Annotated in this window: 31 protein-coding genes and 1 pseudogene (1 of these 32 cut by a window edge); 31 read left to right on the top strand and 1 reads right to left on the bottom strand. The window is 47.2% G+C overall.

What is annotated here, in order from left to right:
- The 21 genes and pseudogenes from GC097_RS28830 to GC097_RS28735 all read left to right on the top strand — a co-directional run.
- Positions 1–576 (top strand): ABC transporter permease subunit (locus GC097_RS28830; RefSeq protein WP_446686399.1); only part of this gene is annotated, 576 nt, incomplete at its 5' end.
- A gap of 501 nt (positions 577–1,077) precedes the next feature.
- A complete protein-coding gene (locus GC097_RS28825; protein ID WP_171686725.1) occupies positions 1,078–2,079 on the top strand; it encodes an ABC transporter substrate-binding protein in 1,002 nt (333 codons plus the stop codon).
- A 153-nt stretch (positions 2,080–2,232) separates the two neighbouring features.
- Positions 2,233–6,567: a beta-L-arabinofuranosidase domain-containing protein gene (locus GC097_RS28820; RefSeq protein ID WP_171686724.1), complete on the top strand. Its 4,335-nt coding sequence runs from the start codon at positions 2,233–2,235 to the stop codon at positions 6,565–6,567.
- A gap of 311 nt (positions 6,568–6,878) precedes the next feature.
- Positions 6,879–11,999, top strand: a complete 5,121-nt coding sequence (locus GC097_RS28815; RefSeq protein ID WP_171686723.1) for a cohesin domain-containing protein — start codon at positions 6,879–6,881, stop codon at positions 11,997–11,999.
- A 998-nt stretch (positions 12,000–12,997) separates the two neighbouring features.
- Positions 12,998–13,810 (top strand): response regulator transcription factor, encoded by an 813-nt coding sequence (locus GC097_RS28810; protein ID WP_171686722.1) that lies wholly within the window; start codon positions 12,998–13,000, stop codon positions 13,808–13,810.
- Positions 13,811–13,951: 141 nt separating this feature from the next.
- On the top strand, positions 13,952–14,659 hold the full coding sequence (locus GC097_RS28805) for a hypothetical protein (RefSeq protein WP_171686721.1): 708 nt from the start codon (positions 13,952–13,954) through the stop codon (positions 14,657–14,659).
- Positions 14,656–18,633 carry a beta-L-arabinofuranosidase domain-containing protein gene (locus GC097_RS28800; protein WP_171686720.1) on the top strand — a complete coding sequence of 1,326 codons (3,978 nt, stop codon included), beginning with the start codon at positions 14,656–14,658 and terminating at the stop codon, positions 18,631–18,633. Before GC097_RS28805 ends, GC097_RS28800 begins: the two co-directional genes overlap by 4 nt.
- A gap of 23 nt (positions 18,634–18,656) precedes the next feature.
- Entirely contained in the window at positions 18,657–20,150 is a 1,494-nt protein-coding gene (locus GC097_RS28795; protein ID WP_171686719.1) for a cohesin domain-containing protein, read from the top strand.
- Positions 20,151–20,405: 255 nt separating this feature from the next.
- Positions 20,406–20,771: a DUF2512 family protein gene (locus tag GC097_RS28790; RefSeq protein ID WP_171686718.1), complete on the top strand. Its 366-nt coding sequence runs from the start codon at positions 20,406–20,408 to the stop codon at positions 20,769–20,771.
- 288 nt (positions 20,772–21,059) lie between these two features.
- Positions 21,060–22,199, top strand: a pseudogene (locus GC097_RS28785) (MBL fold metallo-hydrolase); the annotation flags it as partial.
- A gap of 48 nt (positions 22,200–22,247) precedes the next feature.
- Positions 22,248–22,529 carry a rhodanese-like domain-containing protein gene (locus tag GC097_RS34495; RefSeq protein WP_312875742.1) on the top strand — a complete coding sequence of 94 codons (282 nt, stop codon included), beginning with the start codon at positions 22,248–22,250 and terminating at the stop codon, positions 22,527–22,529.
- Positions 22,530–22,561: 32 nt separating this feature from the next.
- On the top strand, positions 22,562–22,786 hold the full coding sequence (locus tag GC097_RS28780; protein WP_171686716.1) for a sulfurtransferase TusA family protein: 225 nt from the start codon (positions 22,562–22,564) through the stop codon (positions 22,784–22,786).
- 7 nt (positions 22,787–22,793) lie between these two features.
- Positions 22,794–23,276, top strand: coding sequence for a DsrE/DsrF/DrsH-like family protein (locus GC097_RS28775; protein ID WP_171686715.1), 483 nt, complete (start codon positions 22,794–22,796; stop codon positions 23,274–23,276).
- An 88-nt stretch (positions 23,277–23,364) separates the two neighbouring features.
- A complete protein-coding gene (locus GC097_RS28770; RefSeq protein ID WP_171686714.1) occupies positions 23,365–23,625 on the top strand; it encodes a metal-sensitive transcriptional regulator in 261 nt (86 codons plus the stop codon).
- Positions 23,626–23,643: 18 nt separating this feature from the next.
- Positions 23,644–24,030: a rhodanese-like domain-containing protein gene (locus tag GC097_RS28765; RefSeq protein WP_171686713.1), complete on the top strand. Its 387-nt coding sequence runs from the start codon at positions 23,644–23,646 to the stop codon at positions 24,028–24,030.
- Positions 24,031–24,185: 155 nt separating this feature from the next.
- Positions 24,186–25,424 carry an SH3 domain-containing protein gene (locus tag GC097_RS28760; RefSeq protein ID WP_171686712.1) on the top strand — a complete coding sequence of 413 codons (1,239 nt, stop codon included), beginning with the start codon at positions 24,186–24,188 and terminating at the stop codon, positions 25,422–25,424.
- Between the two features lie 172 nt (positions 25,425–25,596).
- Complete coding sequence (locus GC097_RS28755; protein ID WP_246294517.1) at positions 25,597–27,153, top strand: FTR1 family iron permease; 1,557 nt, start codon at positions 25,597–25,599, stop codon at positions 27,151–27,153.
- Entirely contained in the window at positions 27,153–28,364 is a 1,212-nt protein-coding gene (locus GC097_RS28750; protein WP_171686711.1) for an EfeM/EfeO family lipoprotein, read from the top strand. Before GC097_RS28755 ends, GC097_RS28750 begins: the two co-directional genes overlap by 1 nt.
- A gap of 24 nt (positions 28,365–28,388) precedes the next feature.
- On the top strand, positions 28,389–29,663 hold the full coding sequence (efeB, locus tag GC097_RS28745; RefSeq protein ID WP_171686710.1) for an iron uptake transporter deferrochelatase/peroxidase subunit: 1,275 nt from the start codon (positions 28,389–28,391) through the stop codon (positions 29,661–29,663).
- 133 nt (positions 29,664–29,796) lie between these two features.
- Positions 29,797–30,501: a polysaccharide deacetylase family protein gene (locus tag GC097_RS28740; protein ID WP_171686709.1), complete on the top strand. Its 705-nt coding sequence runs from the start codon at positions 29,797–29,799 to the stop codon at positions 30,499–30,501.
- A gap of 20 nt (positions 30,502–30,521) precedes the next feature.
- Positions 30,522–31,175, top strand: a complete 654-nt coding sequence (locus GC097_RS28735; protein ID WP_171686708.1) for a phosphatase PAP2 family protein — start codon at positions 30,522–30,524, stop codon at positions 31,173–31,175.
- Between the two features lie 61 nt (positions 31,176–31,236).
- On the opposite strand, the gene GC097_RS28730 is transcribed toward GC097_RS28735, so the two are convergent.
- Entirely contained in the window at positions 31,237–31,425 is a 189-nt protein-coding gene (locus tag GC097_RS28730; protein WP_171686707.1) for a hypothetical protein, read from the bottom strand.
- 190 nt (positions 31,426–31,615) lie between these two features.
- Between GC097_RS28730 and GC097_RS28725 the strand changes: the two genes are divergently transcribed.
- The 10 genes from GC097_RS28725 to GC097_RS28680 form a co-directional block, all read left to right on the top strand.
- A complete protein-coding gene (locus GC097_RS28725; RefSeq protein ID WP_171686706.1) occupies positions 31,616–32,380 on the top strand; it encodes an IclR family transcriptional regulator in 765 nt (254 codons plus the stop codon).
- An 85-nt stretch (positions 32,381–32,465) separates the two neighbouring features.
- The gene (locus tag GC097_RS28720) at positions 32,466–33,347 is read left to right on the top strand and encodes a fumarylacetoacetate hydrolase family protein (RefSeq protein WP_171686705.1); all 882 of its coding nucleotides are present in this window, start codon (positions 32,466–32,468) and stop codon (positions 33,345–33,347) included.
- A gap of 40 nt (positions 33,348–33,387) precedes the next feature.
- Positions 33,388–34,857, top strand: coding sequence for an alpha-ketoglutaric semialdehyde dehydrogenase GucD (gucD, locus tag GC097_RS28715; protein WP_171686704.1), 1,470 nt, complete (start codon positions 33,388–33,390; stop codon positions 34,855–34,857).
- A gap of 46 nt (positions 34,858–34,903) precedes the next feature.
- On the top strand, positions 34,904–36,889 hold the full coding sequence (locus tag GC097_RS28710) for a YjhG/YagF family D-xylonate dehydratase (protein ID WP_171686703.1): 1,986 nt from the start codon (positions 34,904–34,906) through the stop codon (positions 36,887–36,889).
- 614 nt (positions 36,890–37,503) lie between these two features.
- Positions 37,504–41,142 (top strand): carbohydrate-binding protein, encoded by a 3,639-nt coding sequence (locus tag GC097_RS28705; protein WP_171686702.1) that lies wholly within the window; start codon positions 37,504–37,506, stop codon positions 41,140–41,142.
- A 384-nt stretch (positions 41,143–41,526) separates the two neighbouring features.
- The gene (locus GC097_RS28700; RefSeq protein WP_171686701.1) at positions 41,527–44,856 is read left to right on the top strand and encodes a glucuronyl esterase domain-containing protein; all 3,330 of its coding nucleotides are present in this window, start codon (positions 41,527–41,529) and stop codon (positions 44,854–44,856) included.
- A 449-nt stretch (positions 44,857–45,305) separates the two neighbouring features.
- Positions 45,306–46,250 carry an ABC transporter permease gene (locus GC097_RS28695; protein ID WP_171686700.1) on the top strand — a complete coding sequence of 315 codons (945 nt, stop codon included), beginning with the start codon at positions 45,306–45,308 and terminating at the stop codon, positions 46,248–46,250.
- Between the two features lie 11 nt (positions 46,251–46,261).
- Entirely contained in the window at positions 46,262–47,134 is an 873-nt protein-coding gene (locus tag GC097_RS28690; RefSeq protein ID WP_171686699.1) for a carbohydrate ABC transporter permease, read from the top strand.
- Between the two features lie 77 nt (positions 47,135–47,211).
- Positions 47,212–48,831 (top strand): extracellular solute-binding protein, encoded by a 1,620-nt coding sequence (locus GC097_RS28685; protein WP_246294516.1) that lies wholly within the window; start codon positions 47,212–47,214, stop codon positions 48,829–48,831.
- A 73-nt stretch (positions 48,832–48,904) separates the two neighbouring features.
- A protein-coding gene (locus GC097_RS28680) for a Gfo/Idh/MocA family protein (protein ID WP_171686698.1) crosses the window boundary here: on the top strand, positions 48,905–49,647 show its 5' portion. 412 nt of this gene lie beyond the right edge of the window; 743 of the gene's 1,155 nt are visible here — the first part of the coding sequence; its start codon is at positions 48,905–48,907; its stop codon lies beyond the right edge, outside the window.

Here is a 49,647-nt window from a genome sequence, read left to right as displayed (position 1 = left end):
ATCAGCATCAACACGATCAAGATCGATAACGCGATGTACACGCATATCGCGCAAACCAAAATCCCACTGCCGGGCGGCAGCTTCATTTCGATTAGCGTTGTGATCGCCTTGCTTGTCGTCGCAGCGGGCATGTATATGGCCCATTACACGCGCTTCGGGCGCAATACGTATGCCATTGGGGGCAGTGAGCAGTCGACGATCCTCATGGGATTGCCGGTCGCCAGAACGAAGATTGGCGTGTATGCTTTCAGCGGCTTGTGTTCAGCATTAGCCGGCGTCGTGTTCACTTTCTACATGCTGTCGGGATACGGCTTGCATGCGATGGGGATGGAGCTGGATACGATCGCAGCCGTTGTGATTGGCGGAACGCTGTTAACCGGAGGCGTAGGCTATATCGCCGGCACGTTCTTCGGGGTGCTCATTCAAGGGGTCATTCAGACGATCGTCAGTTTTGAAGGAACCCTCAGTTCCTGGTGGACGAAAATTGTGATCGGCCTGCTGCTATGCCTGTTCATTTTGCTGCAAAAGGCATTAAGTGAACGAAGATGGTTCGCTAGAAGAAGCATGGAAAGATAGACTGAGGACTTTGGAGGGCAATGAATCATTGTCAGGCAAAGTCCTTTGAAGTCCTTGGAGACTCTTATCTCCGACGAAACAGGCGAGAACTCCCCCCACACGTCGCAATAAGAGTCTTCAGTCCCCAGGCACTATGCTCGGCAGGAGGATTATGGGAACTACAGGGCGTTATTTTGTAAAAATAGCCCATAGGGCGAGGGGACGGGAACTAGGGTCCGCTATTTCGCCATTCTGAACACATATCTGACTGGTTGAGGTGAAATAAGACCCTGTAGTTCCCCTCCAGCCCCCAAAATTCCGCTTAACGCCAAAATAAGGGAATGAAGTTCCCTTCGATCAGGCGGATCTCACAGCATGTCTATTGTTACTTTCGTGAAAGCGTTTTATAATACAAGAAATGGACTAGGATGGTTACTTTTGCCAATAAAGGAGACTCCCATGTTTGGTAGATCTTTCATCTCATTATTTAAAAGTAAACTATTGATTCTTCTGTTTTTAGGTATGATTTTGATTATATATACGTTTGATTCCGCTCAAAATTCCTCCAGTTCCTTTACTTCCGGCGAGGAGAAGACAGCGGTCAAAAACGTTGTGAATCTAACGTACCAAGAACCGGCACCCGTCCGCAAGATCGTATTAGGATTCTCTCAGCTGGGCTCGGAAAGCGCATGGCGGAATGCCAACACGATGTCGATCCGAGAAGCGGCGGAAGAAGCAGGCATTGAGCTGCATTTTGAAAATGCCGATCAATCACAAACCAAGCAATTCGAAGCTATTCGCTCGTTTATTAAGCAAAAAGTGGATGTCATCGCGATTGCCCCCGTCATTGAATCCGGCTGGGAACCGATTTTGAAAGAAGTGAAGCAAGCCGGCATACCGTTGATTATGCTGGACCGTTTAGCGAATGTGAGCGATCCTTCCTTATATGTGACTTACATCGGCTCTGATTTTTATGAGGAAGGCCGAAAAGCCGGCAAATATGTGATTGATAAAATGAGCAGTAAAGATAACATTGGTATCGTAGAACTTGTAGGCACAGAGGGTTCAACCCCATCCATTGCCAGGGGAAAAGGCTTCCGGGATGTCATTAAGGACCGTGCGAATTTTAAAATATTAAAAAGTGAGCCCGCCGATTTTACTTTTGAGCAGGGCAAAAAGGTGATGAAATCTTTTTTGACAAAGATGGGCGGGGAAATTCGTGTCCTTTACTCGCACAACGACGATATGGCGTTAGGGGCCATTGAGGCGATCGAGGAGTACGGGCTGCGCCCAGGCAAGGACATTATCATTATTTCCGTGGACGGAACGAACAAAGCATTTGAGAAGATGGCCCAGGGCAAAATTAACAGTGTCGTAGAATGCAACCCTTTGTTGGGGCCAAACCTTATGCAAGCTGTCAACGAGCTGATTCAAGGACGCAGCTTGCCCAAAAGGATTGTAACACCGGAAAGCGTCTTTACGGAGACGATGGCGGAAGCGGAAGTAGGGAAAAGGAAGTACTGAGGTGCAGGAAGCCGAAGGTCTGAGAAGACTTTCCGGCTTCTTCTTTTTTGCGGATAAAAACGAACTTTTATCACCAAATAATCTATTGAGAGTAGGTCTGCGATTACATAAAATGAAGGTGTGAAATTGATGAAAAGGAGGGGACAACCATTCATGAACAACCAGAATAAAATGGCAATACTCGCGTTATCCGTTGTCATGCTTTCAGGGGATCTGCTTTCCGGACAGGCTGTTTTTGCTGCTGAAACCGACACGAGGGCTCTTTTGGATGCTTCGAAAGTTTTGTCGCTTGAATTTGAGAATAATGTCATGGACAGCTCGGGGAAAGGAAACAACGGAACGATCACGGGGACCAATTATTCCTATGTCGCCGGTGTTAACGGAGGCAAGGCTTTAAAGCTAAGCGGAAACACGTTTGTTAACCTTGGTAAAAGCGGTACGCTACAGCCGTCGGATTTAACCGTTTCCTTTTGGTTTAAGCCCAATGAAAAGATGACCGGCGAACAGATGCTGATGTGGAACAAAACCGCCTGGTATAGCAACGGCTGGTATTTAGGATCGGAAAACGACAGCAAACCGCTGGCTCTGTCGATAGGCTCGTCAGATGCCAATAAGCAGCCGTATAAGGTTAGTGTCAGTGGTTCGCGAGCGGACTTTTTCCCATTGGATACGTGGACTCATGTGGCGATTACGTATGACAACGCTACGAAAAAGGTCAATGTTTACCGAAACGGCATTAAGCAAAGCACGAATATTGATTACGGCATCGGGACGGATGGTGCGGACGGAATCATTAGATCCGACGAAACGACGCAGAAATCGCTCGGGTATAATGGACCTAATTATAATGGCTCTTACGGCAAATTCGCGATCGATGATTATGAGATATATAAAACGGCTGCAAGATATGAGGACATTATTTCATTATTTGAGGAACAGTCAGGTACTGCTTTCGACTACGAACAAGTGGCGAGATCCGATGCGGATGCGATTACGCTGCCTGCGAAAACATTGGGCAACCTATCCCTTCCTCTTGTAGGAAAGTCGGAAGCATCCACCATAACGTGGAAATCCGACAATGAGGCAATCATTGATAAGCTCGGACATGTCCAAAGGCCGAAAGCCGGTGAGAATGACGCCTCCGTTGCATTAACGGCAGAGGTTACCTTTAGCTCCAAAAAAGTGACAAAACAGTTTAACGTCATTGTGCCTGCCATCAAAGGAACGGATTCATTGCAGAATGTGCCTATGGCAAATGTTGCTTTAACGGATGACTACTATACAAATGCATTCAATAAAGATGTCAATTATTTATTATCTTTGGAAGCAGACCGGTTGCTGAGTGCGTTTCGTACGACAAGCGGGCTGAAAGCGAAGGCTGCGGTTTATGACGGTTGGGAAAATACGGAGATTCGAGGTCATACCTTAGGTCATTATTTATCAGCCATTTCTATGGCTTATGTCAATGCTACGGGCGAGGACAAAGTTCGCTTAAAAGCGCGGGTCGATTATATTATCGATGAATTGGCTGCCTGTCAGGATGCCAATGGAAACGGTTACGTTTCGGCATTTCCGACTTCTTTCCTGGACCGGGTTGAAAATGGGCAGGCCGTATGGGTTCCATGGTATACCATCCACAAAATTTTAGCCGGATTGGTTACGGCTGCCGAGTATGGCGATAATCCGAAAGCTATCCAAGTCGCTGAAAAGTTTGGCGAGTACATCTACGGCCGCACATCCAAGTGGACGGAAGCCATGAAAACCAAAGTGCTTAAAGTGGAATACGGCGGTATGAACGACAGTCTCTATGATATTTACGGCCTTACAGGAAATGACCATATGAAGAAAGCAGCAGAAAAGTTCGATGAGCTGAGTTTGTTTGACTCCTTTTATAATAATGTGGATGTTTTGGATGGCAAGCACGCGAATACGACGATCCCCAAAGTCATCGGTGCTCTAAAGCGTTATTCCGTTATGGAAGAGGGAGAAAGCGAAGAATATTACTTGCAAGTCGCTGAAAATTTCTGGGAGATGGTCGTCAAACATCATTCCTATCTGACAGGCGGAAATAGCGAGAATGAACATTTCGGTCCTTCGGATGTTTTGGATGCGGAGCGCACGAATGTCAACAACGAAACCTGTAATGTGTATAACATGCTGAAGCTTTCAAGAGAGCTGTTTAAGATTACAAAGGATAAAAAGTATGCCGATTATTATGAGAACGCTTTTACAAATGCGATCATGGCATCCCAGAATCCGGAAACCGGCATGGCGATGTACTTCCAACCGATGGATACGGGTTACTTTAAAGTGTTCAGCAGTGAGTTTTTTCATTTCTGGTGCTGTACGGGAACGGGGATGGAGAATTTCTCTAAACTGAATGACAGTATTTATTTCACTGACAAAAACAGCGTGTACGTGAATATGTACATATCCTCAGACATTAAATTGCCGGACAAAAACATGACGATCACCCAGGTGTCTAACCTTCCGAATACGGGTGTTGGCGATACTGCAAACGGACAAGTGAACTTCACCATTCATACGACTGGCGCAGCGAATACGGCCCTTCGTTTTAGAATTCCAGATTGGGCGAAGACGAATCCGGTGGTTAAGTTGAATGGGGCGACGGTTGCTAACTATTCAGTTGATAACGGTTACATCCTATTGCAGCAAGAGTGGACAGATGGAACGACCCTTTCTTTGGACTTCCCGATGGAAGTCGTTCTGTACGATCTTCCTGACGCGAAAGATACGGTTGCTTTCAAATACGGTCCGGTTGTGTTAAGTGCTGGCCTTGGGACTAACAATATGACGACCAGCACCCACGGTGTTAATGTATTGAAGCCAAACAAAGATACGTCGGCCAAAGATTTTATCACCATTACAAGCGGAGATATCCATACATGGAAACAAAATGTCACACAAAATCTGGTTAAGACACCAGGCAAGCTTGAATTTACGTTAAAAGGGACAGATGCTGACGAAGGCGTTCTTACGTTCACGCCGCACTTTGAAAGATATAAGGACCGGTACGGTATTTACTTCGATTTGATTACGGCTGACTCCGAAAGCTACCAGAAATCGCTGCTTTCGGCGAAAGAAGCAGGCAGAGCGGAAGCCTCCAGCGTAAGCTTCGTCATCGTGGCTAACGATCAATACGAGCTGGCGGCAAACCGTCAGACCGTCAATTCCACCGTCGGCATTTATAACGGCAAATCATACCGGGATGCAACGGCTGGCGGATGGTTCAGCTATGATATGGAAGTTAAACCCGGTGTTGCCAACTATCTTTTTAGCACATACTATAGCGGCGATGTTGGCAGAAAATTCGATATTTACGTAGATAACACGAAGCTTGTATCTGAGGCGATCGAAAATAAAAATCCGGGCAATTTCTATAACCAAACCCGGCAAATTACGCAATCGCTCGTGGAGAACAGCCGCACGAAAATCGTGCAAGAAGCAGATGGGAACGGGAATCCGGTATCAAGAACCGTTCATTATGTGACAGTCAAATATGCAAGCTCAGGAGGTTTGGTAGGCGGATTATTCGATATTTTCCGTGTCATCACAGATTATAAAACGAATCCGAACTTAAAGAGCTTGGCTTTTGATAAAGGAGTGTTATCCCAGTCTTTCGATCCTCAAGTAACCGATTATACGCTCACAGTGCCTTCAACAGCGACTACGGTTGCAATGACGGCTGCGCCAAACGACGAATACGGTTTGATCTATGCCGGCAATATTCTGATCAATGACAAATCGGAGCGCTCGATTGCCTTGACAGGAGAGACGACGGAGCTAGTGCTGACGTCCAAAGCGGAAGATCACGCCACTTCCAAAACGTATACCGTTCATATCGTGAAAAAAGATGTGGCTCCGGTAATCCAATTGCAGTTAACAGGGCCGGCAAGTCTTGTTCCCAATCAGGTCTTTGATGTGACAGTTGGCATAAACACGGTTTCACAAAGCGTTTATGCGCACGACTTTACGTTTAACTATGATCCTGCCCAGGTTGAATTTGTTTCAGCGGAGTCTCTTAGAACAGGTCTGGTTGTCGTAGATAAATCTGCTGTATCGGGACAATTGCGCATCCTTACCGTTGATTTGCACACATCTCAAGGTAGCGCCAGTTCGGCAGAACTCTTGAAGCTGCAGTTTAAGGCGAAAGAGACGGCTCAAACCCAAACGGGCAGCTTAACGTTATCCAACGTTATTTTTGCAGATGGCACCGGTGCCGAAGCGGTCATCCCAAATCCAACGCCATACGCTTACGAAATCAAATCTCAAGTTCCTCCTCCGGTTATCGGGGATTTGAATGGAGACAATGTCGTTCGAGTCGGTGACCTGGCAATTGCAGCTTCGTATTATGGCCTAACTTCTTTAGATCCGAATTGGATTCGAGTTAAAGCGGCAGATATCAATAATGACGGTAAGATCGATATTCTGGATCTTGCGGCCATTGCGAAATTGATTTTGGGATAGGTTAAAATATTGTTCAAATTGGTTGATTTGTTTCCTTATCTATTCTTCTTTTTTGAGCTAAGATAGATCAAGACTATGAAAACGGCTCTATGCCGTTAGAAAGGAGACGCATGCAGATTTTATGAAAGCGCTTAATAGCAACTTAGAGAATTTGGGGCAGAGTTATTTCTAATCATTTTTTGGAGGTGATGCTCGCTCATTCATTTATTATAGAAAGGCAATAACAGTCTTTGGTTAACTTTTCATTATGAACTTCAGTGCAATTGAAAATAGAATAGATTTCCTTCAAATGAAAAAGGGAGTGTATAGGCATGATAAGAAGTAAAACCTTGCGAAAAAGCATCGCATATATGCTAGCATGTGTCCTAGTGATTTCCCTTTATCCAGCGATGCCGGCATCTGCTGCCGATCCGGTTTCCAAAGTGGTCACCATCGACGCCGCAGCCGCCGACACGAATCCAGCCAATACGTTTAAAGGCTATGGCGTCGTATCCGGCAACAACACCTCCCGATTATTGTTAGATTATAAGGAGGAGAACCCAACGCAGTATTGGGAGATTATGAATCAGCTATTTAGCCAAGATACCGGCGCTGGAATCAACGACATCAAGATCGAGATGGGCAATGATTCCAATACCTCATCGGGTACGGAGCCTGCTACTAAGCGCTCGGAAGATGAGATAGCTAACGTTCGTCGTGGCGCAGGCTTCGTATTCGCAGCGGATGCCAAGACGATTAATCCTCAGATCAAGGTAAGCATACTCCGTTGGACACAGCCGAATTGGGTTCAACCTTGGAGCGATGGCAATACCGATCCTTCTGTCCCTGCTACCCTTGCATCCTATGAGCGGATGTATAAGTGGTATAAAGACACCGCAATAGCGATTAAAGATGCATATGGTTATTCACTCGACTACATCAACCCGGACCGCAACGAAACCAGTACACCCAATGTAAATTTCATCAAATGGTTTGCTAATCGGATGCGCACAGACAGCAGTTTCCCCAACTACGATAAAATCAAAATTATCGCCTCTGACGAGAACACCACGTTGAATATCCCAACTAGAATGCTGGCGGACGCCGATCTCATGAAAGCCGTAGATGTTATGGCCTACCACTACAATTTAGCAACAAGCGCAGACTATCTGAAAGTAAACGAGCAAAACCAGAAGGAGGTTTGGTACAGTGAAGGCGTAGCTCCACAGACCTTGGCCAAATACCGGGCCAATTCCGACAGTGTATTTGGCGGAGTAGCCAGCGCATTGGACATTGCCGGCCGCTTCATTGCGATGTACACCCAAGGGAAGCGCACGCACTACATGTACCAACCTGCCGTAAGCTCTTTCTATAGCGGCGCTCCATACAGCTCCAAAGAAATTATTGCGGCCAGAGACCCATGGTCAGGCTACTATGCACCTGATGTTGGCATCCAAACTACGATGCATTTTACCCAGTTTGCTGCCAAAGACTGGATGTACATCCCTAATGCCAGTGCCGGTGTGATTGGAAGCCGGGGCAATAGCGAGATGGATGGCAACGTGACAGATGCCGAATATAACCGTCTTGCTTTTGTAAGTCCGGACAAGAAGGACTTTTCCGTTGTCATGGTCAATGACAGCGATCGTGTGGCATATTACCAGTTTGATGTGAAAAAGAATATTGGCAATGCGGGCAATCCCGTACAGGTATGGGAGACTCGCGGACCTGGCGCTGCACAAGCGTACGATGCCAACTGGTATAAAAAGCTCAGCAATGTTTCCGCTACGGACAACGGGGATGCTTTTACATATAAGCTTACCGTTAAACCGCATTCCATGGTCAGCTTGACCAGTACGGTCAATAACCCTAACACAGGCAATGTCCGTACTGAGTATGCACGTAAGAATAACATTCCGGCGCAATCCGTCTTGGACGTTGCGGGCAGCAGCCCCGCTATTCTTTACGAAGATGACTTTGAGTACAGCGGTTACTCTGCAGTCAACGGTTTAAGCTACTTGGAACGCCGTGGCGGTACTCCACGATATACTGCCGATCAAGGCGGGGCGTTCGAGGTGTATAGCGGCATCGGCAAAGATGGTTCCAACGGTATGAAGCAAATGATTTACGCAGCCAACAAGCCCGGTACTTGGGCCACTACGCCATTCTCCTATACCGTGTTAGGCGATGAGAGATGGGCTAATTATTCAGCATCCATCGATTTCAAAATGGATTTGGACCCTGCCCATACAGGGGAGAACTATGTCGCTGTCGGTGTTCGTCATAAACTTAACGGTACGACAGCCGATTCGGAATCTGGCTATAAATTCCGGATCTATGCCGACGGCACGTGGCGTCTAATCCGCCTGACAGCAACAGTGGCAAGCGGAACGATTGCGAACTTCGATCCCGCCAAGTGGCACACGATGTCGATTAAAGCCGCTGAAAAATTCATCACGGCTTCACTGGATGGAGAAATCGTCACCAGTTACACCGACAATGCCAGCGGATCGCCTTTGACCGGTCAGGTCATGATTCAAAGCAGTTTGCGCCAATCGGTCTTTGACAATTTGAAGGTCGAGGCCGTTAACGGCTACGTGCCTTATGTGACTGAGCGAGTGGATGATCTTGATTCCCGTATCGTGTATCATGAAGGCAGTCTCCCATGGCTTCATAACTTAGGAGGCGGTGCCGGCCGTCTGAATCGCACGATTACAAACAGCGGAACGAGCATCATGTTTGGCAGCACAACCCAGATTGAGGGTACGCTTAACAGATGGTACATGGTGAAAAATGAAGGAAACACAGCGTCATGGAGCTCTAATACCTCCAATGCCTGGGCAGGCGAAAATGGCAGCTATGCCTCCTTAACCTTTACCGGCACAGGGGTTTCGGTCTACGGTATCGGGCAAGGAACTAGCTCTGTTGTCAGAATGGATGTATATCTGGACGATTTCGGAACGGGTTACAATCACGACACGACGAAAAGAGTTGTTACGAACAAAGCATTCAGCAACGGCTCCAGCTCCCAGCTTATTTATCAAGTAAGCGGACTTGCCCCGGGCGTGCACAGGGTTAAAATTGTGAAAACCGCAGCAGCTTCCGGCAGCGGCAATTACATCTCGATTGAGAAGGCCGTCATTGCAGCTGACGCGACCACACCGACTTATTTGGAGCTGCCGTTCACTGGCACAGGCTTTAACTTGGTAGGCGATACAGGCAGCGGGACAGCTGACATTTATGTGGACAGCCGGCTTGTTGATCCGAATGTTGCGATCCCTGCCTCTACGATCAACCGTACGGACGTCTACACGTACCGCGGACTGAGCGATGGTCCTCACACGCTTAAGGTTGTAGTGAAAGACGGCAATCTGTATATTGACTCCATTGATATTTTGGGATCCGTTTATGGCACAGTTTCCAAAACAGCGCTTAGCGCTTTGACGAGCCAGCTAAGCAGTTATATCGAGGGAGATTACATGCCGGCGGAATGGACGCCGTTTGCGAATGCTTTGGCTGCGGCTCAAACGGTGCTGGCTGATACGCAAGCGACCCAGTATGCGGTCGATAGTGCCCTAAACGCGCTTCAAAGCGCAGCCAATGCATTGAAGTTGAAGAAGCAGCCGGTAACCATAACAGGCTCATATCCTGCGATCGTTGCCACCAAAGTGGGGGAGGCAGTCACAGGTCTTCCACAAAGCATTAAAGTGACGCTTGCAGACGGCACCACGGATGTGGATGCCAGCGTCAACTGGCTAAACAATGCAGCGAACCGCTTCACGGCTCCATATTCCACGGTACAGCTGACCGGTGAGATCGTTGGCGGCAAGAACCTTGTTATTAATGTTCAGGTAGAAGTTGTGCCTAGCAACCTCGTTTACTTGATTGATGCCGGTGTCCAAGGCGATACAACGCCGCCTTATGCCGCAATCAAAGCTTTGTTGGGCAACGGCTTGCTGAATGATAAAGCCGACCAACCTTCCACAAGCGATGCGGTTTGGGGGCATACACCTGTGGATGCCAATTATAAGTACAAAGCACTTGGCGGTTCTGTGGTTGCCACCGACAAAAGTCAGACCGGCGTCTACGGTTCGGATACAGTGAACCAGCCTCTGGGTTATGTTTTCCCTCTGAAAGCCGGTGATTACACGGTTACTTCCTTCCATAGGGATTGGTGGAGCAATGGCAACCGGACGATGGATTTAAGCTTGAATTATAAAGATCAAGATGGCAATCCGGTGAAGGTTCCGGTACGGACGGGTCTGATTGCCGGTTCTGACGGCGTCATGGTTACTTACGATTTCACGCTTCCAGCCGATGGTACGGTGAAATATATCGTGAATAACACTTACACCGGGAACCAGGCTGCTCTGATCTCCTACGTAGGTATAGCGAAGAGAGTAGTCCCTGTGCCGGTCGATAAATCTGCCTTGCAGATGAAAATCACTGAGGCACAAAGCTTAACGGTGTCAGACTATACAGCGGAAACTTGGTTGGCTCTTCAAAATGCATTAAGCGCTGCCATCACAGTGAATAATTCGGCAAGTGCTGTTCAGACTGAAGTGGATGCGGCGGCGGCAGCTCTGCAGACGGCAATCAGCAGTTTGCAGGCCGTACCGAAAGTTCCGAAAGCTTCCTTCACCGTACCAGACAGCGTCTATACGGGGCAAGAGTTCGATGTGACTTACGGTTTGACCGGCTTGACCGAAGCGATTTACGCACAAGATCTGAGGATCGCGTTTGATCCGGAAAAAGTGGAATACCTCTCCTCTCAAACTTTGAATCCGGGTATTCAAATTGTAAGTGAGTCAGGCATTCAAGCAAATGGCGTGCGTTTGATCGTGGCCAGCTTAGGCAGTGAGAATGCGGTGACAACTGGCGGCGATCTGATTAAGCTGCATTTCAAAGCGAAGTCGCTAACGGTCTCGACGGCAACAACGATTTCCTTAAGCGATGCAGTTATATCCAATGCTGCGGGCAAGGAAACATCGCTAACGGGAATTTCCCGCAGTGTACAAATTAGCTTTGTTGATAAGGCAGCATTGAACTTGTTAATTAACAATGCTCAAAGCAAGCATGATTCGTCAACGGAAGGAACATCTGCCGGTCAATATCCGCTAGGTTCAAAAGCTGCGCTGCAAACGGCTATTAACAGCGCTCTAGCAGTTGCCAGCAACCTGAAGGCGACTCAGGCAGAAGTCGATCAAGCGGCAGCTAATTTGAACGCAGCATTACAAACATTTGTGGGATCCGTCATTATAGGCATTCCTGGAGATGTGGACGGCAACGGTAAAGTTAGCATCGGTGACTTGGCGATTGTAGCTAAGTACTACGGTAAAACCTCGGCTGACGAGGATTGGGCGCTTGCTAAATTCGCCGATGTGAATCATGACAACGTCATCGATATCAGCGACCTTGCGGCTATTGCAAGATTGATTCTTGGCATTGAATAGTGGTCAAATGAAAAGATTTGGGAGGGTGGCAGAAATGCCTCCTTTCCAAATCTTTTTTTTTGTTTTTGGGGATTTAAGCATTAAAAATCGAATGTTCGTTGGAATTCATCCAATGAGTCTGAGTCTACTCTGGCGTAGCTCCCCTATAGAAAAGGATACATTCTTCCATTGGGTACCTCTCACTCAATCAATACTAAAGCGGCAACCCCACCAACCCCACCAACCCCACCAACTCCACCAACCCCACCAGATCCCCAAACAAATCAGATCCATCAGCCCCACCAGATCCATCGACTCTAGTTGCAGGTACGAATAGGTATAGTTTGCTTTTTTTGTGCGAAGAGGGGGCAACACTTGGGGGGAGATTGGGGAACTACAGGGCGTTATTTTGCCGAAAATAGCCCATTAACCGGTTGAACGGGAACTAGGGTCCGCTATTTCGCCATTGTAGACAGGCGATTGGGCGACTGGTGTGAAATAAGACCCTGTAGTTCCCCTCGAACTCCGAAATTCCGCCTTTCGCCCGAAATAAGGGAATGGAGTTTCCTGAATCAGCTGACGGACAGAGGCGCCCTTATTCGATGGAAAAGACCTCTTCGAACATGTAACGGACACCGGCGCTGTTACTTGCTCACATGGGGACTGATTTCGCCTCGAAATTGGAAAATAAGGACTCTGGTTTCCGTTAGCAGAAAGACACGAAGCTTTTCGCGGAGATAACGGCCGCTGTATCTGAAGCGTGATGAGACCAAGGATTCCATCACCTGCTTTAGACAAGGACCTAGCCGCAGGCTAGGTTTTTTGTGCATGTTACGGCTCGTTTCGAATGACATATTAGCAAAATTTATCCAATAAATTGAGATAACTAAATAAGTACAACATTTGATTAAATAATCACATTTTAATTCAGATATCGGCACTTTAATATAAAGGTGAAAGAAACTACCCTATTGAGATGACGGCTCTATTTTATCAAATATTGATTGGGGAGGATCTGTATGTACAACTTATTAATTGTTGATGACGAACCAAGACATAGGGATGGACTCGCAAAACTTATAGGAAAGTTAAGGCCGGAATATCATGTTTTTAAGGCGAAAAACGGGCATGATGCGCTGGCCATTATGGCAGACAACACAGTTGATATTGTTTTTAGCGACATTCACATGCCGCAGATGAACGGACTGCAGCTTATGGAGCATTTTGACAATACGGACAACCCGCCCAAACTTGTTATACTCAGTGGTTACAAGCAATTCGAGTACGCGCAAGCAGCGCTAAGATTGGGAGTTTGCGAGTATTTGCTGAAGCCGATTGATGTGAAAACGATCAATCACACGCTGGATAAAATTGAGCAATCCATTTTCAAAAGTAAAACCCATGTGATAGAAGCAGAAAACCGGTCTGCAAAGCAAAATGATACTCATCCTATGGAAGTAAATCAGGATAATCACGATGGGGAAAAAGAGAGAGCCATACAGAAATGTCTTCAATATATCGAACAAAATTATGCAGAGGATTTATTCCTAGAGTCGGTTGCCAGACATTTCAGCTTCAACACGAGTTATTTCAGCCATTACTTTAAAGTAAACACCGGAACTTCCTTTACGCAGTATTTGCTTCAAACCCGTCTTGGAAATGGAAAAGCGCTGCTGGAAGAAACGACTCTGAAAATTTATGAGATTTCGAAGTTAATTGGCTTTAAGGAAACGAGGTATTTTAACAGGGTTTTTAAGAAGGAATTCGGCGTAACACCTTTGAATTACAGACGTGTTTTTATGATTGATTCGAATATGAACATGAAACCATGAAATAAAAAGGTAGAAAGGTGCTAAATCTAAGAAATTTCCACAAACCCAAAATCTTTTGAATATAAAGATGTAAGCGCATTCGTTATACTACGAGTATTACGTGATTAGTGGTACAGGATGCCCGCACGCATGTAATGACTAATGAACCGGAGAGGAGGTCTTGCTCTCAAGAAAGGGGTAATCATTTTGACTTCTTACAAGAAAGTAAATCAACATGTTACGCTGTGGAAGGGATTATCGATTGCATCATTTTCGCTGCTGCTTCTAACTGTATTGATTGTTTTTCTAAACAAAGAGCATGACACTACAGTTGCTACCGTTAATGGTGCGAAAATTGGCAAAGATCAGCTTTATCATGCGCTTGTTGATTACGAAGGACCCAAAATACTGGAAAAGCTTATTTTAGAGGATTTAATTATGAAAGAGTCCAAGGCAGTGGGGGTGAGCGTGACCGAAAGTGAGTTTAATGAAGCATTTGATAAAGTAAGAAAAGCTTACAGCACAGAAGAAGATTTTCAAAATAACTTGTTGAAAGACGGGTATACGGAGCAATCGATGCGCACGGAACTTAGAACTCAGCTGTATATTCGCAAACTGCTTGAGCCCCGTATCCAGGTCGATGACAATGATGTCAAAGCGCATTATGCGGAACACATGGCTCATGACCCGGCTTCCAATACGAAAAATGAGTCACAAGTAATAGCGGAAATTCGCGATGAATTGGTAAATAATGAAATTCTGGAACTCATGGAACCTTGGTTTGAGGAACTTCGTTCCCGTGCCAATATTTCCATCTCATTGCCAGGGATCAAAATGATTTCCCCTAAGGAGGTAGCTAAACAGGAATGATCACTTACTCATTAAAGAGAGCTGTATCTATTGTTAATATTCTCATTATTTTTGCAGTAAATATTCTGCTCGGTTTTACGGATATCACTCCTCATGCACACGCTGTAGGAACAACGGATGGCTTGATTGCGTGGTATAAATTCGACGATGTGAACGGGACTGTGATCAAAGATGCATCGGGAAATGGAAATAATGCGACTGCTGCAGGTGAAACTTATAGCTTTTCAGATTGGGAGCAGGGTAAAGCGATCTCGCTGAGTGGCGGAACAAGCACAGCGGGTGCCAATGTCAAACTGCCGAACGGAATCTTCAATGGCGTGAAAAACTTTACCATCTCGACATGGGTGAATTTGCGCGCAACAACGAATTATACCCGTATCTTCGATTTCGGAGTCGGGAATACGACCAGCTATATGTATTTAACGCCTACCGGCAATAATGACGGAGCGAAGGGGCTTGCCTTCGGTATTACAACTAGCGGGTGGTCCAATGAACAGAAAGCGCAAAAGGGAACGGCTCTAACGACAAATGCTTGGAAACACGTGACGGTTGTGTTAAATGGAAGCACCGTAACGATTTATGAAAATGGACTAAAAGTCGGAGAAAACACTTCATTGACTTTGAATCCAACCAGTCTTGGAGCAACGACAGCTAACTATATCGGGAAAGGGCAGTTTGCCGATCCTACCATTAATGCCCTGTTTTCTGATTTCCGTATTTATAACAGAGCCCTCGATGCTTCCGAGGTTGCAGGGTTAATCAATAAGCCTGATAGCGAATTAGTGGCTGCTGACGTAGCTGCCCTTCTTGCGGGCGTAAATCTTAGAACTGTGGACACCGACTTATCGTTAATTAAGAAAGGTCCGTACGGTTCAGATATCTCATGGCAATCGAGCGCCCCAAATGTGATTAGCACAGACGGCAAAGTGACGCGTCCTGCCCCAGGTCAAACGGATGCAGCGGTTACTTTAACAGCAACCGTTACAAAGGGAAGTGCGCGTGATACCAAAGTTTTTGAGGCTGTTGTTCTCGCACAATTATCGGATTGGCAGAAACTGCAATTAGATAAGGATGCTATTAGTTTGGGGAGCACTAGCGCAGTAATCAAAAACCTGGATTTACCAACTGATGGACGCAATGGATCCAATATTACTTGGCAATCCGACAACACCAATGTAATTCGAAATGACGGCACGGTCATACGGCCGGCAGCACGCTCAGGCAATGCGACGGTTAACCTCACAGCTACGATAACGTACGGAAACGAACGGGATACGAAAACTTTCGTTGTGACGGTGTTGGAAGAACCGTTTGTGTTGACGCTCAGCTCTATTCAAGCTTTGAGTGTGGATACGGTTGTAGGCACTGCGCCTGTTTTGCCCAACACGGTTATTGCGGTCTACAACGACGAGGAAACGACTCGCCAGTTAAACGTAGTTTGGGGTAACGTGAACGCTGCGGATTATGCGGCTGAGGGGACTTTCACCGTTCAAGGGACGGTTGAAGGAACGAGCATCAAGGCCCTTGCCACGATCAAAGTGAGATCTTTAAGCTTTAGCTCAGTGTTCAATATGAGCAGCTTGCAAGGCGGTCAAACGCTTACTGCCAATATAACCGGTACGAATAAGGGGAGTGCGGCTGTATCCTCCTTGGCAACGCTCGCGCTATATGACGGCGCTGGCAAAATGGTTGATAAAACGCAAGTGAGCAAAAGCGTAACGGTTGGAAATCCCGTTAGCCTATCCGCAAGTTTAGCGTTGCCGGCTGATGTGGCAGGTTACACAGCCAAAGTATTCGTTTGGGACGGAACGGACATGCAAACGTCTCGTTTGCAGCCACTTAGCGGAGTAACCGAATTGACAAGCGTGCCAGGGATTCCAGCAGGAATAACCGCTACGCCAACTGCCGATATTCCTCAGATTGAGATTGCATGGCAATCATCGCCTGAGGCAACCAGCTATGATTTGGAGATGGATGGAACAACGATCAGCAACGTAACAAGTCCGTTCGTACATCAGGGCTTACTGTTTGGCTCCACGCATTCTTACTCTGTGAGAGCAAAAAACAGTTCGGGCGTTAGTGCTTGGAGCAAAGCCATTAGCGCACAAGTAAATGCAGCCCCAGGTACGGCAACCCGTCTTATTGAGCCGTTTAGTTTAGGCGATGTCACTTTGCAGGACAGCATTTTTACAAAGCTTAGAGATAGTGAATATTTATATCTCGATGGCTACAATATGGATAAATTGCTGTTTGCTTTCCGTGCGGCTGCCGGACTTGATACCAAAGGGGCAACCGCTATGGGAGGCTGGGATTCTGCAGCAGGCAAACTAAGAGGTCATTCTACGGGTCATTTCTTGTCTGCATTCGCTCAGGCTTATGCCAGCAGCGGCGAGGCGAAATGGAAAACGAAGATTGACTACATGATCGACGAGTTAGCGAAAGTACAGGATGCACTGGCCACTCAACCGAATGGCATGGAAAAATCAAATCTCGGCAAAAACAATCCATCCTTAGTTGGAAATAACAGTCCCGGATTTCTAAGTGCGTATGGGGAATGGCAATTCATTTTGTTAGAGAATGGTGCTGTGTACAACGGGAACGAAACAGATTTTAATACGATTTGGGCTCCTTACTATACGCTGCACAAAATTATGGCGGGCTTATTGGACTCCTATAAAGTAACTGGAAACGCCAAAGCTTTGAACATTCTTGTTAAAATGTCGGATTGGGTGGATGGTCGTTTGACCAAATTGCCGCAATCCACGCTAAACAGCATGTGGGGCAGATACATTGCCGGTGAGTTTGGCGGTATGAATGAAACCCTGGCTGAAATCAGTGCAATAACCGGCAATGCGAAATATCTGGGAACAGCAAAATTATTTGATAATTCCAAGCTGTTTACGCCAACTGCAAACAATCAAGATACGTTAAACGGCATTCATGCTAACCAGCATATTCCGCAAATTATTGGTGCTTTGAAGGTTTATGATCGAACCAATGATCCTTCTTATTATCAAGTAGCCAGCAATTTCTGGGGCATGGTTACGAAGCATCGCCAATTCAGCAACGGCGGCAGCGGTGTAGGCGAGTTGTTCAAGGAATCCGACAAAATCGCTTCGTATATTCTGGAAGGTGGCAATAGCAAAAACAGTCAAGCCGAGGATTGTGCCACATATAACATGCTCAAGTTGACAAGGGAGCTGTTCTTCCATAATCCGGATGCGAAATATATGGACTATTATGAAAGAGGTCTCTATAACGGAATCCTTGCTTCCAAGGATCAAAGCGCATCGAACAGCGGCGTTGTGTACTTTATGCCATTGGGTCCGGGCAGCACGAAGGGCTATGGCCGCACGAGCTTTACCTGCTGTGCAGGAACCGGATTGGAAAGCCAAACGAAATATCAGGATTCCATCTATTTCCGCTCCAATGATAAGAAATCATTATATGTTAACTTGTATATGCCTTCAACGTTGAATTGGACGGAAAAAGGGATATCTATCGTACAAACAACCAACTTCCCAAGTGAGGAAGGCAGCACACTTACTGTGAAGGGCAGCGGACAGTTGGATATCAAGCTTCGTGTGCCATATTGGGCTGTCAACGGCTTCACCGTCAAAGTTAACGGTGTTGCGCAAAATGTGACAGCCACACCAAGTACGTATGTCACCTTAAGCAAAGTCTGGGTTAACAACGATAAGATTGAAATCGCTATGCCTTACAGCTTGCGAATTGAAAAAACACCGGACGATCCATCGATGGGCAGCATTTTCTATGGACCACTCTTAATGGTCGGCAAAAGCACCAGCACTAAGTTTATTGACTTGACTTTGAAGGAAAGCAATCTTTCCCAATCCATTACGCCGGTAGCAGGCACACCTCTGAATTTTACAACGAACGGGGTTACGTTAGTTCCGATGTATACCGCCTATAATTTTGCCTATCACGCTTATTTCAAATTAACTCTGCAATGAGTTTTCCAGAAGGAGGGGAAAGTGTGTCAAAACGAATCGTTTCTGTTATCACGACCTTAGCTATGCTAATCTGCATGCTTGCAATCGTTCCTTTGCAGAAAGCGGCTGCAGCCGAAACATCAGATCAGATCAATCATGTTGAGATGAAGGTAGACGCAGCAACGCAAATAGTCACATTCCAAGGAGATATCAGTCTGGGCAAGGGAAAAGATGTTACGATTATGGTAACGAATCCACTTGGTCAACTGGACTATTTGAACCAAACCGTCAGCGGATCTGATGGGAAGTTTGCCTTTACGTATAAACCAAGCAGCTCCATGGAAAGTACGTACACGGTCAAAATAGGCGGCGAAGGAGTGAATCTTCCATACTCAGGAAGTTTCCAACTCTTAAATTCGGCGCCAGCGTCAGCAACATTGACAGGGCCTGCCTCGGTTGTAGGCGGTCAAGGATTAGATTTGAAACTTGGCGTCAACAATTCGCCGACTAAGTTCTCCATTTTAAATGTCGTCCTGAATTATGACCCGAATCACTTGCAATTTGAAACGGTGACGGATCATGGGCGTATCTCTTTGGCGGAAACAGCGATTAGCTCGCTGAAAGCGAACTTTAACGTGCTTGTGACAGGAGTAAAACCAGACAAGGGGCAGATTCTAATCATCATGTCCAGCATTGGAGCGGGCAATGAGGTGTCTGGCGGTGATCTTGTGACTGTACATGCGAAGGCAAAATCCGTATCCTCTTCGGTGAGCAGCAGTGTGTACTTGTCTGAGGCAGCCGTTTCCTCTGAAGGTTCTCAGATCGATTTGGCCGGAGCTTCATTGGCACTTCAGATTCAACCTTTGAATAAAGAGGCATTGAACGCTTTGATTGAAACAGCTCAGAACAAACATGATGCGGCTGTAGAGGGCACTCAGGCCGGTCAATATCCGTCCGGCTCCAAAAATGTGCTGCAGCTCGCTATTAACAACGCCAAGGCTGTAGCAACTAACGTATCGGCAACAGAAGCGGAAGTGCAGGCGGCTGTGAGCAGCTTGGATGCTGCATTGCGCACATTCATCAATTCGGTTATTACTTCCAATCCGGATCCAGCAGACAAAGCAGCGCTGAACACGGCGATTGTAAGTGCCGAAAGCAAGCTGAATGCCACGGTCACAGGAACTAAAGTCGGACAGTATGCAAGTGAATCAAAAGCCGCCTTGCAGGCAGCGATTGCGAGCGCGAAAGCGGTATACGACAATTCCTCCGCTACACAAGCCCAAGTGGATGCAGCGAAAGATGAGATGGATACGGCACTGCAAGCGTACGTAAATAGTATCATTACTCTGGTTCCAGGTGAAACGAAAATTACGATTAAAGACTTGTCCGTCATCGCTAAGTACTACGGTACGACTTCTGCAGATGCGAACTGGAGTCAAATTGAGAAAGCGGATATCTTCGGCACCGGTAAGATCGATATTCAAGTACTGGCAGCAGTGGCAAGAATGATCATTGACGACTGGCTTTTAGAAGATTAGGCTTCTCTCATTAACAGGTTTGTTCTAAAATTGTAAAATTAAGGCTGGCGACAGAGTGTTTGTCGTCAGTCTTATTTTTTATTTCGGATAATTTACAATATATCCCAGTCCCCTATTGGGGGAAGCATTACGCTGTAGTATTCTCAAATTTATGAAAAAATATATGGATGGCCCATTCATATTTCAAACGCAAAAAGGCAATGTTAAAAACAGAAGTTCATCCTTGATGAAAGAAGGCAAACAACAATGCTGCGAATGCTTGGGAAACTGTTTTTGAAGCTGCTGTTAAACGGTGTTTTTATAGTTCCTCTTTTGATGTATCTAACACAAGCCACACTGACTGAGGCGTTCTTTGCCACATATACGTTTTCACTTATGTCTTATATTGCAGTTGATCAACTGCTGTTAAGAGTCACCAACAATGGGGCTGCTACTTTAGCCGATATAGGCCTGGCTTTTGTTTTCTTTTGGCTGGTCGAAAAATACTTCTTCCATTGGTCTTTAAACTTTACGAATGTAGCGATAGTTGCATTGGTGTTTGGCATTATAGAGTTCTTTATGCATAGTTATTTTCAAAAGGACAGAGGCAGACTTGATCGGCATAGTTTTAGTGATAACTGACGTATTGCGTCTACACGAATGGGATTTGAGCTCTGGTGGTTGCCGAAGCTCCTCCGAAGACAAATGTCGAAGTAGGAGCGCCGCGGCCAAGGGCAATCCCTTTCAGGGGTTGACGCAATTGAATATCTTGTTTATAGTATTTATATACCTATACGGGTATGGGTAATTTAAAAAGCGAAAAAGGTGGTGTGAAAAGGAATTCTCGAACTAAATAGCTAGAAGTTTTTTTTTGCTCTTTTATATACCCCATAGGGTATTGCGTGAGCAATTAAAAGGAGGGAACCAGATATGAACGAAAATCAGATACAAGGCATAACCGCTGCTAATTTAGCTAAAAAGGTCCTGAGCCCTACTCCTATTTTTATTTTAGATGTACGTAATGAAAGTGACTTCAACGATTGGAAAATCGAAGGCAAGCAGGTCTCGATTCACAACGTGCCCTATTTCGAACTGCTCGATGGGGTAAATGAGATTGTTGATCAAATCCCGGACGACCAAGAAGTTGTGGTTGTTTGCGCGAAAGAGGGCTCGTCCAAGTTTGTTGCAGAACAGTTGATCGAGGGCGGCAAGCGAAATATTTCTTATTTGATTGGCGGCATGAAATCCTGGAGCGAGCATCTGGAGCCTGTGAAAATTGCCGACTTGAAAGATGGGGGGACGCTGTACCAATTCGTGCGGTTAGGTAAAGGATGCCTGTCTTACATGATCATTTCTAACGGCGAAGCCGCTGTTATTGATGCGGTTCGAACTACCGCGGTATTTGAGGATTTTGCGAAAGACAATCATGCCGTCATCAAACATACCATGGATACGCACCTGCATGCCGATCATATTTCGGGCGGCCGGCAATTAGCCGAGGCAACGGGAGGATCTTACTGGCTTCCGCCAAAAGATGCGGCAGAGGTAGTGTTCCGCTACGAAAAGCTGGAAGAAAACAGCTCTCTTGTTGTTGGTCATACGCAAGTCGAGATCCAACCGATACATTCTCCGGGTCACACGATTGGAAGCACATCGCTCCTTATTGATCATCAATATTTGCTTTCCGGCGATATTTTATTCGTGAAGTCGATTGGCCGTCCTGATTTGGCCGGGAAAGCGGAAGACTGGGTCACAGACCTAAGAACGACTTTGTATGAGCGTTATAAACAACTATCCGACGATTTGATTGTGCTTCCTGCCCATTTTGGCAATATCGAGGAATTAGGTGACAGAGGGCAGGTTGCCGCACGACTTGGCGATTTGTATAAGCAGAATCCGGGTTTAAACATCTACAATGAAGCTGAGTTCAGACGTACCGTTACTGAGAATTTGCCGCCACAACCGAACGCCTATCAGGAAATACGTCAAACAAACATGGGGCGAATAAGCCCGACAATGGAGGAGCAGCGTGAAATGGAGATTGGACCCAACCGATGTGCCGTTCATGATGACAAAACAAAGGAGACGAGATTCCCCCATACCGCTACGAATGCCGAAATACATGCCAGAGCAGAAGCGGGAGAGAAGCTCAATATCCTGGATGTAAGAGAGCCGGCTGAATATGCTCTCGGGCGTATTCCAGGGGCCATCTCGCTCCCCTTAGGGGAACTTGAAGAGAAGATGCCCCAGCTTGATCCGCATAAGGAATATTACGTGGTATGTCGTTCTGGAAACCGTAGTGATATGGCATGTCAAATGCTTGCAGCGCAAGGGTTTAAAAGGGTTAAGAATGTAATGCCGGGTATGTCGCAATGGGAACATGGTGTAGAGAAGGACTAACGGAATTTTCAACTCATAAGGAGGATTATAGAATGGCAGATTTGATTGTTGACGCGAAAGGATTGGCATGCCCACTGCCGATTGTCAAAGCGAAAAAGGGGATCGATTCGTTGGCAACGGGCCAGGTTATGGAGCTGCAAACGACGGATAAAGGGTCGATGAGTGATTTTCAGGCATGGGTCAATCGTACGCAGCACGAACTTCTTGACGCCAAAGAAAAAGACGGGATTTTCACTTTTCTTGTAAAAAAGGGGTAAGGGAATCATGGGAGAAAGTAAGGAGAAAACAACGATTGTTCTTTTTAGCGGTGAACTGGATAAAGCCATTGCTGCATTTATTATTGCGAACGGAGCTGCCGCTTATGACCACGAAGTCACGATTTTCTTTACTTTTTGGGGACTGAATGTGCTTCGTAAAGATGAGAGCATAGTCGTCAAAAAAGGCTTTCTGGAGAAAATGTTTGGAAAAATGATGCCTCGCGGCACGGAAAAGCTTGGACTTTCGAAAATGAATTTCGGCGGCATGGGCCCAAAAATGATTAAACATGTCATGAAAAAGCATCAAGCGTTGTCGCTGCCGCAATTAATCGAGTTAGCTCAAGAGCAGGGCGTTAAGCTGGTTGCTTGTACGATGACAATGGATTTGCTCGGTTTGCAGCAGGAAGAGCTGCTTGATCGCATTCATTATGCAGGTGTTGCGGCGTATTTAGGTGATGCTGCTGATGCTAAAGTAAATCTATTTATTTGACCTTTCGTTCTGCTGCCCTTCCTATTGTTTTCTCGGATTGCATCAGCAATAATATACCTATACAGGTATAATGAAAGGAAGGCAGCATATGAAATACGATGACGATGTCAAAAAGAGATTAAAGCGCATGGAAGGACAAATTCGCGGCGTTTTGAAAATGATGGAGGAAGAACAAGATTGCAAGGATGTGGTTAGCCAAATTTCCGCTGTCAGAAGCGCCGCTGATAAAGCGATTGCCTATATCGTTGCGGTCAACTTGGAGCAGTGTATCCTTGAAGAGAAGGCGGCCGGAAGAGATTCGAGCATTATGGTTAAACAGGCAGTCGAATTGTTAGTGAAAAGCCGCTAGAGGGGAAGAGGTTAGGGCATGGATTTTAGGACCATTTTTAATATCGTGGCGTTAGCGTTTTTAGTCTGGTTCATTTATTCCAGGTTTGCAAGCGTAAAAGGTTTAAATAATTTGGCGCCGGAACAATTTCAGGATGCAATCAAAGGGAAGAGCAGTTCTGTTCTGATTGATGTGCGTGAACCTAGCGAAGTCAAGCAGGGCTTCATCCCAGGGGCGGTCAATATACCATTATCCCAACTGAAACATCGGATGGGTGAAATTCAAAAAAGTGATCGTGTATACCTGTATTGCCGCAGTGGAATGAGGAGCAAACAAGCAGCCCGGATTTTAAAAAGGAATGGGTTTAACGAATTATCTCATTTGCAGGGCGGGATTATGTCTTGGCCAGGAGAGTTAACCAAATAAACAAAAAATCATTAGCCTACGCGGGTTAATGATTTTTTTATTTGCAACTTTATTTCGATACGGACGTCAAATATGATATTCCCAATATTAGGCAGAAACATAACGGCTGCAGTATTCTTTATCAATGATAAAAATGATAGGGAGGAGGTAACAAGATGAAATATAAGGTGGCGTTAATTTGCGTAGTCATGTGGACCGCATTGTTTTCTCAACAGGTTATCGCAGAGGAATGGTCGCCCGCCCTACCGAAAACGATCACGCTTTTACATGAAACGAAGCTATATGCCAGTCCGAATGAAAACTCCTTTTCCGGGGCCTCATTGACTCCGCAAGACGTTCAGACTGCCGGGGCGGAAGCCGATTGGTATAATCCGTTCTTCGGTATTCAGAAATGGGTGAAGATCCACACAAGCTGGCTTGGCGATCAATGGGTGCATATTGATTTACCGGAGATCGGTTGGCTGACTCCAAGAGATGAGTTTTTGGATGTGTCAGGCGATATGCCGCTATACAATAAACCGGAGTATGGGTATACAGGAGCGACGCTTACCAGCCAAATTGTGCATACCAAAGGGATATTTTATCGTCCGATGCAAAGTCCCACATGGTTATTGGATACTTGGTTAGGCGACAAGTGGTTCACGCCATCCGGTGCTATGGTGATCGAGGGCGTATCCAAGGTATCTCCCGATGTGCGAGTGAATTTGCAAGGCAAGGCGTCGCTTTTTCAAGCACCTTCCAATCAACCTTATATCCCGTATGCGACAACAATCGAACCACAGATCCTAAGTGCAATTGCCAAACAAGGGGATTTCTACAAAGTAGTCACGAGCGACGGAAAAAGCGGCTGGGTTTCCAATAGATTCGAACAACCTGCTGACACAGAAACTATCAACATCGACATTCTGCTCAAGGAAAAAACCTCGATTTACGCTTACCCAAACCTTCAAAGCTATTTGGATCCGGTAACACCGCAAACGGTCCATGCCAAAGCCAAGGTGAATGATATATGGGGCAATACCTGGTTCCAAATACAAACCTGGCGGGGCGATGCCTGGATACTTCACAATGAAGACACGGAGCTCAATCCTAACAAAATTCCCAATACCAATGGATATATTGATGTATTCCCTAAAACGATTTCAGGAGACAAAACAGTTTGGGGTCGTTTATATGTCGTGAACTTGCCGCAATACGAGGGCTATGGCGGTTTTAGTTTCACTTTGCAAATGATCGACAAGCAAGGAAATGTATTAGCTAGTGCAGAAACGAGTGTGAACGGTGTGCGGCCAAATGACGACATTCCATTCACGGCTGTATTGGATCGCTTCGATGAGAGCTTTACAAATTATACGTTCCGGCTCTCCGACGTGAAATTCATAAGAAGCTATTAAGATGAGGCTGTCCCAGGGGTAAATCACCCTTGAGGCAGCCTTTTATTTTGGGGTATTTTACGAGCCGATGCCTCTTTTTCGTGTGCCTTTTGGCATGTAGGATAAATTGGAATTGACAGATCGCTCTTGGGGAGTAAAATAAACAGAGTAATCGATAATGATAATCAATATTATGGTTCTCTTGTTTGGGAAAATTATCAAGTTGGGTGTGATGGAAGTGCGGAAATTTCTGATTACCGGTTGGATGGCTCTCATTTTGCTGCTGTCTCTTCCTATTTCGGTAAGTGCTAATGGGGAAGAAGATCTGAAGAAAGCGGATCTGAACATACAACAAGCCATTCAATTAGCGCAGAGCGGTAAAGTCGAGGAGGCATCGAAGCTGTATGATGTCTTTCAAACAACCTGGCTAACGATAGAAGATGGCATTAAAGTAACCTCGCTGGCGGCTTATCAAAAGATTGAACAAGCAATGGGAGAAGTCTCCTTTGCCACGTTGAAGCAGCCTGTTGATCAAACTAAGCTAACGAATACGTTGAAAGATTTGCATGAATTAAATGAAAGCTTCATATCCGGTAAGCTGGATGTATTCGGCAAGGTGGCGCAAAGTTCCGAGAAAATCACGATCGCGTCTTTGGTTACATTGCTTGAAGACGTACAGGGCCAACTGAAGCAGAGCGATGTTGAAGGAGCAAAGGCCAACATTCAGAAGCTCCGGAGCTCATGGCTTGACATCGAAGGCATTGTCCTGACACAGTCTTCAGGGGTATATACCTTAATGGAAAGAGATATGGTTACAGCCTATGCGCTGCTCAGTGCAGAACCGGTTAAGTCGAAGGAAGCCGCGATAACCGTTGACCGTATGCATGAAGCGCTTGGACCGTTGGCAGGTAAAACAAGCTACTCGATGCTTGATGCCACGACCATTTTGTTAAGAGAAGGACTCGAAGCTCTGCTTGTCGTTATTGCTTTGCTAGGGTTTTTGACGAAAGCAGGCCATGCGGATAAGAAGCGCTGGATTTGGTATGGTGTAGCGGGGGGCTTATTCATTAGTATCCTGTTAGGCATTATCGTTCAGCAGTTGTTTTCAACAAGCGCTTTTGGCAACAACAACTTTCTAATTGCCGGTTGCACTGGGATATTTGCAGCCCTAATGTTGGCTTATATGAGTTACTGGCTTCACAGTAAATCTAATATTTCCAATTGGCAGCAATACATACGTAATCAAAGCGTAAAAGCGCTAGCGACTGGAAGCCTCTTTTCTCTTAGTCTGTTGGCTTTTCTAGCTGTTTTTCGCGAGGGGACAGAAACGGCGCTTTTCATGATCGGGATGGCCTCATCCATTTCGATATCCTCTTTGGTTGGCGGCATTCTAATCGGAGTGGGGATCTTAGCAGTCGTTGCTTTCTTGATCTTGAAGATCGGAATGAAGGTGCCGATGCGTCCTTTCTTTTTAATCTCGAGCGTGTTCGTGTTCTATCTCTGTTTTAAATTTGCCGGCATGGGAGTGCACGGCTTGCAGCTGGCAGGGTACCTGCCTGCGACAACCGCATCGTGGCTGCCAAGCTGGGAGTTCGTTGCTTTGTACCCAACGCTTGAGAGTGCGATACCTCAGTTCGTCCTTCTTATTTGTGCACTGGTTGCCGTACTCATAGATGCTCGCAAAACGATGCAATTTAGGAAAACAGCTTTAATCATAAAAGAAAACCAAACCCCGGAGGGAATATCCTAATGAACAAACATAAACAATTTATTATCTTACTGGCAGCAGTTGCACTTGTTGCGACTGGATGCAGCAAAGGCTCAACGGCACCTTCTACAGCAACGAGCGCGGCTCCTGCTGCAAGCCCGACCCCGAACGTAAGCAAAGTACCGGCAAAAGAAGGAGCGGCAGCCTTTCTAAAGACCATCGATGGGGTAAAAGGACAACTGGATCAAAAGCAAGTCAGCGAACCTAAGAAAGTATCCTCGTCCTTAGTGTCTGAATGGGCTAGCTTTGAGGATGAGGTTAAGCTGAAATACCCTGAATTGTATGTGAAAGTCGAGAAGTTCTTAACGCCGTTAGAGGCTGGTTTAACACAAGATAAGCTCGACTTTGCGCTGCTGGGACAGCTGAATGACGGCTTGAAAGGTGCGCTGGCAGAGCTAAGCACTTCACTAATTGAAAATAAAGGCGCAGTAAACGAAGCGGCAATTGCAGGCTCGCAAGCTCTGCAAGAGGCTGCGAAAGCTTATAATAAATATGTACAAGAGCAAGGCAATCAAATGGTCTCACTGTTGGAGCAATTAAACGCGGCAGTGAAAAGCGGGGATTTGAAAAAAGCGCAGGAAGCGTATGTTGCCGCTCGGATGCCTTATGAAAGAATCGAGCCGGTCATCGAAAAATTCAAAGAGCTTGATGGCGTAATGGATGCGCGCGTTGACGATTTTAAAGATGAGAAAGATCCTGAATTTACAGGTTTCCACCGGATTGAGAACTTGCTGTTCGTTCAAAAGTCAACCAAAGATGCAGAGCCGTTCGCAGCTCGACTGTTGGAAGACGGCAAAAAAATGCAACAGAGCATTGCCGCAACTAACATTGAAGCCGCAGATTTTGTTACGGGCGTTGGCGAGCTGATGGAAGAGGCGCAAACTACGAAAATTACCGGTGAAGAAGAGCGTTGGAGCGGAGCGACGGTTCCTGTAATCAGAGCCAATGTAGAAGGCGCTCAGAAAATCTATGATCTTGTCAAAGAAGAATTGAAGAAGAAAGATGCTGTACTCGATGAGAAAATCAGCAAAAGCCTATCGAGCGTTATCGAGGCTATGAACTCCTTATCGCCAGTGGGAGCAACATGGAACGATTTTGGGAAAGTCGAGAAAGCGAAGCAAGTGGATTTAAAAAATAAATTGGAAGCACTGGCGGAACCGCTTGTAAAAATGCCTGGAACATTGGGGCAATAATCCGCAAAGGGGTATGACATTGTCATGGGAGATAAAATAAATCGTCGTACGTTTCTAGGGATGACAGCAGCCGGTGCCGCGGGCTTAATACTCGGTGAATTCATGGGGAAAGAGCGGGAGCCTGAACTTGTAACGCCAGCGACCAAACAAGTGGCTAACGATGAAAGTAAAGCGGAGCTAATACCTTTCTACGGTGCCCATCAAACGGGCGTCGTAACTCCGCAGCAAAACTTTGCTAATGTTGCCGCATTCGATATAACGACAGACGATCGGAAGCAGCTGCAGGAATTATTCAAGACTTGGACGGAAATGGCAGCTACCTTAATGGCGGGCAAGCCATTAGCTGAAGAGCCCCAAGAAGGCAAATTTCCTCCGATCGATACGGGAGAGCAAATCGGCCTGAGCACAGGTAAGCTCACCTTAACCTTTGCTGTTGGCGCAACCTTTTTTGAAAAAGAAGGGAAGGACCGTTTTGGTCTCCAATCGCGCAAACCTCAAGGTCTGACGGAAATGCCGATTTTCCATAAAGACTCTCTGCAAGAGCAGTTGACGCACGGGGATATTGTTATTCAAGCTTGTTCCGACGATCCGATGGTGTGCTTCCATGCCATTCGGAATTTAGCTAAAGCGGCGCGAGGCGTTGCTCATTTGAGATGGCAGCAAACCGGCCAATTAGGCATCAAATCGGATGGCACCAAACGTAATTTGTTCGGTTTCAAAGACGGGACGAACAATCCTGCGCTTAACGATGATTCTTTTATGAATAATAACGTTTGGATCGACGGTGCTGACGGAACTCCATGGCTTGCCGGAGGAACGTTTATGGTCGTCCGCCGCATTAATATGCGGATTGAAACGTGGGATCAACAGCCGTTCACGAATCAGGAGCAGATTATCGGCCGTCAAAAAGTTTCAGGTGCGCCGATGGATGCTCATAACGAATTTGATCAACCTAATTTCGCCCAAGATGCTAATGGAGATAAAACGGCTCTAGATTCTCATATCCGGCTTTCCAATCCGAGAGATGGAGAGAAGTCGGAACGTGAACGGATTCTTCGCCGGGGCTATAATTTCATGGAGAATTTAGATAGCGTAGGAAGAATGAATGCAGGGCTATTATTCGTATGTTTCAACAAAAACTTGCAAACGCAGTTTGAATCTATTCAAAAGCGGTTAGCAAATCCCAAAAAACCCGATCAAATGCTATCTTATACCGTGACGACCGGCGGAGGCTATTTCGCGGTTCTTCCGGGTGTAACAGGCCCAGGTACTTATTTGGGACAAAATTTATTCGGATAGCCGGCTAAGAAATGAAACGAGAGACACATGTCTTTCGTTTTTTTATTTTGCGAGAGATTTCTCATAATATTTTCATCATTTATCATTATAATAGAGTGAATGATGCATTTCTTGGGGGAGGGTGTGATCGGTCATGAGTAAATTAGTAGTCTCCATACTCATCGTTCTATTAGTGTATACAATCTTGCCTACACTTATGGTCCGCAGCATGGGTCGGTTCGGAGTGTATGGCAGGGGGAAGAGAACGAACGGGATAGCTCTTACATTCGATGATGGTCCTGATCCTGAGTATACCCCTCAACTGCTTGATCTTTTGCAAACATTTCAAATTAAATCGACTTTTTTTGTGCTCGGATCCAAGGCGGAGAAATACCCGGAACTGATCGTTCGAATGCACAAGGAAGGGCATTTGATTGGGATTCATAACTATGAGCATTGGGCGAATGCGTTAATGACACCTAAGAAAGTCAGGCGGCAATTGGACGACTCGGTAACGGCTATCGAAAATATCATTGGTGTGAAACCTGTTTACTATCGTCCGCCATGGGGAATTATTAATATATTTGATTTGTTATTATTAAAAAGATTTCGATTAGTCTTGTGGTCGCTAATGGTCCGTGATTGGAGCAGCAGAGGGGGAAAGGAAAGAATCAAGTACAGACTTCAGAAGAACTTGAAGCATACGGATATCATTGTTTTGCATGATAGCGGGCAAACTTTTGGCGCTGATCATAATGCTCCGATGTATATGTTAGAAGCTTTGGGTGAATTTTTGGAAGAATGCACGCGGCGCGGGTTCACCTTTTTGCGCGTGGATAAAAAACTGGATAAGGTTTAACATGAGAGGATATTTGATCAATGAATTTGAAAATGCAGCTTACCCGAGCATTATTGATAAGTCTTTTGAGTGCAATCTGTTTTGGAGCCATAGCGTTGTTGGTAAGTGATGAAAAGTTAGTTCAATTCGATCGTTCGATCATTTCCTACGTTCAAGGCCTGGAACATCCGCTTCTTACGAGTATCATGAAATTTTTCACCTTCATAGGCGGAGGGTACCCGGTTGTTGTTATTACGTTAATCATTATTTTTTTTCTGTACAAGGTCCTGCATCATCGAAGAGAACTGATTTTATTTGTGTGGGTCGTCATTGGATCGGCGCTTTTAAACGAAACCTTAAAGCTTATTTTTCATCGTGCCAGACCAATGATACACCGCATCGTCGATGCAAACGGCTTTAGCTTTCCTAGCGGGCATTCCATGGCTGCTTTTAGTTTATACGGTGTTGTCGCTTTTTTGCTTTGGCGGCATATCGCAACGCCACTCGGTCGCGGAATACTCATTCTAGTAAGCATCGCGATGATCCTGACCATAGGAATCAGCCGAATTTACCTTGGCGTACATTATCCAAGCGATGTGATCGGGGGTTTCTTAGCTAGCGGTAGTTGGCTAGCGATTTCTATTTGGTTTTATCAGCGGTATCAGGAAAAACGTTACGAAGCAAATGTTCAATAAGCATCTTTGCTAAGGTGATTATGTAGGAAGGGAGATCTCTTACAGGGTCTCCCTTTTTCAATTAAATAGCGGCGAATCGAATGATTCTAATAAGAAGAAGTCTTCTAAGAATGACAATTCCCCTGTTGTTCATAAATCGGAGGATGATGAAAGTGCGACCGCGGCTAACGACACGACCGTTAAATACGGTGATGGTTCCGTTGACATTCCGGTGAACAATTCCATAGACATGATTAACTAGTAAGGTCATTTTAATCATTCCTTTCCTAATGTGATACTATAGGATATGCTGGAATTTCTTGTCTGCTAGGGCTGATTTAATAGATTAGAATGGAATTAATCTAATTCGTAATTGAAGTCGGGGTTGTCGCGGGTCATAATTTCGACTTGCTTGCAGGGGCGTTTCAGATTATGATGGATTTGTAGATAGAGGTGAGATCATGCCTATTATTCAAGCGCTGGACAGAGCACTGAAAATTTTGGATTTATTCGACGAGCATACGACAGAGCTGAAAATTACAGAAATCAGCGCTAGAATGGAGCTTCACAAGAGTACGATTCACTCGTTATTGAAAACGCTTCAGCTTCACGGTTACATACATCAGGACCCGGAAACAGGTAGATATATGTTAGGGTTGAAACTTTTAGAAAAGGGTCAGCTCATGCTGCAAAGCTTGGACATCCGCACTGCTGCGCGAAAGCATTTGGCTGCTTTGTCAGAACAGACCGGTCAAACGACCCATCTCGTCATTCTTGATGGCAAAGAAGGCGTATATTTGGATAAGGTAGAGGGGGAAAAGGCTGCAATCCGGTATTCCCGGATAGGCCGTAGAATTTCTCTTCACAGCAGCGCGGTAGGCAAGGTGCTGACAGCTTTTAGAACGAAGGAAGAGATCGATTCACTTCTTCGTGATTACCAGTTCTCCAAGATCACAGAAGCAACGATCACGGAAAAGGCTGCTTATCTTCACGAGCTGAATCAAGTAAGAGAGCAAGGGTATTCGATTGACAATGAGGAGAACGAACCGGGCGTTCGATGCGTGGCGGCTCCTGTTTTCCAGTATAACGGCTCGGTTGCAGCAGCGATTAGCCTATCAACATTAGTTTCAACGGTAGATGATGCGTTGTTGAAGCAGTATATTGCTCTTCTTAGGCAAGAAGCGGCAACGATTTCACAGACCCTGGGGTTTCGGCACGTTTTGTAAAGCATGTCGAGTCCAGGCATTTTTAATATCAAGATTTGAGAACGTGGTTTTATAATGTAAAACAAATAAGAGGAGTGAGCAATCCATGAGAATTATCCGTTTTGTACATGAAGGCTCTATTCAGCTAGCCGCTGTGAATGACAGCGACCAAATTTTCGCGCTGCCGCAAAGCGATTTTTTAGCCTTGATCAAGGAAGCAGACGACAGGGAGATCTCACCTCTTCAATTGGTTTGCATAACAATCGAAAATAGTAAAGCGCTTTCATTTAATGTGGATCAGCTCCAGCTTCTCGTTCCGATTGAAGCGCCGGAAGTATGGGCTGCCGGGGTAACCTATGAGCGAAGCCGGGATGCGCGGAATTACGAGGCTACCGATGGCAGACTCGATGCTGCGACATTTTACGATAAAGTGTATGATGCTGTACGTCCCGAGATTTTCTTCAAATCGACGGCTGCACGCACGGTAGGTCCGGGCGGCAATGTGCAGCTCCGAAGCGATTCCGTGTGGCAGGTGCCAGAACCGGAACTAGGGCTTGTATTGAACGCAAATGGTGAAATCACCGGATATACGATTGGCAACGATATGAGCTGCCGGGATATTGAAGGCGAGAATCCGCTCTACCTGCCCCAAGCCAAGGTATGGAAGCGTTCCTGCTCCTTGGGACCTGCAATCCGCTTAGCCGAAACGGTAGACAATCCTTACAACTTGCAGATTGCCAGCCGAATCTATCGCAATGGGCAGCTAGCCGTTGAAGGAACGGCGAATACAAGTCAGCTCAAACGAAAGCTGGAGGAATTGACCGAATTTTTGATGCGGGATAATGAATTGTTTGACGGAACAGTGCTGCTGACGGGAACGTGCATTGTCCCGCCGAACGAATTTACACTCGCTCACGGAGACAGGATCGAAATTGAGATTTCCGGAATCGGAACGCTGGTTAATCAAGTCATAGGTGCAGGAAGCTAATTAACATTTTAAATAATCATACATTCAAGGAGGAATTTATATGACATCCGTATTTGTCGGAGGGCAAACGTATTTGAATTATATGAACGGGGAGTGGCGTCCGGGAGCAACAGGACAAACCGTTCCAAGTATGAATCCTGCTAGAAAAAGTGAAGTCGTAGGCTATGTGCAGTCGTCTTCATTGGAAGATCTGAACCAAGCCGTTGCATCCGCGAAGGCGGCGCAGCTTGGTTGGAGAAAGCTGCCCGGCTCAGTAAGAGGCGATTATTTGTTTAAAGCGGCCAATGCGCTGGAAAGACGCATCGATGAGATCGCGGAGACGATGACGCGTGAAATGGGCAAAACGCTCCCGGAAGCAAAAGGGGAGACTACACGGGGAATTGCCATCCTGCGTTACTATGCCGGTGAAGGGATGCGGAAGATCGGGGACGTCATTCCGTCTACGGATAGCGAAGCGCTGATGTTTACGACCCGCGTGCCGCTAGGGGTGGTTGGCGTTATTTCACCTTGGAATTTCCCCGTGGCGATTCCGATATGGAAAATGGCGCCTGCCTTAATCTATGGCAACGCGGTTGTGCTGAAGCCGGCTCAGGAGACAGCCGTGACGGCTGCTAAAGTCGTGGAATGCTTGGCGGAAGCGGGATTCCCTGCGGGGGTTTTGAATTTGGTGACGGGCAGCGGATCCGTTATCGGGCAAGGTCTTGCCGAACATCCGGATGTAAACGGAATTACATTTACCGGCTCCAACCAGGTCGGCAAACGTGTGGGTCAGGCGGCCTTAGCCAGAGGAGCGAAATATCAGCTTGAGATGGGCGGCAAAAATCCAATCATCATCGCTGCAGATGCCGATTTGGATTTGGCGGTTGACGCCACGATCTCTGGCGGAATCCGGTCGACAGGACAGAAATGTACAGCTACAAGCCGTGTCATCGTGCATCGTGATGTATATGAACCATTCAAAGAAAAGCTCCTGAACAAATTAAAAGGGATAACCGTGGGTCACGGCCTGGATGCAGGTACATGGCTCGGTCCTTGCGCAAATGAAAATCAACTGCAAACCGTGCAATCCTACATTCAAAAAGGGATCGAGGAAGGAGCCGAGCTGTTATTCGGCGGCGCAGCACCGGACCATCCGGATCTCGCCGAAGGCTTCTATATTCAGCCTACTGTGTTCGATAAAGTGACTCCGGAAATGGCGATTGCCCGGGAAGAAATATTCGGCCCGGTCCTCGCGCTGATTCAGGTCGAATCGATGGAAGAAGCCATTGAAGTGGCTAATGATTCGGATTATGGTCTGAGCGCTTCCATTTACACGCAAAATATTAGTCATATTCTTGCGTTTATTCAAGATATGGACGCCGGTCTGGTAAGAATTAATGCCGAGACAGCCGGGGTGGAGCTGCAGGCTCCGTTCGGCGGCATGAAGCAGTCAAGTTCGCATTCGCGCGAACAAGGTCAGGCGGCTATTGAATTTTTCACCTCGATCAAAACGGTCTTTCTCAAAGCGTAAGCGCATTTCGTGTGCTATGAAACCTGATTCGGAGGGGTGAAGGTGGATGACAGAGCAATTACAATCGATTATGACAAGTGAAAATAACGATTTGTATAAGATTCATACGCACGCACAGGGCCCGCAAGGCTCATTGCCACTAACCAAAGAAATGCTGCTGCATGCTCCAAGCGGAGAGTTGTTCGGGCTGACCCAAAATGTGGGAATGGGATGGAAGCCTTCTCGTTTGAAGGGCAAACAGTATCTTTTGTTAAGCACGCAAGGAGGCATACGCAAGGAAGACGGCAGTCCTGTCGCCCTTGGCTATCACACCGGTCACTGGGAAGTCGGCCTGCTGACGCAGGCTGCGGCAGAGGTGATCTCAGAAAGCGGGGGAGTTCCTTTTGCCGGATATGTGAGCGACCCTTGCGACGGCAGGTCTCAGGGGACGGAAGGAATGTTCGACTCGCTTCCGTACCGTAACGATGCAGCGATCGTTTTCCGGCGGCTCATCCGCTCTTTGCCGACGCGCAAAGGCGTGCTCGGTGTGGCAACCTGCGACAAGGGACTGCCTGCCATGATGATCGCATTGGCCGGCATGCACGAGCTCCCTTGCGTCATCGTGCCCGGCGGGGTGACATTACCGCCGACGGAGGGCGAGGATGCCGGGAAAATCCAAACCATCGGCGCAAGGTATGCGAGTGGCGAAATCAGCCTGGAAGACGCCGCCGATCTTGGCTGCCGGGCCTGCGCCACACCGGGCGGAGGGTGCCAGTTTCTTGGCACGGCGGCTACTTCGCAGGTGATTGCAGAGGCAATGGGCATGACGGTGCCGCATGCTGCGCTGGCTCCCTCTGGCCAGCCCATATGGGAGGAGATGGCAAGGCAGTCGGCCCGCGCGATGATGACGCTGGAGGAGAAAGGAATCCGGATGAAGGATATTGTGACCGAAGCGTCTATCCACAATGCGATGGTTGTTCATGCGGCCTTTGGCGGATCGACCAATTTGCTGCTGCATATCCCCGCCTTCGCTCATGCGGCGGGGCTACCCGTGCCGACCGTACAAGATTGGATTCGGATCAATAAAAGTGTGCCTAGATTAGTCAGCGTTTTGCCGAACGGTCCGGAATATCATCCGACGGTGAGAGTGTTTCTGGCCGGAGGGGTGCCGGAAGTAATGCTGCATCTGCGGCGTTTGGGAGTGCTGAAAGAACAAGCGTTAACCGTAACCGGCGAAACGCTGGGCACGGTGCTGGACTGGTGGGAAACGAGCGAGCGCCGGGGGCGGATGAGAAGCTTGCTTATGGAGATGGACGGCATCGATGCCGACAATGTCATTATGAGTCCGGAACGTGCCAAAGCGCGAGGATTGACCTCCACCGTTACGTTTCCTATGGGGAATTTGGCTCCGGAAGGATCGGTCATTAAATCGACGGCGATTGATCCAACTACAGTCGGAGAAGATGGCGTTTACCGGCATCGGGGCAAAGCCAAGGTGTTTACCTCGGAGAAAGCGGCCATCTCGGCCATCAAGAACGGCGGCATTCAAGCCGGAGATATTATGGCGTTGATCGGGCGCGGACCATCGGGGACCGGGATGGAGGAAACCTATCAACTAACCTCGGCCCTCAAGCATCTGTCGTTCGGCAAATATGTGTCCTTAATAACCGATGCGCGTTTTTCGGGGGTATCCACAGGTGCCTGCATCGGCCATGTTGGACCTGAAGCGCTGGCTGGCGGTCCGATCGGCAAGCTGCGGGATGGCGATATCATCGACATCATGGTTAATCGTAACAGTTTGGAAGGTACGATCCACTTTCTGGGCGAAGGCGACGATGTGCTGACCCCGGAAGAAGGAGCCCGCGTGCTTGCTGGGCGCGACCCGCACCCGGAGCTTGCCGCAGACGAAAGACTTCCTGACGATACCCGTTTATGGGCTGCCTTGCAGTCTGTCAGCGGGGGAACTTGGGCAGGGAGTGTGTACGATGTGGAGCGGATTCTCGCCGTCTTGGAAGCGGGTAAAAAAGCTTTGGCTGAGCAGCAGGCCAACTAGGCGAATGTCTGCGCGGTTGCGGGGGAATGGTAGACCGTCCGGTCGGTATCAGGCTAGAGCGGGCAGGTAGGGTAGGGGAACTACAGGGTGCTATTTGAGCAAAAGCAGCGCTTTGAGCGAGGGAGAGGGAACTAGGGTCCGCTATTTCGCAACGGAGGACAGATATTTGGTCGATAGAGCTCAATTAAGACCCTGTAGTTCCCCTCGAACCGCTGCATTCCCGCTTTTCATTTAAATAAGGGAATGGAGTTCCCTTTCACGGCGGGCGATCCTTGCGATACTCCGGGGACGACTCCGAACGCTACTTCAAGCACAGCATGTTAGCCAACAGCTCCCCGCAATTCTGCGGAGGAAACCACTTACCCAGAGCCTTACAAAATACCGTCAGGAGAAAGCTGCCTGACGGTATTTCTTTTTGCAGCCGTTGGAATATTATTGAAATTGTTCGTGATATCACTTATAATCAGTAATAAGTATTACTAGTATTACTAGTTGCACAAGTTGGTGGAGTTTATGCAGGCGACTGCGTGGAGGGAGGTCTTCGTTTTATTTGATCGTTGCAGGTCAGTGAAGCATATTTCGCAATAAGAAATCCAGGAATAGGAGAGTGATCCATGTTGTTGAAAGCAAGTCTCCGAGGAGCGCTTTGTTTAAGTTTATGCCTTTCCTTGGTTTTAGGCTGGCTGCCTATGCCAGAGGCCAAAGGGGCAACAGCGGTAAGTGTGGTTGACTGGAACAATGAGAAGCAAGTGATGGACGGGCTTGGAGGTGCTTTTGCCTTTAATAAAGCCGCAGGCATCAAACAAATTTATGAGCAAGACCCGGTTGCGGGTCGTGAGCTCTTAGATTTGGTTTTTAGCCATGAGAAAGGGATTGGGCTTGATATCGTCCGTGTTAATCTTGGAGACGGCGGAATTGTAAACGCTGCCACAAAGGCGGAGTGGGGCAATCGCTTCTATGACGGTCCAACGGACTCGATTTGGCCGGAGAAGAACGAAGGCTTCGTCTGGGATCAGCCGGACTGGGCGTCCCGTAAGGCGCAGTTTGACGAGTCGCAAGTTTGGATTATGAAGGAAGCGATGAATTATGGCGTCAAGACATTCTATGCCGATGCTTGGTCGCCTCCGTACTGGATGAAGACGAACAACAGCGTGCTGGGTCAGAACGGTGCCAAATTGAAAGCGGAGAACTATCAGGATTACGCCGATTACCTCGTTCAATATGCAATTGGGTATAAGCGTGAATTCGGTATTGGGATTACGCATATCGGACCGGCGAATGAGTCGGAAGCGGCGCATGCTTCCTACTCGGGATTTGTCATAACCGCAGCGGAATATAAAGATTTTATGCAAAATTATTTGGGACCGACGCTTCAGAAAGCTATCGATGGAGGCAAATTTGCGGAATTGGGCATGGCCCCTCCCGTGATCGTGGCTCCCGAGGGAACGAATTTGAACGCTTCGCTGAGTTTGGGGCGCCCAATGCTCGAGGATCCGGCATCCAGCAAATATGTAGGCGTATTCTCGACACACTTATACGGGACTTCAAACTTCAATAACGGTCCGATTACTTCTACAGGCGCAGGCGGCGTTTATCCGGATCTTTTGCGAAACTTCAAATTATGGCAAACGGAATTCATGACACAGAACACGGCAAACTCCTCGGCCGCCGCCAATACGCAAACTTATGCGAATCAGACGATAACCGACGGTGTCCAATGGGCCAACCTGCTAACGAACATGTTTACAAGCGATCCCGGGTTCAACTCGTTTCAATGGTGGTGGCCGATCGGGAATAATGGCGCTGACGGTTCGGACCTGATTCGGTTAGCTACGACGGGTTCACCCCAAGGAAACGGCTCCACCGTTACAGGTTTGTACAGAGTATTTAAACGTTTATATACGTTTGGCAACTTCTCCCGTTTTATCAACCCCGGCGATATTCGGATTGACGCTACCCGGGTCCCGGCGAAAGGGATGAACGTATCCGCTTATAAGAATCCTAAGAATAACGAATTTGCTATCATAGCCGTCAATAGCGGAACAGAGAATCAAACTGTAAGCTTCAAACTGGACAACTTTCCGGCAGGTACGTCCTCCGTTGTCGGTTATCGCACGTCAGCCAGTGAAAACCAAAAGCTTCTTGATGCGATAGCCATTACGGACGGATCTTTCCAGGCAAACATTCCGGCAAATTCCGTCATCACGTTTGTTCCCCGCAATGATCATAATCTTCCGGGGCTGACGACTAAAAGGGACATTTTCTCTACCCTTGAAGCGGAAGACAATGACGGGGCATCCGGAACGTTCCCCATCATTCCGGGCGGTGCCAATGAAGCTTTATCCGGCGTCTCGAACGGCAGCTATATTAAATTTGCCAATGTCAACTTTGCTGATGGCTCCGCCAACGGCGGTATTGTCAGGCGGCATGTGCTCAGCATGAATGCTGTAGCTGCCTCCATAGACGGCGGATTCATCGAAGTGCGGATCGATGATCCGGCTGCGGGCAAAGTGGTGGGCACATTCAACATTCCGGGCAAAAACAATGGCGACGCCTATGCGTCCTATCCGACCCAGATCGATACGGGAGACAATGCGGCCAACGGTTATCACGATGTTTACATGGTGTTTCACGGAAATGGATCGAAGTTGTTCCATATCGACCGTTTTGAGTTTGACCAAACCGTACTTCCTTCCGGAAGCATTTTGACGAATGGAAGTTTTGAAGATGCGCCGGCAGCAGCATGGGAAAGAGCGTATGGCCCAGCAGGCACAACGTTCGATCGAACAACGAACCAGAACTATTCCGCTCCTCCGACAGCGTCCTCCTCGACAACGGCTTATTCGGTTATGATTACGAATCGACAGGAAGCGGCGAACGGCATCGCCCAAGTTGTAACGAATAAGGTAATTGCTAACGCGAAGTATAAAGTTAATGGCTTCTTTATGCCTGCAAAAGAAGGAGTGACGGGGAAAATCAACTTGATTGCTCTTGATGCAGCAGGAAATGTGGTGTATACCAAAACGGTTGCCGAGAGAAGCAATCTGAAAGCGATGGTTTGGTCGCAAGTCGATACCGTATTTACCTTTGAAAAGCCAAACATGGAATTTGAGAAACTGAAGATCGTATATACGGACTCAGGGACGGATACTTTATATGTAGACGAAGCTTCTTTGGTTCCATACACCGACAATGTACTGTCTATTCGCCCTGTTGACATCGTTACAAAGGTAGGGACAGCACCTCTTCTGCCCACCGTTGTAACAGCCGTCTATAGTTCAGGTGCCCAGCCGGAACTACCTGTCATCTGGCATTTTGTTGACCCTTCCAGTTACGCAAACGAAGGAAGTTTTACCGTAACGGGTACGGTGCAGGGAACCACGCTGAAAGCAACCGCCTCTGTGACCGTTACGGCATCATCCGGCAGTTCCGATCCAATCAGCCTGACAGGGCCGGAGCAGGTTTCAACCGGCAATGTGTTTGACCTGACCTTCGGGTTGAAGGAATACAGCCGGGATACGCTTGCTCAAGATATGACGGTAAGTTTCGATGCGAATAAGCTGGAATTCGTTGCTCCTGCCTCGCTCAATAAGGATTTTCAAGTGGTCGATTATAAAGTGATTGAGCCTGGCAAAATCCGCTTCATTAATGTGTTTTTCGGCGATCTGCAGGCAAATTCGAATGGAGCTCTCTTGAAGCTGCAATTCAAAGCCAAATCGGATGCAGCATCCGGGGATGCCGATGTGACGATTTCCAATGTCGTGATGGCTGGCCATGATGGAGTTGAACATGAAATTGCGGGAACTTCGCATCGTATTCACATTTCCACTATCGAAAAACAGGATCTGACCCAACTGATTGCGGAAGCACAAGGCGTTTATGCGAATGCAACCGAAGGCAGGCTTGTGGGCCAATATCCTGCAGGATCGAAAGCTGCACTGAATTTGGCGATTGACGCAGCCACGCAAGTTGCTAATGACACGTCAGCGACGCAGCATGATATAGATCAGGCGAAATCTGCCTTGGCTCAAGCGCTGCAATTGTTCCGCAGCTTGGTCATTGTATCGATACCGGGCGATATCAACAATGATAATAAAGTAAGCATCGGTGATTTGGCGATCATGGCCAAAGCATACGGCAAAACGTCGGCAGATCCGGACTGGAGTTCGGTCGCGAGCTTAGACTTCAATGGAGACGGCATCATCGATATCGTAGATTTAGCCCAAATGGCTTCATTGATTCTCAACTGGTAAAACCTTCAAACCATCAAAAGCAGTTCTGTTGTTGCATTTAACAGGACTGCTTTTTTTATAGGGAGATTGTGTCGTTGAAGCAAGAAATAAAGTATTTTTTCAGAATCGCTGGAAGATGATTGAAATTGCTTTACGTTTCATTTATAATCAATTTAAAGTATTACTAGTATTACTAGTAATATAAGAAATCCTTGAAATGTTAGTCGTCAATTACGGGAGGAAGGAGGTCATCACTTTTTTGGGTCAGTCCGAATGTCACATGTTTCATTCCTCTTGAAAATGGAAGCGATTTCATTTTTGGTCGACCCTCATGCCTACCATGACCGATATGCGTGCATATCCGCCTACCTAAGAAATGCATAATTCAAATTAGGAGGAAGCTGCATGAAAGCCAAGAAAAAAATCTTAAGCGCCGTCCTGGGCGTATCCCTGCTATTCTCAATGGTACCTGCCGCCTTTGCGACAAATAATTACTATCCGTCCAATCAAGGTCCGTCTAAAGCCCAGCCGCCAGCGGGACGCGAATATTTCCCCACCGATATCAGCAAGCTGCCCAGCTCGGAAGGGCTGCCCGACCTGTTCAAGCTTCTTGACCCCAAGAAGGGCACGAACGGCTATGTGACCACTAAGAATGAATGGACGCAGCGCCGTACGGAGCTCTCCGATCTGCTGCAATACTACTACTACGGCTATGAAATGAAGACCCCGAAAGAGAACGTAACCTATTCAGGCAACTTAGGCACGAATAACGCAACGCTCACGGTTACCGTTAAAAACCCGGACAATAACAAATCCGGCAGCTACAGCGTAACCGGCATTTACGTCCCGACATACAAACCGGGAGTGGCGGATGCCGATCTGAAAAGCGGCGAAACCAACATCGCGCCTCCCTACCCCTTCGTTATCGGCGTAGGCGGCGGCGTGTCCGCCAACATGCGCAACGCGTTCCTGCGTCGCGGTTACGCAGTGATGAACAATCCTACCGGCACGATCTACAGCGACAGCGCTGCCCGAAGCGGCCTGTATACGACGCTTTATCCTTTTAACAAGGATACATACGAAGGCAATTCCGGCGCACTGATGGGCTGGGCGTGGGGAATTTCCCGGACCATTGACGCGCTGGAAAACGGGGCGTATCAAGGACTGATCGATCCGACCCGCTCGGTTGTCACGGGGGTTTCGCGCAACGGTAAGGCCGCTGCAATCGCCGGCGCGTTCGATGAGCGCATCAGCATTGTCGTGCCTGTCGATCCCGGCCAGGGAGGCATTGCGTCTATGCGATATACCTCCGAAGGCCGTATTTACAACTATAACGTGCCTAACAGCAGCACCGGTGCTCCCAACGCCGCTTACAGCAACTCCAATATGAACCGGAGCTTCTTCCGCAATGAAAAGCCGACCAACCTGCTCAGTACCGCTGAGGCTCATTGGCTGGACGTTAAGGCTGAGGAGTTCCGCTATGATCTGGACAGACTTCCTTTTGACTCGCACGCACTTGCTGCGCTGGTTGCTCCTCGTCCGCTTATCACCTATACCGGAGAGGGCTTTGACTGGCTGAGTTCGCCGGGTACTGTGCTTGCCACTGTCGCAGCCAAAGAGGTTTACGAGCTTCTCGGCGTTGGCGATAACATCGCTGTCCGCGTTCATGACGGCGCGCATGCGTTCCAAGATCGCGACCACGCCTACATGCTCGCCGTTATGGACCGTGAATTCCACGGCGGAAAGTATGGCGATCCGCTCAAGGTCGAAGGGCCCGATACGCTCGGCGTTAACGTGAACCCGCCGCTTCATCCTGCTGCAACCTATAACGGAGTGTGGAGCATGTCCGTTTATCCGTACGAAGTAGACAGTTCGTATATTCGCTGGTCTCAGCCGGGCAATTATTCGCTCTATACGACGAACGAGATGCTGACAGCGGACTATCCGGCAACGATCAAGGCTTACTCCGACGCTCCGAAGGTCCAGTTGAACACAGGAGCAGACACCTATACGGCTGATGTCGTTGGCGGCGTTGCGACATTTACACTTAGCGCCGATAAGGTCAAGGCAGGCCGCTATGCGCTCTCGACTGTAGGCAGTTCAAAGAATAACAAGTCAGTCTACCTCCAGAGCTATGACCTCGCAGGGATTCTTCGCACCAGCATTACAGGCGATGACACTGGCGATCAACGTTGGGTCTTCGGCTTTACTAGCAAAATTGATCAGAAGGCTATTAAGATTTTCGCCAACAACGTGCCGGTTCCATCCAGTGTGAACGAAGCGTTGGAGCCCGGCTGGATACTGACATACGGCGCTTCCATTAACACCGGCTACTCGAGCGCTGATGCCGATAACACCAACAAGCACTCCTTCTTTCAAGAAGAAGTCCCGGGCTTCCCGGTCACTTATACGGCAGGCACGAACAGGGTTGTTCGTTTGGAGGACGTAAAACTTGAATCGTTGCCAGGCTTTAATTTCCAATTTTCGTATGATTTAAATAAAGCGAAGTCCGTATTGCCGCCGTCCTGGCCGTCTACGAACATCAAGATCGGCCCAAGTCCCAACTGGCCGCAATATCCGAACAAAAATACCGATACCGGGGTAAGACCCGAATCGCTTCCTTGGCCGACCACCAAGCTTGGCGCGGTTACGTTTAATCCCAAAAACACCGTGATCACGCCGGACACCACGAGCGTATCCATTGGCTTTGAGAATCCGATGGATCCGCAGAATTTCGGTTTCGGCACAAACTTCGCCGAGGACTACACCGTCACTTGGAGCGAGAACAATACCATGGTCACCATTGGGTTTGACAAGCCTGTCGCTTCAGGCGGCAAACTCATTCTTGCCCAGCTGAAAGACGCAGCGGGCAACGTCAATGTCCAGCCTTATGTTTTTGATATGAAAGTAATAAATGCAACGAGCCTGACAGGACCTGACAGCGCTTCGGCTGGCAATGTGTTTGATTTGACCTTTGGGTTGAACGAATACAGCCAGGATTCGCTTGCCCAAGATATGACCGTAACCTTCGATACGTATAAGCTGGAATTCGTTGCTCCTGCCTCGCTCAATAAGGATTTTCAAGTGGTCGATTATAAAGTGATTGAGCCTGGCAAAATCCGCTTCATTAATGTGTTTTTCGGTAATCTCCAGGCAAATCCGAATGGAGCTCTCTTGAAGCTGCAATTCAAAGCCAAATCGGATGCAGCATCCGGGGATGCCAATGTGAACATTTCCAATGTCGTGATGGCTGGCCGTGATGGAGTTGAACATGATGTTGCGGGAACTTCGCATCGTATTCACATTGCCATTATCGAGAAGCAGGATCTGACCCAACTGATTGCGGAAGCACAAGGCGTTTATGCGAATGCAACCGAAGGCAGGCTTGTAGGCCAATATCCTGTAGGATCGAAAGCGGCACTGAATACGGCGATTGACGCAGCCGCGCAAGTTGCTAATGATACGTCAGCGACGCAGCAGGAAATAGATCAGGCGAAATCTGCCTTGGCTCAGGCGCTGCAATTGTTCCGCAGCTTGGTCATTGTATCGATACCGGGCGATATCAACAATGATAATAAAGTAAGCATCGGCGATTTGGCGATCATGGTTAAAGCATATGGCAAAACATCGGCAGATCCGGACTGGAGTTCGGTCGCGAGCTTAGACCTCAATGGAGACGGCAAAATCGATATCGAAGATTTAGCCCAATTAGCCATGTTGATTTTCAATTGGTAAAAAAAAGAGAAAGTAGGACAGAGGGAGACAGGCAGCTGTCTTTCTCTGTTTTTATCCGTAGATAAGAAAGTATAAGTTTTATACTTTTGCGTCGCATCTACCTTGACAAACGCGCGCGTCCTAAAAGGACGACGAAGTCGTTTATCCTTGTTGTGTCGTGGGATATTTTTGAAAAAAAGGTGTTGCAATCGGTTACAAGGCTGAATTATAATGAAGTTATTGGAAGACTAGTAATACTAGTTAGACTAATTAGATCAATAAGTTTAGTGGGGCCAGGAATATCAGTGGTATCGGTTAGATCGCCTTCATCTGAATATGCAATCAATACTTGAAGATGCTGCTAATGAGACTAAGTCGCAAAAGAGCAATGGTTAGTCAAAGTTATGTAAGCGTTTCAATTTTGATATAGGGTTTCTCATTCATTAATCTCATTGAAAGGATGAACGCTTATGCAAATTGAAATTAGTCGGACTACATCCTCAGTGGCAGTTAAACGAAGACGTTTGTCTTTTTTTCGACGCCAGTGGCAGCTATATGTCCTGATGATTGTACCGATGGCCTACTTCATTATTTTTAAGTATATTCCGATGGCGGGAGTTGCAGTTGCGTTTAAGGACTATAACATCTTCAAAGGCGTATGGGGCAGTGATTGGGTAGGATTAGACGTCTTTAGAGAAGTTTTCTCGCTGCCTCAATTTTATCGGGCGTTCCGCAACACGCTGCTCTTAAATGTTTTGGGATTGCTTACATTCCCGGTTCCCATTATTTTGGCTATCATGTTGAATGAAATCCGAATTAGCTGGTTCAAGCGGGTAAGCCAAACGTTGATGTACCTGCCTCACTTTATTTCCTGGGTAATCGTCGGCGGCATGGCCATCGAGCTGCTTTCCACCAATACCGGCACGATTAACGAAATGATCAAGTCGATCGGCGGCCAGCCGATTCCGTTTCTGGAAAAACCGATATACTGGGTCTCCACTTATGTAGGAACCGGTTTGTGGCACCATGCGGGATGGGGAACGATTCTGTATTTGGCGGCGCTCACAGGAATTAATAAGGAATTATATGAAGCTGCCGAAGTGGACGGTGCTTCCCGTATGCGAAAGATCTGGCATATTACATTGCCGGGCATCAAGCCGACAATTATTGTTCTGTTCATTTTACAGATCGGCAATATGGCGAATATCAGCTTTGAACAGCCCTATGTTCTGCAGAATGGGTATGTCAAGGAAGTTTCAGAAGTCATTAGTACGTATGTCTACACGGTGGGGATTCAATCAGCGAGATTCGCGCTTGCTACGGCTGTCGGTTTGTTTCAGTCGGTTGTCGGCCTCATTTTACTCTTGTCAGCTGAATTCATATCGAGAAGAGTTAATAATCAGGGGATTTTCTAGGGGGTGAATATATGTATCGAAGTCCTACGAATAGATTTGTAGATGCTGCTATTATCGTTGTAATCGGTGTATTCTGCTTGTTTTGTGTCGTGCCGATGATTCATATGTTCGCTTTGTCGTTAAGCGGAAACAGGCCGATTATGTCTGGTGAAGTCACCCTCTGGCCGGTTGAATGGAACTGGGGCGCCTATAAGTCGGTGCTTGGAGACTTAGCCATGCTGCGTTCGCTTCTGTTTACGATCCTGCTCGTTGCCGGATATACGCTTGTAACGATGATCGTGACCGTTATGGCTGCTTATCCGTTAAGCAGAAGGGATTTTAAAGGGAAGCATATCTTCTTCTTGTTGATTATTATAACGATGTTTTTCAATCCGGGAATTATTCCGCATTATTTGTTGATAAAGCAGCTTCACATGTTAAATACGGTATTCTCCTTAGTTATACCGATTTTGATCAATGCGTTTCTGCTGATTATCTTGAAAACCAACTTTTCACAGCTTCCGGCTGAACTGGAAGATTCCGCTTGGATGGACGGGTGCGGGCATTTCAGATTTTTGTTGAAAATCGTGCTTCCGCTTTCGCTGCCGATATTGGCGACGATCGGACTTTACTCTGCGGTGGATCGATGGAATATGTTTCAGGATGCCTTATTTTACGTCAATGATCAGCATTTGTATCCTATCCAATTGAAGCTCTACGAAATGGTCATCAACAGCCAGGCTAACGATGCTTCCGCTCAGGAGGGCTTTAATTCCTCGACGCCGATCCCTCAAAGCTTGCAGGCTGCCAGCATCATGTTCTCCACAGTGCCGATCCTGCTCGTATACCCGTGGCTGCAGCGTTATTTCATTTCGGGGATGCTTGTCGGCGCTGTAAAAGGTTGATAGTTACCCTTCGGCGGACAACAAACTGCCAACTGAAGGTTCTATAATAATTAGTCAAGTTAAAGGGAGGCAACACAATGCGGAAAATGATTCATAAATCAGTGCATACTACATTGACAGTAGCCATGGCATCCTGCTTAGTACTAACTGCCTGCAGCAGCAATACTCCAAGCGGCACGACCGAAAGCAGCACGACGCCAGCAGCCAGCAATAACGCAGCAACTCCTACACCGACTACTTCAAAACCGATTACCCTGACCGTGGAGCTATTCGATAGAGCGAATACTCCGGCCGGCGCTCCACCGATTACCGACAACTTTATGACGCAGTACATTCAAGAAAACTTCGGCAAGCCGAACAATATTACGGTCAAATTCGTAACGGTACCGCGTTCCGAGGAGGTTAAAAAGCTGAACGTATTGATGGCGTCCGATTCTGCGCCGGATATTGTCTTTACTTATGACAAGCCGACGGTTCAGAACTATGCGCAAAGCGGCGGTTTGGCGGATTTGGGGCCGGTTATCGATAAATTTGGTCCTCAGCTGAAAAAGGTGCTTGCTCCTTCTCTACCGGACGGCATGTTTAACGGCAAACAGTATGCAATTCCTGCACTCCGGGTTATCCAGGCCCAAACCACAACATTTATCCGTAAAGATTGGCTGGATAAGCTGAATATGCCGGTGCCGACGACGACCGATCAATTCCTGCAAACGATGAAGGCGTTTAAAGAAAAAGATCCAGGAAATACAGGCGGCAAAGTAATCCCGTATTCGTATATCGATATTTTCCACATGCAGCCGTTGATTCAATCCTTCTGGGATTGGAGCAAAATAACGCCGGCCGATCTGTATGCCACTCCGAACTGGGAGCAGCCGGGAAATAAAGACGGTCTCAAGTTCTTGAACCAAATGTACAATGACGGCTTGATTGATAAAGATTTTGCGCTGGCGTCCGATTTTAGCCAAGCCTTCGCCCAGCAAATGGTGAATGGAATTGCAGGTGCTGGTACGCCTAATACGAATGAACCGGTGTATAACGGCTATTATTCCAATTTGAAAAAGAACAATCCGAGTGCTGAACTGGTCGCGATTGATCCGTTCTCAACGAAAGACGGCAAACATCCGAAGCCGAAATACCCGGCATACGGCGCGTATCTGATGGTTCCAAAATCAAGCCCGAATGTTGAGGCGGCAGTGAAATATTTGAACTGGATGTCTGAACCTAAAAATGTCCTTGCTCTGCAAAACGGTAAGGAAGGCGTTTCTTATAAACTGGACAGTAACGGCGTACCTATCAACCTGGATACTCCGGAAGCGAAACAAATTCTCTATAACTACTATGACTATGCCATTATCTTAAACGGTAAATATGTGAGCCCGGATGAGCCGCAGAAAAATATCGAGGCCAACGCAGCCGATCCGAACTTCAAAGATTTCACAGTGAAGAGTATTCAAGCCGGATCTAATGATGCTTATACGATCCCGCGTGTCGATACGCCAATTCAGGCTGAAGTGAAGTATGCAACGATTTTGAAGGAAAAAGAAAAAGAAATGTTGACGAAAATCGTTACTGCCAAAACCGCTGATTTCAATAAAGCATACGACGATCAAGTAAAAGCTTACATGGAAATGGGCGGTACAGCGGTTAAGGAAGAAAAGAAAAAAGCTTACGCGGAGTTCTACAAGGATCAAAAGTAACTTTATGTAATGGATTACTCGGTTCCCTGCTAAACGGGGAACCGAATTTATTATAGCGAAGGAGCCAGGAGTCATGATTCGTGTTGCTGTTATTGGAATAGGCGCCATTTCGGCTGCCCATATGGAAGCTTACCAAACTTTGGGGGAACGCTGTCAAATTGTCGCCTTGTGCGACATCTACACAGATAAGGCGGAGCAGTTTAAACAGAAACATAACCTGGAATGCATGATTTATAGCGATTATCGCGAGATGCTGTCACGGGACGATATTGATCTGGTTTCCGTCTGCACACCGCCGTATACCCATGCGGATATTGCCGTCTATGCGCTTAATGCCGGCAAGCATGTCATTGTCGAGAAGCCGATGGCCTCCTCCCTTGAGGAATGTGACAGGATGATCGAGGCGGCCGAGGCTTCCGGTAAAATACTTTCGATCGTTAGCCAAAACCGCTTCGGCGATTCGGTCATGAAATTAAAAGCCGTACTGGATTCCGGATTAGCCGGTAAAATTGTTCACGCGCAAGTAGACTCGTTCTGGTGGAGAGGATACGTATACTACGATCTCTGGTGGAGAGGCACATGGGAAAAAGAAGGCGGAGGCTGCACGCTGAATCATGCCGTCCATCATATTGATATGTTTCAGTGGATGATGGGCATGCCGGACCAGATTACAGCTGTAATGAGCAATACGTCGCATGATAATGCGGAAGTCGAGGATTTGTCGATCGCGATTCTGTCCTATCCGCGAGCTTTGGCTCAAATTACAAGCTCGGTTGTGAATCACGGGCAGGAGCAGCAGTTGATTTTCCAAGGGGA

This window comes from Paenibacillus planticolens (genome assembly GCF_013141725.1).
Classification (GTDB): Bacteria; Bacillota; Bacilli; order Paenibacillales; family NBRC-103111; genus Paenibacillus_E; species Paenibacillus_E planticolens.
The sequence above is the reverse complement of the archived record's forward strand: the minus strand, read 5'-3'. Positions and strand labels throughout refer to the sequence as shown.

Bases quoted from the DNA above. Each gene is read 5' to 3' on its own strand.
- GC097_RS28825 (WP_171686725.1), top strand. From the start codon at position 1,078: ATGATTTTGATTATATATACGTTTGATTCCGCTCAAAATTCCTCCAGT.
- GC097_RS28820 (WP_171686724.1), top strand. From the start codon at position 2,233: ATGAACAACCAGAATAAAATGGCAATACTCGCGTTATCCGTTGTCATG.
- GC097_RS28815 (WP_171686723.1), top strand. From the start codon at position 6,879: ATGATAAGAAGTAAAACCTTGCGAAAAAGCATCGCATATATGCTAGCA.
- GC097_RS28810 (WP_171686722.1), top strand. From the start codon at position 12,998: ATGTACAACTTATTAATTGTTGATGACGAACCAAGACATAGGGATGGA.
- GC097_RS28805 (WP_171686721.1), top strand. From the start codon at position 13,952: ATGAACCGGAGAGGAGGTCTTGCTCTCAAGAAAGGGGTAATCATTTTG.
- GC097_RS28800 (WP_171686720.1), top strand. From the start codon at position 14,656: ATGATCACTTACTCATTAAAGAGAGCTGTATCTATTGTTAATATTCTC.
- GC097_RS28790 (WP_171686718.1), top strand. From the start codon at position 20,406: ATGCTTGGGAAACTGTTTTTGAAGCTGCTGTTAAACGGTGTTTTTATA.
- GC097_RS28780 (WP_171686716.1), top strand. From the start codon at position 22,562: ATGGCAGATTTGATTGTTGACGCGAAAGGATTGGCATGCCCACTGCCG.
- GC097_RS28775 (WP_171686715.1), top strand. From the start codon at position 22,794: ATGGGAGAAAGTAAGGAGAAAACAACGATTGTTCTTTTTAGCGGTGAA.
- GC097_RS28770 (WP_171686714.1), top strand. From the start codon at position 23,365: ATGAAATACGATGACGATGTCAAAAAGAGATTAAAGCGCATGGAAGGA.
- GC097_RS28765 (WP_171686713.1), top strand. From the start codon at position 23,644: ATGGATTTTAGGACCATTTTTAATATCGTGGCGTTAGCGTTTTTAGTC.
- GC097_RS28760 (WP_171686712.1), top strand. From the start codon at position 24,186: ATGAAATATAAGGTGGCGTTAATTTGCGTAGTCATGTGGACCGCATTG.
- GC097_RS28755 (WP_246294517.1), top strand. From the start codon at position 25,597: ATGGTTCTCTTGTTTGGGAAAATTATCAAGTTGGGTGTGATGGAAGTG.
- GC097_RS28750 (WP_171686711.1), top strand. From the start codon at position 27,153: ATGAACAAACATAAACAATTTATTATCTTACTGGCAGCAGTTGCACTT.
- efeB (WP_171686710.1), top strand. From the start codon at position 28,389: ATGGGAGATAAAATAAATCGTCGTACGTTTCTAGGGATGACAGCAGCC.
- GC097_RS28740 (WP_171686709.1), top strand. From the start codon at position 29,797: ATGAGTAAATTAGTAGTCTCCATACTCATCGTTCTATTAGTGTATACA.
- GC097_RS28735 (WP_171686708.1), top strand. From the start codon at position 30,522: ATGAATTTGAAAATGCAGCTTACCCGAGCATTATTGATAAGTCTTTTG.
- GC097_RS28730 (WP_171686707.1), bottom strand. From the start codon at position 31,425: ATGACCTTACTAGTTAATCATGTCTATGGAATTGTTCACCGGAATGTC.
- GC097_RS28725 (WP_171686706.1), top strand. From the start codon at position 31,616: ATGCCTATTATTCAAGCGCTGGACAGAGCACTGAAAATTTTGGATTTA.
- GC097_RS28720 (WP_171686705.1), top strand. From the start codon at position 32,466: ATGAGAATTATCCGTTTTGTACATGAAGGCTCTATTCAGCTAGCCGCT.
- gucD (WP_171686704.1), top strand. From the start codon at position 33,388: ATGACATCCGTATTTGTCGGAGGGCAAACGTATTTGAATTATATGAAC.
- GC097_RS28710 (WP_171686703.1), top strand. From the start codon at position 34,904: ATGACAGAGCAATTACAATCGATTATGACAAGTGAAAATAACGATTTG.
- GC097_RS28705 (WP_171686702.1), top strand. From the start codon at position 37,504: ATGTTGTTGAAAGCAAGTCTCCGAGGAGCGCTTTGTTTAAGTTTATGC.
- GC097_RS28700 (WP_171686701.1), top strand. From the start codon at position 41,527: ATGAAAGCCAAGAAAAAAATCTTAAGCGCCGTCCTGGGCGTATCCCTG.
- GC097_RS28695 (WP_171686700.1), top strand. From the start codon at position 45,306: ATGCAAATTGAAATTAGTCGGACTACATCCTCAGTGGCAGTTAAACGA.
- GC097_RS28690 (WP_171686699.1), top strand. From the start codon at position 46,262: ATGTATCGAAGTCCTACGAATAGATTTGTAGATGCTGCTATTATCGTT.
- GC097_RS28685 (WP_246294516.1), top strand. From the start codon at position 47,212: ATGCGGAAAATGATTCATAAATCAGTGCATACTACATTGACAGTAGCC.